36 protein-coding genes (1 of these 36 cut by a window edge) are annotated in these 57671 nt (G+C 63.7%); 23 read left to right on the top strand and 13 right to left on the bottom strand.

Annotation, left to right across the window (positions count from 1 at the left end):
• Positions 1-161: 161 nt before the first annotated feature.
• Together dacB and O3297_RS25050 are read right to left on the bottom strand one after the other, a co-directional pair.
• Positions 162-1664, bottom strand: a complete 1503-nt coding sequence (gene dacB, locus O3297_RS25055) for a D-alanyl-D-alanine carboxypeptidase/D-alanyl-D-alanine-endopeptidase (RefSeq protein ID WP_305050639.1) — start codon at positions 1662-1664, stop codon at positions 162-164.
• An 8-nt stretch (positions 1665-1672) separates the two neighbouring features.
• Entirely contained in the window at positions 1673-2911 is a 1239-nt protein-coding gene (locus tag O3297_RS25050) for a nucleoside recognition domain-containing protein (RefSeq protein ID WP_034753725.1), read from the bottom strand.
• Between the two features lie 217 nt (positions 2912-3128).
• On the opposite strand from O3297_RS25050, the gene O3297_RS25045 reads away from it, so the two are divergent.
• The 4 genes from O3297_RS25045 (at position 3129) to O3297_RS25030 (ending at position 10058) form a co-directional block, all read left to right on the top strand.
• Positions 3129-4934: an ABC transporter substrate-binding protein gene (locus O3297_RS25045; RefSeq protein WP_305050655.1), complete on the top strand. Its 1806-nt coding sequence runs from the start codon at positions 3129-3131 to the stop codon at positions 4932-4934.
• Between the two features lie 220 nt (positions 4935-5154).
• The gene (locus tag O3297_RS25040; RefSeq protein ID WP_305050637.1) at positions 5155-7908 is read left to right on the top strand and encodes a TonB-dependent receptor; all 2754 of its coding nucleotides are present in this window, start codon (positions 5155-5157) and stop codon (positions 7906-7908) included.
• Positions 7909-7997: 89 nt separating this feature from the next.
• Positions 7998-9077: an LD-carboxypeptidase gene (locus O3297_RS25035; protein WP_305050635.1), complete on the top strand. Its 1080-nt coding sequence runs from the start codon at positions 7998-8000 to the stop codon at positions 9075-9077.
• An 87-nt stretch (positions 9078-9164) separates the two neighbouring features.
• Positions 9165-10058, top strand: a complete 894-nt coding sequence (locus tag O3297_RS25030) for a YihY/virulence factor BrkB family protein (RefSeq protein WP_070280173.1) — start codon at positions 9165-9167, stop codon at positions 10056-10058.
• 470 nt (positions 10059-10528) lie between these two features.
• Here the strand turns inward: O3297_RS25030 and O3297_RS25025 are convergent, their stop codons facing one another.
• The 6 genes from O3297_RS25025 to O3297_RS25000 all read right to left on the bottom strand — a co-directional run bounded on the left by O3297_RS25025 (position 10529) and on the right by O3297_RS25000 (position 17210).
• A complete protein-coding gene (locus tag O3297_RS25025) occupies positions 10529-11656 on the bottom strand; it encodes an acyl-CoA dehydrogenase family protein (RefSeq protein WP_070260720.1) in 1128 nt (375 codons plus the stop codon).
• Between the two features lie 38 nt (positions 11657-11694).
• Positions 11695-12363, bottom strand: a complete 669-nt coding sequence (locus O3297_RS25020) for an SDR family oxidoreductase (RefSeq protein ID WP_305050633.1) — start codon at positions 12361-12363, stop codon at positions 11695-11697.
• Between the two features lie 74 nt (positions 12364-12437).
• Positions 12438-13634, bottom strand: a complete 1197-nt coding sequence (locus O3297_RS25015; RefSeq protein WP_099379186.1) for an acetyl-CoA C-acyltransferase — start codon at positions 13632-13634, stop codon at positions 12438-12440.
• Positions 13631-15430, bottom strand: a complete 1800-nt coding sequence (gene aceK, locus O3297_RS25010) for a bifunctional isocitrate dehydrogenase kinase/phosphatase (RefSeq protein WP_305050631.1) — start codon at positions 15428-15430, stop codon at positions 13631-13633. The genes O3297_RS25015 and aceK overlap by 4 nt, the downstream gene beginning before the upstream one ends.
• Before the next feature lie 53 nt (positions 15431-15483).
• Positions 15484-16668, bottom strand: a complete 1185-nt coding sequence (locus O3297_RS25005; RefSeq protein WP_070260712.1) for an isovaleryl-CoA dehydrogenase — start codon at positions 16666-16668, stop codon at positions 15484-15486.
• Between the two features lie 137 nt (positions 16669-16805).
• Entirely contained in the window at positions 16806-17210 is a 405-nt protein-coding gene (locus O3297_RS25000; protein ID WP_034780980.1) for a MerR family DNA-binding transcriptional regulator, read from the bottom strand.
• Positions 17211-17916: 706 nt separating this feature from the next.
• On the opposite strand from O3297_RS25000, the gene O3297_RS24995 reads away from it, so the two are divergent.
• The gene (locus O3297_RS24995; protein WP_034753756.1) at positions 17917-18324 is read left to right on the top strand and encodes a hypothetical protein; all 408 of its coding nucleotides are present in this window, start codon (positions 17917-17919) and stop codon (positions 18322-18324) included.
• Positions 18325-18413: 89 nt separating this feature from the next.
• Positions 18414-18740: a hypothetical protein gene (locus O3297_RS24990; RefSeq protein ID WP_151091795.1), complete on the top strand. Its 327-nt coding sequence runs from the start codon at positions 18414-18416 to the stop codon at positions 18738-18740.
• Positions 18741-18764: 24 nt separating this feature from the next.
• On the opposite strand, the gene O3297_RS24985 is transcribed toward O3297_RS24990, so the two are convergent.
• From O3297_RS24985 to O3297_RS24965, 5 genes are all read right to left on the bottom strand, one after another.
• Entirely contained in the window at positions 18765-19379 is a 615-nt protein-coding gene (locus O3297_RS24985; protein ID WP_305050629.1) for a UbiX family flavin prenyltransferase, read from the bottom strand.
• A complete protein-coding gene (gene grxD / locus O3297_RS24980; RefSeq protein WP_010402157.1) occupies positions 19372-19683 on the bottom strand; it encodes a Grx4 family monothiol glutaredoxin in 312 nt (103 codons plus the stop codon). The genes O3297_RS24985 and grxD overlap by 8 nt, the downstream gene beginning before the upstream one ends.
• A gap of 105 nt (positions 19684-19788) precedes the next feature.
• Positions 19789-20259 carry a GNAT family N-acetyltransferase gene (locus tag O3297_RS24975; RefSeq protein WP_305050626.1) on the bottom strand — a complete coding sequence of 157 codons (471 nt, stop codon included), beginning with the start codon at positions 20257-20259 and terminating at the stop codon, positions 19789-19791.
• A 4-nt stretch (positions 20260-20263) separates the two neighbouring features.
• Positions 20264-22612, bottom strand: a complete 2349-nt coding sequence (locus O3297_RS24970) for a Tex family protein (protein WP_034780972.1) — start codon at positions 22610-22612, stop codon at positions 20264-20266.
• 94 nt (positions 22613-22706) lie between these two features.
• Positions 22707-23072: a hypothetical protein gene (locus tag O3297_RS24965; protein WP_305050624.1), complete on the bottom strand. Its 366-nt coding sequence runs from the start codon at positions 23070-23072 to the stop codon at positions 22707-22709.
• 259 nt (positions 23073-23331) lie between these two features.
• Between O3297_RS24965 and O3297_RS24960 the strand changes: the two genes are divergently transcribed.
• The 17 genes from O3297_RS24960 to O3297_RS24880 form a co-directional block, all read left to right on the top strand.
• A complete protein-coding gene (locus O3297_RS24960) occupies positions 23332-23994 on the top strand; it encodes a secretin and TonB N-terminal domain-containing protein (protein WP_305050623.1) in 663 nt (220 codons plus the stop codon).
• A gap of 2 nt (positions 23995-23996) precedes the next feature.
• Complete coding sequence (locus O3297_RS24955) at positions 23997-24554, top strand: RNA polymerase sigma factor (RefSeq protein ID WP_070260704.1); 558 nt, start codon at positions 23997-23999, stop codon at positions 24552-24554.
• The gene (locus O3297_RS24950; protein ID WP_305050620.1) at positions 24547-25494 is read left to right on the top strand and encodes a FecR domain-containing protein; all 948 of its coding nucleotides are present in this window, start codon (positions 24547-24549) and stop codon (positions 25492-25494) included. Before O3297_RS24955 ends, O3297_RS24950 begins: the two co-directional genes overlap by 8 nt.
• Before the next feature lie 180 nt (positions 25495-25674).
• Positions 25675-39360, top strand: coding sequence for a filamentous haemagglutinin family protein (locus O3297_RS24945; RefSeq protein ID WP_305050619.1), 13686 nt, complete (start codon positions 25675-25677; stop codon positions 39358-39360).
• A gap of 147 nt (positions 39361-39507) precedes the next feature.
• Complete coding sequence (locus tag O3297_RS24940; RefSeq protein WP_305050618.1) at positions 39508-41145, top strand: ShlB/FhaC/HecB family hemolysin secretion/activation protein; 1638 nt, start codon at positions 39508-39510, stop codon at positions 41143-41145.
• A gap of 56 nt (positions 41146-41201) precedes the next feature.
• Positions 41202-42983: a DUF2341 domain-containing protein gene (locus O3297_RS24935; RefSeq protein WP_099395792.1), complete on the top strand. Its 1782-nt coding sequence runs from the start codon at positions 41202-41204 to the stop codon at positions 42981-42983.
• Positions 42984-42996: 13 nt separating this feature from the next.
• On the top strand, positions 42997-43407 hold the full coding sequence (locus O3297_RS24930; protein ID WP_034753784.1) for a biopolymer transporter ExbD: 411 nt from the start codon (positions 42997-42999) through the stop codon (positions 43405-43407).
• A 10-nt stretch (positions 43408-43417) separates the two neighbouring features.
• Complete coding sequence (locus tag O3297_RS24925) at positions 43418-44134, top strand: energy transducer TonB (protein ID WP_225317135.1); 717 nt, start codon at positions 43418-43420, stop codon at positions 44132-44134.
• Positions 44135-44170: 36 nt separating this feature from the next.
• Entirely contained in the window at positions 44171-45910 is a 1740-nt protein-coding gene (locus O3297_RS24920) for a putative porin (RefSeq protein ID WP_099390109.1), read from the top strand.
• A 6-nt stretch (positions 45911-45916) separates the two neighbouring features.
• Complete coding sequence (locus O3297_RS24915; protein WP_151091783.1) at positions 45917-46600, top strand: hypothetical protein; 684 nt, start codon at positions 45917-45919, stop codon at positions 46598-46600.
• Between the two features lie 29 nt (positions 46601-46629).
• Entirely contained in the window at positions 46630-47118 is a 489-nt protein-coding gene (locus tag O3297_RS24910; protein ID WP_070280193.1) for a YbjN domain-containing protein, read from the top strand.
• Positions 47119-47326: 208 nt separating this feature from the next.
• Positions 47327-50431, top strand: a complete 3105-nt coding sequence (locus O3297_RS24905; protein WP_305050616.1) for a DEAD/DEAH box helicase — start codon at positions 47327-47329, stop codon at positions 50429-50431.
• Between the two features lie 49 nt (positions 50432-50480).
• Complete coding sequence (locus O3297_RS24900; protein ID WP_151091779.1) at positions 50481-51608, top strand: HAMP domain-containing sensor histidine kinase; 1128 nt, start codon at positions 50481-50483, stop codon at positions 51606-51608.
• A 137-nt stretch (positions 51609-51745) separates the two neighbouring features.
• Positions 51746-52426: a response regulator transcription factor gene (locus O3297_RS24895; RefSeq protein WP_034780956.1), complete on the top strand. Its 681-nt coding sequence runs from the start codon at positions 51746-51748 to the stop codon at positions 52424-52426.
• An 18-nt stretch (positions 52427-52444) separates the two neighbouring features.
• Positions 52445-52591, top strand: coding sequence for a hypothetical protein (locus O3297_RS24890; protein WP_305050614.1), 147 nt, complete (start codon positions 52445-52447; stop codon positions 52589-52591).
• A gap of 133 nt (positions 52592-52724) precedes the next feature.
• Complete coding sequence (locus O3297_RS24885; protein WP_305050613.1) at positions 52725-53432, top strand: transposase; 708 nt, start codon at positions 52725-52727, stop codon at positions 53430-53432.
• Between the two features lie 194 nt (positions 53433-53626).
• Positions 53627-57671: the 5' portion of a glutamate synthase-related protein gene (locus O3297_RS24880; RefSeq protein ID WP_099390114.1), read on the top strand. Its footprint extends 656 nt past the window's final position; the window shows 4045 of its 4701 coding nt (coding positions 1-4045); its start codon is at positions 53627-53629; the stop codon falls past the right edge of the window.

Raw genomic sequence — 57671 nt, 5'->3', positions numbered from 1 at the left:
GTCTGGCGGTTTGTGATGGCGCACCCCAAACGCAGGCTGGGGTCAGACCCCCTCGCGCGTTGGCGTTGAATCTGGCGTTGGCGGTGTGGAGGGTCTGACCCCGGGGGGCGGTTCAGCAGGCGTAAAAAAAGGCAGCGCTGCGCGCTGCCTTCTTCTTGGTTTTATTGGCCGGCCACTACCGGCGTGGCGCCGCTCCTGGCAACCCATTCAATCAGCGCATCGACCGCTGCGCGGCCATTGCCATTGCCCACCAGGTCGCTATTGATCATGGCGACCACCACGCACAGCTGGTTGTTGGCGTCGGGCACATAGCCGGCGATGGCGACGACATTCTTTAACGTTCCCGTTTTGATGCGGGCCCGCGCGGCGGCCGGGCTGTTCAACAGGCGCTTGCGCATGGTGCCGTCCAGCGCGACGATGGGCAGGCTGGACTGGAACTCGGGCGCCCACGGACTTTGCTGCATCGCCTGCAAGACGCCGGCCATTTGCGCTGGCGCAATGCGTCCCGTGCGGGACAAGCCGGAACCATTGTCGACCAGCATGCCTTGGGTATCGATATTGTGCCGCTGGAACCATTCCTGGATGACTTGCCGTGCCCGGCTGGCCGTGTCTTCCGGCGCCGTCATGGCGACGGGGCGGCTGCCCAGCCAGCCATCGCTCTGCAAACTGCCCAGGCTCAGGAACAAGGTACGGGCCAGGGTGTTGTCGGAGGTCTTGTTGATATCGCGCAAGACCTCGGGCAAGGCGCGCGCCACGTGGTCGGCCAACATGCGCGTGCCGACGGGTTCGGCCGTTGGCGGCAAGCCTGTTGCCGGCGCTTCGCGCACCGTGCCCGTGATCGAGCCGCCCAGACGTTTCCAGGTGGCACGGAACAAACGATCCGCATAATCGTTGCGGTCGAGCACGTTGATACTGGTGGCCTTGCTGCAATTTTGCGGGAAGGTGCCGTGCAGAATCACCTGCAGCTTGCCGTTCGCATCGCGCCGATATTCGGGCGGGCGCCAGCCGTCTTCCCATCTGGCGCAACTGCCCTTGACCAGTTTCATGTCGCTCGTGATGCTGACATTTTCGAGCGGCGGCTGCATCAGGATGCTCAATTGCCGCTCCGTCGAGTTCATGTTGATATCGAGCAGATTGGTGTTCAGCAATAAGGCATCGGGAATGACGTTGTAGCGGAATTCGGCGGATTCGTCGAACGGTGCTGCGCCGATATCGGGCCGGGCCGGCTGGAACAGCTGGCGGTCGAGGATCAAATCACCCTTGATTTTCACGATACCCTGGTTGCGCAGGGTTTGCAGCATGTGCGCGAGTACGTCCGCATTGAAATCCGTGTCGGCGCCGCCGCGCAGGATCAAGTCGCCTTTCAGCACGCCATTGATGACATCGGCGCTGGTGCGCAACTCCGTGCGGCCGCGAAAGATGGGGCCCAGCTGCTCCAGGCCTACGGCCGTCGTCACCAGCTTCATGGTGGACGCGGGCTGCATGCTGCGCTCGGCGCCATGCGACAGCACGGTGGCGTTGCCGCGCAAGACGATGGCGCCCATGGCGTCTTCCGGAATATTTGCGCTGCGCAGCAGCAGGCTGACGGATTCGGGCAATTGCGCGTGGGCAGTCGACAGGCCAAGACCCGCCAACAGCGCAGCCATCAGAACAGGACGTAACATGGTGCTCCTTAGTGGAAAAAGACGTAGGCAACGAAGACGGCCGTGATCACGCCAGCCAGATCCGCGATCAGGCCGGCCGTGATGGCATAGCGCGTCTTGCGGATGCCCACCGAGCCGAAGTACAGGGCCACGATATAGAAGGTGGTGTCGGCCGAGCCCTGGAAGACGCAGGCCAGGCGGCCGACGAAGGAGTCGACACCGTAGGTATTCATGGCGTCGATCATCATGGCCTTCGAGCCGGAGCCGCTGAGCGGCTTCATCATGGCGGTCGGCAGGGCGGGCACGAAGTCCGTATTGATACCCAGGTTGGCGAAGAACCAGTTCATGCCGCTCATCAGGAAATTGAACACGCCCGCATTGCGGATCACGCTGATGGCTACCAGCATGCCGACCAGGTAGGGAATCACGGTGATCGAGGTCTGGATGCCGCCTTTTGCTCCTTCGATGAAGGCGTCGTACACGTTCACTTTCTTGCGCAGCGCGCCAATAATAAATATGGCAATCACGCTGATCAATACCAGGTTGCTGACCACTTTGGACACCAGCTCGATTTCCTGTTTCGTCAGGTATTGCGTAAAGTACCAGATCATGGCGACGATGGCGCTCGTCATGCCGCCCATCCAGCCCAGCACGACCCGGTTGAGCAAGTTGATGCGTTGCTTGATGGAGACCGTGATGATGCCGACCATGGTGGCCACATAGGTGGCGATCATGCAGGGGATAAAGATGTCGGACGGGTCTGCCGCGCCGAGGATGGAGCGCTGCGCCATGATGGCCAGCGGAATCAGGGTCAGGCCCGAGGTGTGCAGTACCAAAAACATGATTTGCGCATTCGTCGCCTCTTCCTTGTTCGGGTTCAAGGTTTGCAGGCTTTCCATGGCTTTCAAGCCGAACGGCGTGGCCGCATTGTCCAGGCCCAGCAGGTTGGCCGAGAAATTCATCACCATGTGGCCCGTGGCCGGGTGGTCTTTCGGAATTTCCGGGAAGATGCGCGAAAAGAAGGGGGCGATCACTTTCGCCAGCCAGCCGACGATGCCCGCCTTTTCGCCGATGTTCATGATGCCGAGCCATAAGGTCATCACGCCGGCCAGTGGCAGCGCGATATCCATCACGCCCATGCGCGCCGTCTCGAAGGTGCCATCGATGATGCGCTTGAAGATATCGGTATCGCCGAGAAACAGCCACTGCAGCACTGCGGCCAGGAAGCCAACGAGGAAAAAGCCGGACCAGATGTAATTAAGTGCCATATGCGATCAGTTCTGTGTGTCGGGAGTGAAAAATGTCTGCAAACAAAGTATAGGGGCAGCCCGATACGAGTTGATGAAAGAATGCAGCAATCGCATGCCAAAAAGTTATAAGCTGGCAGCCTGTTTTCATTGGCGCCCCATAGCTTGCCCGCGTAGTGTGGGGGATGCCTGTCGCTTAGCGCTGTTCCTTACCTTTGTCTGCACTGGATCACTGATGATGTTTTTACGCAAAACCGCCTGCGCCGCCGGCCTGGCCCTGTTGACGCTTTTCACGGTGCCGGCCCATGCCGCCGCCGATGCCGCCCGCGCCGGTAAGACCCTGCACTTGTTTTTGAGCACCAGCGAGACGGGCCTGGACCCGGCCGTGGCGTCGGACCTGGCTAGCCTGAACTTGATGGAAAACATTTTCGACCCGCTCTTGCGCTATGACTACCTGACGCGCCCGGTGCAGCTGCAGGGCAACACGGCGCGCGGCTTGCCGAGCATGGAAGATGGCGGACGCACGTATATCTTTCACTTGCAGCCCGGTATTTTCTTCACCCCCGATCCCGCCTTCAAGGGCCAGCCGCGCGAAGTGACGGCGCAGGATTATGTGTACAGCCTGACGCGGCTGTATGACCCCAGCCTGAAGTCGCCGTGGTTGTTCTTGCTGGAAGACAAGCTGGTGGGCGATGCGGCCCTGAAAACAAAATTCAGCTATGACACGCCCATCGCCGGCCTGCAGGCGCTGGATAAATACACCCTGCGCATCCGCCTAAACGGCGTCGATCCGAACTTCCTGTTTTACCTGGCGATGCCGGCGACAGCGGTGGTGGCGCGCGAAGTGGCTGAAGCGTACCCGGCGGCAGGGCAGATCGGTAATCACCCCGTGGGCACGGGGCCGTTCCTGGTGAAGGAATGGAAGCGCAGCGACAAGATCGTGCTGCAAGCCAACCCTGCCTTCCGTGCCACCGTATTCCATACGGAGGCTAAGGCGCTGGCCGCCTTGCCGCTGGAGGCGCGTACCATCGCCACCGCGCTGGAAGGCAAGCAATTACCGCTGGTCGAGCGCATCGAGGTGCGCATCGTCGAGGAATATCAATCGCGCATGCTGGGTTTCCTGAAAGGCGAATTCGATTACCTGGAACAAGTGCCGGAATCGATGACGGACATGGTGCTGGAAAATGGCGCGCTGAAACCGGCATTGCTTGCCAAGGGTCTGCAGCTGACGCGCTTTCCCGTGCTGCAAACGTATTACATGTGGATGAATATGGACGATCCCGTGCTGGGCGGCACGAGCAAGGACAAGCTGGCCCTGCGGCGCGCCATCGCCCTCAGCTATAACAGCCGCGAAGACATCGCCTTGCTCAAAAAAGGCCTGGCCTTGCCGGCCCAGTCGCCGCTGCCGCCGAATGTGCTCGGTTACGACAAGCTCTACCGCAGCCCCGTCGCCTACGATCCCGTGCTGGCGCGCGCCCTGCTGGACCGCTTCGGCTACAAGGCGGGCGCCGACGGTTTCCGCACCCAGCCGGATGGCACACCCTTGCTGCTCACCATGCACACGGAACCGAGCACGGTGGGACGCTTGCGCGATGAATTGTGGCGCCGCAACCTGAACGCCATCGGCCTGCGCGTGGAATTTAAAAGCGACAAGAAGACGGAAATCATCAAGGCTTCGCGCCTTGGCAAGGTGCAGATGTTCGAAACCAACTGGATCGCCGACTTCCCCGATGGCGATAACTTTATGCAATTGTTGTATGGTGGCAACGTTGGCCGCGCCAACTATGCCCGCTTCAATTTGCCCGATTACAATAAACGCTATGAGGAGGCGCGCCTGCTATCCGATACGCCGCGCCGACGCAGTCTGTACTTCGACCTGTTTCAGCTGATCCACGCCTACACGCCGTGGGTGTTGCTGACGCATCCCATCTCTGCCGACCTGCAGCAACCGTGGCTAAAAAACTACAGGCGCCACCCCGTGGAATTCACGTCCTGGCGCTATCTGGACGTGGATAAAAGCAGGGCTAGCCCCGCAGGCAAGTGACCATGTCACTGAAAAGGGCATTCATTCCAAAAAGTTATGGTTAGGAAAGCATTTTTCATTGGCTGGGCCCGGATGCATCGCGCTACTCTGAAAATGAAAACAAATAAAGTCATGCGCAAATGTCATAAAAAAATGTACTGCGAGACAGATAGTTGCGACGTGAAAAAAACAGCCTGACTTGAGAACTCAAGTTTCGATTGCCCAAATAAAGGAGAGACCCGTGAAATTGAAGAAGCTAGCGCAATTGGTGGCATTGATGGGGGTGGTGGGGCCGGTGATGGCACAGGAAGCGGCGGCACCAGCAATGCAACGGGTCGAAGTCACGGGCAGCAGCATCAAACGCGTCGCCAAGGAAGGCGCGCTGCCGGTGCAAGTCATTTCGTTTGAACAGATCGAAAAGCAGGGCATCACGACGACCGAGCAACTGGTACGTACGCTGTCGGCGAATGGCACGGGCGCCGATAACATGACTTCGGGCAATAACGTGTTTGGCGCCGATGCCGACAGGGTCAGCGGCGGCGCCTCGTTCGCCTCGCTGCGCGGCCTCGGTCCATCGAGCACCTTGGTGCTGTTGAACGGCCGCCGCATCGCCACGCATGGCGCCAGCGGCAAGTCGGTCGACCTGAACTCGATCCCGCTGGGCGCGATCTCGCGCGTGGAAATTCTCAAGGATGGCGCCTCGGCCATCTACGGCACGGACGCCATCGGCGGCGTGATCAATTTCATTCTGAAAACCAATTACAGCGGCGTGGAAGCGTCCGTCTCCACCAACGACACGCAGGCAGGCGGCGGCGCCACGCGCCGCGCCTCGCTGCTGGCCGGCACGGGCTCGCTGGAAAGTGACGGCTACAACATCATGGCCAGCCTGACCGTCGACAAGGCGCAGCGCCTGAATGGCAGCGACCGCTCCTTCGTCAACGGCTACCAGCCGGGCCGCGGCCTGTCGCCCGACACCACGGGCACGCCGTTCGCCAACCAGATGGCGGGTGCCGGCACGGCGCTGGGCGCCTCGTTCCAGCTGCCCGGCGACGCGAATAAATACCTGCAAGCCAATCCCCTGAGCTTCCAGGGCAAGTGCGACAGCATTGCCGGCATGTCGCAGTACCAGACGGAGCTGTGGAAAGACGTGACCTCGCCGCTGCGCACCAAATATTCCTGCGCCTACGACTATGGCGCCGACTATGTGCTGCAATTCCCCGTCGAACGAGCCAATCTGTTGTCGCGCGGCACGTTCCAGCTGGCGCCCGACCACCGCATGTTTGTCGAGGTGCTCGGTTCGCGCACCAAGGCCACGGCCATCTTGACGCCGATGCAGGTGCAGGCGACTGTGGCCAACAAGAATCTGTATCCGGTCGGTGGCGCGTACTACCAGGACCTGTCGGCCTACATCCCCTCGTTCGACAAGACCAAGCCGATTTCCTACAAATGGCGCGCCAATGACGTGGGCAACCGCACGCAGGAAAACACCACCGACAATGCCCGCGTGCTGGTGGGCTTTGAGGGGAACTTCGGCAAGTGGGATTACAAGGCTGGCATTTCGCGCGCCGAAAGCAGTACCAAGACCAAGCTGACGGATGGCTATTCCTATACGGACAAGCTGTACGCGGCATTGGCGACGGGCATCATCAATCCGTGGGTGGGCGCTGGCCAGAGCCAGACGGAAGCGGCCAAGCAATTGATCGAATCGACCAAGTTCCGTGGCGACTTCCAGCACGGCAAGACAACCCTGACGCAGATCGACGGTTCCGTTTCGGGCGAGCTGTTCCAGCTGCCGGCCGGTGCGCTGGCCATGGCGGCCGGTTTTGACTTGCGCCGCGAAGGTTACAGCTTCGGGCAAGATGTCGATGCCATCCAGATCCTGCTGGCGCCAGGCAATGCCGCATTGAAAGATGCCAGCCGTACCGTCAAGGCCGTGTATGCCGAATTGCTGGTGCCGGTCACGAAGGACCTGGAAATGCAGCTGGCCATCCGCCGCGATGATTACAGCCTGGTAGGCGCGACGACAAATCCGAAAGTGGCTTTCCGTTACCAGCCAACGGATTTCCTGCTGTTCCGTGGTTCGGCCAGCAAGGGTTTCCTCGCGCCAAGCTTCCAGCAGCTGTACTCCGGTTCGCTGAGCCAGGAATTGCCGAACGGCGTCATCGACCAGGAAGGCTGCGCCAAGCATCCGGGCGTGCCCGAGTACTGCGCCATCGACCGCCTCGACTACAAGACGGGCGGCAACACGAACCTGAAGCCGGAAACGTCGAAGCAGGGCAGCGTCGGTTTTGTCATCGAGCCATTCAAGGGATATTCGGCCTCGTTCGACTACTGGGCCATCAATACCAAGGATCGCATCCTGAACCGCACGCCGCAAATCGTGCTGACCAACTACCAGGCACTGAACCAGTACATCCACCGCAATCCGGACGGCACCATCGAGTACGTGCAGGCGGGCTGGATCAATGCGGCAGGCAGCCGCGTGCGCGGCCTCGACGTGGGCTTGCGCGGTGAGGGCAAGATCCAGGACGCGAAATGGACGGCGACCCTGGACGGCACGTATATGGACAGCTTCAAGTTCGCGGAATATCAAGGCCAGGAATACCAGGAACTGGTCGGCAAGTTTTATACGCGCGACCTGTACCTGCGCTGGAAACACAATGCCAGCTTTGGCGTGTCGCGCGGCGACTGGAGCGGCTTGCTGATCCAGAGTTTTTCGTCGGGCTACAAGGACCAGGTGCCGAATGGCGGCAAGGGTACGCCGCCGCCAGGCTTCAAGCCGGATGTGTCCAGCTACACCACGTATAACTTGTCGGGCACGTACACGGGCTTCAAAAATACGACGATTACCGTGGGTATCCAGAACCTGTTCGACCGCGATCCGCCGTTCACCGCGCACAACGTGGATGAGGTGGTGGGCGCCGGCTGGGATCCGCGCGTGGCCGATCCGCGTGGCCGTTCGCTGTCGTTCCAGCTGAAGTACAAGTTCATGTAAGGCGGCCATGCCGGCGGTGATCCCGCTGGCATGCTAATCTCGTGCGGCGGCGCCTGGCGTCGCCGTTTTTTATTCCAGGAAGGGGCCGCATGTCCAGTCAGACCAATCTCAGCCGGCGCCGCTTCGGCGGCTTGCTGGCCGCCACCTTGGGGGCGGCAGGCACACCGGCGTGGGCGGCGGCCGCGCAAGGGAAGGGTAAACGCATGCAACAGCAACACGCATTGATCAAACCGGCGCGCCTGCGCGACGGCGATCTGGTCGCCATCATCGCACCAGGCGGTTTTACGGATGAGGACGCCATCGCCAAGGCCGTACGCAATATCGAATCGCTGGGACTGCGCGCCAGCCTGGGTGTCAACATCCGCGCCGTGCACGGCAACTATGCGGGCACGGTGCAGCAGCGCCTGGACGACCTGCACGCGGCGTTTCGCGATCCGGAAGTCAAGGCCGTGTGGGCCATCCGCGGCGGCTCCGGCTGCATTTCGCTGCTGGCGCTGCTCGACTATGCCTTGATCCGCGCGAATCCGAAAGTGCTGATCGGCTATTCCGACATCACGGCCCTGCACCTGGCCATCGGCTGCCAGACGGGCCTGGTGACGTTCCACGGCCCCGTGGCCTCGTCCACGTTTTCCGATTACACGGTGACGCAGCTGCAAAACGTGCTGATGACGCCGCAAGACAGCTATACGATCCCCATGGCGCTGGACAATCACCGCCGCGCGCAGACGCACGCTAACTTCGCCATCCGTACCGTGCACGGCGGCCAGGCGACGGGGCGCTTGACGGGTGGCAACCTGTGCATGGTCAGCGCGCTGGCGGGCACGCCGTATGCGGCCGATTTCCGCAAGCATATTTTGTTCCTCGAAGAAATCAACGAAGTGCCCTACCGCATCGACCGCATGCTGTGCCAGCTCGACCTGTCCGTGGGGTTCAACAAGGCTGCGGCCTTGATGCTGGGCGTCTTCGAGCATTGCGAGGCGGCCGAGGGCGACACCGCGCTGACCCTCGATGCTACCCTGGAGCAGCATTTGCAGCCTTTACGCGTGCCGGCTGTCAGCGGCTACTCGTTTGGCCACATCCGCCACCAGTTCACGATACCGATGGGCATATTGGCGACCCTGGATGCGGACCGGCAAACCCTGACCTTGTTGGAGCCAGCCGTCTGCTAGCGTACGGTGCAGCGGGGCGATTGTCAGTATGCTAGTGTGATTGCAGGCGCGGCACGAGGCCGCGCCGCCTTCTTCACCGCACCCGACATGATCAACCGCCACGCCAGTACCTACATCCTCAGCCACCCGCTGGCCTTTACGCTGCAGGTGCTGAAGGGTTTCCGCGCCAACCAGGGCCTGCTGCTGGCGGGCGCCGTCGCGTATTACTCGCTGCTCTCCATCGTGCCCCTGCTGATGCTGGTGGTGGTGGCCCTGTCGCACGTGATCGCGCAGGACGAATTGCTGCAAACAATCGGCCATTACCTGGAATGGCTGGTGCCGGGGCAATCGAAAGCCATCGTGGCCGAGATCGCACATTTTCTCGATAACCGGGGCGTGATCGGCTGGCTCTTGCTGCTGACCATGCTGTTTTTCAGCTCGCTGGCGTTTACCGTGCTGGAAAACGCCATGAGCGTGATTTTCATTCACCGCGTGGCCATCCGCCGCCGCCATTTCCTCATTTCCGCCGTGCTGCCGTACTGCTACATCCTGTGCTTGGGCGTGGGCATCTTGCTGATCACCCTGGTGGCGGGCGGCTTGCAGGTGATGGGCGAGGAAAGCGTGCGCTTCCTGCGCCATGACTGGGGCCTGGAAGGGGTGTCCGGCGTGCTGCTGTATCTGCTGGGGCTGGCGGGTGAAATCCTGGTGCTCAGCTCGATTTACCTGGTCATGCCGGTGGGGCGCCTGTCGATCACGCATGCGCTGATCGGCGGCGTGACGGCGGCCCTCTTGTGGGAAATCGCGCGCCACGTGCTGGTCTGGTATTTTTCCACCTTGTCGCAGGTCAATATCGTGTATGGCTCGATGACGACGGCCATCGTCGTCATGTTCAGCCTGGAAATCGGCGCCACCCTGCTGTTGCTGGGCGCGCAAGTGATTTCCGAATACGAAAGAGTGGCCCGCGGCGGGGAAGAAGACAAGCCGTTGGCGCTAAGGACTTGATTTAAGGTATGGCTTCAATTCATTATTGCACTGCACAAAAAGCTGTGTTATACTCCGTTCAGTGATTGAGATTTGGCAACAAATTATCTCACCATCCAGTTTCAGCGCGGCGACCGACAGGTGTAATGTCGATGGCGTGACAGTGCGAAGAAATGGATTTTGTAATTCCGGATACGTTGGTCGATTTACACTTGGAGTCACCATGCAGATAGCATGGGAGTCCGAAAATCAGGAGGCACTTTGCAGATAGCACTGGCGTCCATGACACGATTAAAGCATTGGTAATACATTGGAACAAAGCCCGCGCTAGCGGGCTTTTTTTTCGTCTGTGGCTGGCGCGTTGAGCAACCTACTGCGCCGCCCGCTCTCGACTCGGCGTTACTCGCCGTACTTAAGTACGGCTGCGTTACTCAAGCCGATATCGAGCTTGCTCGCTACGGTTGCTCAAGGCGCCGAGACTTCTACTGCTTTTATAAGGCTCTGGCGATGAGTATCTTCTGGATATCGCTGGTCCCCTCATAAATCTGGCACACGCGCACGTCGCGGTAGATGCGCTCGACGGGGAAGTCGGACACATAGCCGTAGCCGCCGTGCACCTGGATGGCGTCCGAGCACACTTTTTCCGCCATTTCCGACGCAAACAGCTTGGCCATGGCCGCTTCCTTCAGGCAGGGCAAGCCTGCATCCTTCATGGCCGCCGCGTGGCGGATCAGCTGGCGCGCCGCTTCAATCTGCGTGGCCATGTCGGCCAGGCGGAATTGCACGGCCTGGTGCTCATAGATGGGTTTGCCGAAACTCTCGCGCTCGCGCGCATAGCTCAGGGCCGCTTCATACGCGGCGCGCGCCATGCCCACGGCTTGCGAAGCGATGCCGATGCGTCCGCCTTCCAGGCCGGACAGCGCGATCTTGTAGCCTTGTCCCTCTTCGCCGATCAGATTTTCCGCCGGGATGCGGCAGTTGTCGAACAGGATCTGCGCCGTGTCCGACGAATGCTGGCCCATCTTTTGCTCCAGTCCCGCCACGATGTAGCCGGGCGTGTTCGTCGGCACCCAGAAGGCGCTGATGCCGCGCTTGCCGGCCGCCTTGTCGGTGACGGCCATGACGATGGCCACGTCCGCATATTTTCCGCTGGTAATGAATTGCTTGGTGCCGTTGATGACGTATTCATTGCCGTCAAGCGTGGCCGTCGTGCGCAGGGCCGAGGCGTCGCTGCCCGTGTGCGGTTCCGTCAGGCAAAATGCGCCCAGCATGGCGCCTTGCGCCAGTGGACGCAGCCATTGTTCCTTTTGCGCATCGTTGGCGTACATCATGGCGATGCTGCACACGGGACAATTATTCACTGAAATGATGGTCGAGGTGCCGCCATCGCCGGCGGCGATTTCTTCCAGCACCAGGGCCAGCGACACGTAGTCGAGGCCGGCGCCACCGAGCGCTTCCGGCACGGCCACGCCAAAGGCGCCCAGCGCGGCCAGTTCCTGCAATTCTTCTTTCGGGAAATGATGTTCCTTGTCCCAGCGGGCCGCGTTGGGCGCCAGGCGCTCGCGCGAAAAACTGCGCAGCGCTTCCTGGATCATGGTCTGTTCTTCATTGAGTATCATGGGACGTCGTCTCGTATTTTTTATAGTGGATGCGGGAATTACCAGGCTATGGGCTTGCCATCGTAGTTGCGGAACACGGCCTTGTCCGTGGCCGGCAGACTGGCCAGGGTGGCGCGGATGCCGGCAGCGCTTTGCTCGGGCGAAATATCCGCACCGGCGCCGCCCATGTCCGTGCGTACCCAGCCCGGGTGGAAAGCCACGCAGCTGACGCCTTGCGGGCCATGCACGAGGGCCGTGTCGATCAGCACGGAATTCAGGGCCGCCTTGCTGGCGCGGTACAGCGAACCGGTGGGATTGCCCCGTTCGCTCAGGGAACCCATGTGCGAGGACAGCACGGCCAGTTTGCCTTTCGCGTTGGCCACCAGCGGCGCCAGGATCGGCAGCAGCCGCATGGCCGCCAGCACGTTCGTGTGCATGACGAGGTCGAAATCGGCTTGCGCGGGGAAACCGTCGTGGCGGGGGCCGTACACGCCCGCGTTGAGGATGGCCACGTCAAGCTTTTCATCGTCGAGCTTCCAGCCCAGGCCGGCACAGCCTTCCACGTCCGTCACGTCGAGCTGGTGCGCTTCCGCGCCCAGTTGCGCGAGGGCGTCGCAGGCGTCCGGTGTGCGGGCCGTGGCGATGACACGCCAGCCATCGTGGCGGTATTGACGGACGATTTCGTGGCCGATGCCGCGCGAGGCGCCGATGATCAATGCGGTAGGCATATGTTTTCTCCCTGAAAATAAAATGAAAGGGCGCGCACCGTGAACTGCGGTGCGCGCCCGTGCTCAGGAAGAGCTTATACCAGTTCGATCGCCATCGCCGTCGCTTCGCCGCCACCGATGCACAGGGCTGCCACGCCGCGCTTGCCGCCGGTTTTTTTCAAGGCGCCCAGCAGGGTGACGATGATGCGCGCGCCTGAGGCGCCGATCGGGTGGCCCAGCGCGCACGCGCCGCCGTGGATGTTGATCTTGCTGTGCGGAATGTCGAGGTCGTGCATGGCGGCCATCGGTACGGCCGCGAACGCTTCATTGATCTCGAACAAGTCGACATTGCTGCTGCTCCAGCCCGTTTTGGCGTACAGCTTTTTCACCGCGCCGATGGGGGCCGTGGTGAATTCGTTCGGCGCCTGCGCATGCGTGGCGTGGCCGTGGATTTTGGCGATGACGGTGCAGCCGAGTTTTTTCGCCGTCGATTCGCGCATCAGCACCAGGGCGGCCGCGCCATCGTTGATCGACGAAGACGAGGCGGCCGTGATGGTGCCATCCTTCTTGAAGGCGGCCTTCAAGGTCGGGATTTTTTCCAGGCGGGCCTTTTGCGGGCCTTCATCGATGCTGACGATGGTGTCGCCGCCACGGCCGGACACGGTCACGGGCACGATTTCCCACTCGAAACTGCCATCCTTGGTGGCCGCTTGTGCGCGTTTGACGGATTCGATGGCAAACGCATCCTGCGCTTCGCGCGTGAACTGGTACTGGCTGGCGCACTCTTCGGCAAACGTGCCCATCGAGCGCGCATTGCCCTTTTCATCGCGGCTGTAGGCGTCTTCCAGGCCATCCATCATCATGTGGTCATAGATCATGCCGTGGCCGATGCGGTAGCCGCCGCGCGCCTTTGGCACCAGGTAGGGGGCGTTGGTCATCGATTCCATGCCGCCCGCCACCACCACGTCGGCGCTGCCGGCGAGCAAGGTGTCGTGCGCGAACATGGTCGTCTGCATGGCCGAGCCGCACATTTTCGACAGGGTCACGGCGCCCGTGGAATCGGGCAAGCCGGCCTTGCGCAAGGCTTGGCGCGCGGGCGCCTGGCCTTGGCCAGCCATCAGGCAATTGCCGAAAAACACGTGTTCCACGGCATCCGGCGCCACGCCGGCCCGTTCCACGGCGGCGCGGATGGCTACGGCGCCCAGGTCGCTGGCGGTGACGTTGGCAAAGTCGCCCTGGAAGGCGCCCATGGGGGTGCGCGCGGCACCGACGATTACGACTGGATCATTCATGTTGGATCTCCGGTTAAGGGTGGGGATGGTGACTGCATACAAAAACGCAGGTGCTGCGGATAAGGGAAGACGTCCTCGATATGGCCGTCTTCGATGCGCTGCTTGCGCGCCTGCCAATATTGCGCCGTCAGCAGGTCGGCATGGTGCTGCATGAAATAGGTGCGGATGCGGGGATTGCCCAGCAGGAAGGTGCCGAATTGTTCGGGAAACACATCGTTCTTGCCGATGGGATACCACGGTTCGGCCGACATTTCTTCCTCCTCCGTGCGCGCTTCAGGGATGACGCGGAACTGGCAATCGGTGATGTACTCGATTTCATCGTAATCGTAAAAAACGACACGCTGATGACGGGTCACGCCAAAGTTTTTATACAGCATGTCGCCCGGGAAAATATTTGCCGCCACCAACTCCTTGATGGCGTTGCCGTACTCGACGATGGCGTGTTCGACCAGGTCATCGCGGCCTTCCTTCTCGGCATTGCTCAGCCACATGTTCAGCGGCACCATGCGCCGCTCGATGTACAGGTGGCGGATGATGATCTGCTCGTGGTCTTCCTCGATCAGCGAGGGGGCGAATTGTTTCAGCTCGGCCAGCAATTCCTCGGCAAAACGGGCGCGGGGAAAGGCCACGTTGGAATACTCGAGCGTGTCGGCCATGCGGCCCACCCTGTCGTGGTGTTTCACCAGCAAATACTTTTGCTGGACTTGCGCGCGCGTGGTTTCCTTGGGCGGCGGGAAGAAATCCTTGATGACCTTGAAGACATACGGAAACGACGGCAGGGCAAACACCAGCATCACCAGGCCGCGGATGCCGGGCGCGCTTTCAAAGTGGTCCGACGAGTGTTTCAAATGCTGCAGGTAGTCGCGGTAAAACAGCGTCTTGCCCTGTTTTTGCAGGCCCAGTATCGTATAGATTTCGCTGCGCGGCTTGCGCGGGAGCAAGCTGCGCAGGAATTGCACATAGGCCGATGGCACTTCCATATCGACCAGGAAATAGGCACGCGTAAACGAAAATAGCACGGCGATCTGCTGGTGCTCGAACAGCACCGTGTCGAGCACCAGCTTGCCGTGGCGGTTGTGCAGGATCGGCACGACAAACGGGTATTCGCGGTTGCCGTTGATGCCCTTGCCGACCAGGTAGGCGCCCTTGTTGCGATAAAACAAGCTGGTCAGGACCTGGATCTGGTGGTTCGGCTCCAGCCGGTCGCCGCCAAACAATTGCTGCAGGCGCGCTTCCACCTGGGCCACATCACGCTCCAGGTTGGCAAATGCGCAGCCCAGCTGGAAGTCCGTCACCATGCGCGTCAGGGTGTGGCGCAAGCCATCCTGGCCGGGGTAATACACGCGGTAGGTGGGGGCCGGGTCTCGCGTTTCGATGTATTCCGTGGACACGACGGGCCGCACGAAAATATAGTCGTTATTGAAATACGTGCGGTGCAGGATGTTGCAGCAGACGGAATTGAAGAAGGTTTCCGCCAGTTCCGGCTGCTTGTGTTCCGTCAGCATGCCGATGTAGTGCAGCTTGAGTTCGCGCCACACTTCGTCGCTCAACTCCGACTCTTCGTACTCGTCTTCGAGCATCTGCACGCATTCCTGCACGCGCTTGTCATAAAAGTCGATGCGTTCTCGGGCCGCCGTCTGCGCCGCGGCCCAGGCGCCCTGCTCGAAATACTGCTTGGCGTGCTGGCTGGTTTCGCGGAACAAACGGTAATGCTTGTCGAAGCCGTCGCGGATGGTGAGCGCGATATCGAATGCAATCTGGGAAGAGAGCAATTTGGGGAAGGCAATGTGCGTCATATCTGTGCTCGCATGAATAGCTCATCACCCAGTCGATAATCGCGCGCCCGTACTTACTTGGTTTCCGCAAACAGTTCGCGGCCTATCAGCATGCGGCGGATTTCGCTGGTCCCGGCGCCGATTTCATACAGCTTGGCATCGCGCCACAAGCGGCCGGCCGGATACTCATTGATGTAGCCGTTGCCGCCCAGGGCCTGGATCGCTTCGCCTGCCATCCAGGTTGCCTTCTCCGCACTATACAGAATGGCGCCGGCCGCATCCTTGCGCAACTGGCGCACGGCTTCCGGCGTGGTGGCGCGGTCGCAAGCCTGGCCCACGGCATACACATAGGCCTTGCACGCCATCATGGTCGAATACATATCGGCCAGTTTGCCCTGCATCAATTGGAATTCGCCGATGGGCTGGCCGAATTGCTTGCGATCATGCACGTAGGGCACGACCAGGTCCATGCAAGCCTGCATGATGCCCAGCGGACCGCCGGACAGCACGGTACGCTCGAAGTCGAGGCCCGACATCAGCACGTTGACGCCCTTGCCCAGGCCGCCCAGCACGTTTTCGGCCGGTACTTCGCAATCCTGGAATACCAGTTCGCCCGTGTGCGAGCCGCGCATGCCTAGCTTGTCGAGTTTTTGCGCGATGGAAAAGCCCTTGAAATTCTTTTCGATCAGGAATGCCGTCATGCCGCGCGGACCCGCTTCCAGGTCGTTTTTCGCGTACACCACCAGCACGTCTGCGTCGGGACCGTTGGTGATCCACATCTTGGTGCCGTTCAAGACCCAGCGGTCGCCCTTGAAGTCGGCGCGCAGCTTCATGCTGACGACGTCCGAGCCCGCATTCGGTTCCGACATGGCCAGCGCGCCGATGTGTTCGCCCGTGATCAGTTTCGGCAGGTATTTGGCTTTTTGCTCGGCCGTGCCGTTGCGCTTGATCTGGTTGACGCACAGGTTCGAGTGGGCGCCATAGGACAGGCCGACGGAGGCCGAGGCGCGCGAGATCTCTTCCATGGCGATGATGTGCGCCAGGTAGCCCATGCCGGCGCCGCCGTATTCTTCGCTGACGGTGATGCCGAGCAAGCCCATGTCGCCCATCTTGCGCCACAGGTCCATGGGGAACTGGTCCGTGCGGTCGATTTCGGCCGCGCGCGGCGCGATTTCGGCGGCGGCAAATTGTTGGATCGCTTCGCGCAGGGAGGCGATGTCGTCGCCGTGGTCAAAGGTCAAGCCTGGGAGATGGAGCATGTCGTCCTCGTCGTCGTTATAAGTGTGGCGGTCATGGATGCCGGGTCAGTGAAGCTATGATACTCAGTTGTGACGTTTACGTAAACGTAAAGCGATACGCGTAAAGCGCTGCGCGGCAAGCGCCGCCGCATGAATACCTAGTTTGTTTGCGCCTTATCAAGGCTCAAGTCCGCCAGCATGCGCGCGCAAGCGTCTTCATGCGCGCTGATTTCCGCCAGCGCCATTTCGATATCGATGCGCTGTTGCTCCAGCGTCTGCCGGTGCTGCGCCAGCACACCCAGGAAGCGGTCCATCTGCGCGCGCGTGTCCTTCGGCGACTCGTACATGTCGACCAGGCTCTTGATTTCCGACAACGCCAGGCCCAGGCGCTTGCCGCGCAGGGTCAGTTTCAAGCGGGTGCGGTCGCGCGGCGTATAGACGCGGCTGCGGCCGCCGGCGCCTTCGCGTTTCGGGCTGAGCAAGCCCTGGTCTTCATAGAAACGGATGGCGCGCGCCGTGATGTCGAATTCCCGCGCCAGTTCGGTAATGGTATAGGTCGTCATTGCTGCGGGCGGTGTCGGTTGCATGGGTGGTCGGTCGCTGGATGGGTGCTGCAGGGTAATGGGTGGCAAAGTGCCGTTTACGTCAACGTCAATACTATTGTAGCGTGCCCTGCCCGTGCTGCAACAAAGAAAGGCGTGATTGGGGGGATTTGGCGAATAAGGCAACAATTACTGAAAATAAATTGATTCTTCTTGCGCAAACGCGCTTAAGATCGAGAGTTGGTGGCCAAGATGACACCAAAAAGAGCTTTCCTGGCATAACAGCGACATTCTTTTCGCTGCGATGGCAGTAAAATTTTCAGGCACAGATTCTTTCCAGCCGGCACGATCAAAAAACAACGTTTTACTATGAGTACGTCGTTCATATCGTTTCCATGTTGGAAACAAAATGGCCCTTCTGAAAACTTTGTCTACAAGAAATTGTATGACATGGGCATTGCGTGTATTGGTAGAGAAGGGCATTATCCGATACCGTACGTTGTAATGCCAAACCGAGGCTTTGAATCGTGCTGCAGTGCGAAAATCAAGGCTAGCCGCGAATTTGACCCGAAGCCACGCAGAATCGCAAGAGAAAATTTGGCCTACTTTTTCACCTGAAAAGCCCGGCTGGAGTGTTAATTGTTAATTTATACTCTTTTCAAATGTAACAATCTGTATGGTCATTCAAGAAACTGACTTTCATGTTACAACATGAAATAGTACACCTATGAATTCTTCTAACGAACGCGAAAGCTTCAGCCAGCGACTTCAGTTGGCTCTCAAAAACGCCCATTATTCTCCAGACAGCCCGACCAGACTGGCCCGGGAATTCAATATCCGTTTCGACGGGCGCCCGATTACCGTGCATGCAGCTAGGAAATGGTTAGTAGGTGAAGCAATTCCGACGCAAGAGAAATTGCGCATGATTGCCCAATGGTTGGGCGTTCCAGCGGAATGGTTGCGTTTTGGTGGTCCGGAAAGCGCCACGCCGAATGGCGAAGCGGGCAGCGCTTTGTCGCGTTTTGAGTCCGCCGATGTGAAATTAATTGCCGATTTGCAAAGATTAGATGAACATCATCGTCAAATCGCGCGAGAATTTATTCGCATGCTGGTCAGAGTCAACTACCAAAAGTAAGCATTCAGGCCATCCCCGGCCGGCGCCGTCCGCCTTTCGCTGACGGTGCTCTCCCTGTCCTTTTATTTGCGCAACGTCATACTGGAGACATGATTTTGCCGCACAATAAGACCTCGCATGTTGCGCTGCAGCGGAATTATTTAACAATAATCCCGCTCGCGGCGGCGCAGCGGCCAATACCAGCGCATAATCACATCAGAAGCAGCCAGTTCATCCACTACGGAGCCGAGCATTTGAGCCGTCTTATGAAAAGTAACTACAGCAATACCGCGCAGCTGAAGGACTTGATGACCGTGCCCCCCATGACTGCCGCGCAACATGCGGAAGTGATGCGCAAACGGATCGCCCACCGCAGGATGGTTGAAGAAGCCAGGGATTTGAAGCAGGCAAGTGCCGTTCAGTTTGAGAAGCGTTGAATTGGCGGTAGCAAGCGGAGAGGGCTAGCCAGGCGTGCCGTCGCTGGGGGTTTTCAAACCATTCCACCGCGGCGCCAGGGCGTGCTCGATGCCGAGCAGGTCGATGACGCGCGCCACCGTATGGTCGACCATCTCCGCAATGCTCTGCGGGTGGTGATAAAAGCTCGGCAAGGGCGGGAAGATGATGCCGCCCATTTCGGTCACGGCTGTCATATTGCGCAGGTGTGCCAGGTTGAACGGCGTTTCGCGCACCATCAGGATCAGGCGGCGACGCTCCTTGAGCACCACATCGGCTGCCCGCGTGATCAAATTATCCGACAAGCCATGTGCCACGGCCGCCAGGGTCTTCATCGAGCACGGTGCGATGACCATGCCATCCGATTGAAACGAGCCGCTGGCGATGCTTGCGCCGATGTCGCGCAGTTTGTGCACCACGTGCGCTTGCGCTTCGATTTCCTTGCGCCCCACGCCTGTTTCCTGGTGCAGGGTTAGTACGGCCGCATCGGACAAGACCAGATGCGTCTCGACGCCAGGGATGGCGCCGAGCAATTGCAGCAGCCGCAAGCCATACACGGCGCCCGTGGCGCCCGTGATGGCCACGACGATACGGCGCGGCCGCGCAAGCTGGCTATCAGGCATCCAGCAGGGACTTCAGTTCGCCCGATTCAAACATTTCATTCATGATATCGGAACCACCGATGAACTCGCCTTTGACATACAGCTGCGGAATGGTAGGCCAGTTCGAGTAATCCTTGATGCCTTGGCGTACTTCCGGGTCATCCAGCACGTTGACGGTGGCGATGTTTTCCACGCCGCATGCTTTCAGGATCTGGATGGCGCGGCCGGAAAAGCCGCACTGCGGGAACTGGGCCGTGCCCTTCATGAACAGCACGACTGGCGTGCTCGTCACGGTTTCTTTGATCCAGGTTTGTACGTCGCTCATAGCTGCCTCTGATGGGTAAATAAATAGATGCCGTCATTTTATAAGAAAACGCCGGCACGGGTATGCGCTCAAGTCATAAATCGGACAAGTCAGCCACGTTGAGGCTTATAAGGTCTTGCCCAGGCACACCGATTGTGCAGCGCCCACGTATTTACCCCAGGCAATGACGGGTGCATAGCCGTGTTTGGCATAAAACGCCACGGCGCGCCCATTTGCCACGCGGGTGGACAGGTGCAGGGCATGGTAGTGATGCTGGCGCGCCTGCGCCTCTACATGGGCCAGCAGGGCCGCGCCCACGCCGGCGGCGCCAGGGCGCGCATACATGCGCTTGAGCTCGCCTATGGTGCTGTCCGCTTCGCCCAGCGGCCGCAGGGCGGCGCAGCCCAGCAGTTCTCCAGCGCCATCGCGCGCCAGGTAAAAGCCGCCGCGCAAGGTTGTCGCTTCGACATCGAAGGAAGAGCGGCCGCTGTCGCCATTGATGCGCAGCAGCGTATCCGACAATTCATCGAGCAGCAGCTGCGCCTCCATGCTGGCGGCGTCCACCGCCAGGATGACAAGGTCATGCCCGGCGGCCATGGACTTAACCGCGCAGCTTGGCGAACGCGGCGGCCATGCTGCCGGCCGGCTCGGGCGCGTTGCGCGATTGCGACTGGTGCTGCGCCATGCTGCGGCGGTCGTTGCGGTCGCCCTTTTGCTCGGGCTTGCTGCCCGCTTGCGGCGCGCTATCCGTCAGGCGCATGGTCAGCGCGATGCGCTTGCGCTTTTCATCGACTTCCAGCACCTTGACGCGGACGACTTGTCCCGCCTTGACCACCGTGTGCGGATCTTTCACGAAGGTGTTCGACAGGGCCGAGATGTGCACCAGGCCATCCTGGTGCACGCCGATATCGACGAAGGCGCCAAAGGCGGCCACGTTGGTGACCACGCCCTCGAGGATCATGTCCGGACGCAAATCGCGGATTTCTTCCACGCCTTCCTTGAAGGTGGCGGTGGTGAACTCCGGACGCGGGTCGCGGCCCGGCTTTTCCAGTTCCTTCAGGATGTCGGAAATGGTCGGCACGCCGAACGTTTCATCCGCGTACTTTGCCGGGCTCAAGGTTTTCAGCAGCGCCGTTTCGCCGATGACAGCCTTGATATCCTTCTTGATATCGGCCAGGATCTTTTCCACCAGCGGGTACGATTCCGGGTGGACGGCCGAGGCGTCCAGCGGATTGTCGCCGCCCATCACGCGCAGGAAGCCGGCGGCCTGTTCGAACGTTTTATCGCCCAGGCGCGGCACGGCTTTCAAGGCTGCGCGCGAGGTGAACGCGCCCTTCATGTCGCGGTAGGTGACGATGCTTTGCGCCACGCTGGCCGACAGGCCGGAGACGCGCGCCAGCAGCGGCGCCGACGCCGTGTTCACGTCCACGCCCACGGCATTCACGCAATCTTCCACCACGGCATCGAGCGAGCGGGCCAGCTGGCTTTGGCTCACGTCATGCTGGTACTGGCCCACGCCGATCGATTTCGGGTCAATCTTGACCAGTTCGGCCAGCGGGTCTTGCAGGCGGCGCGCAATCGACACGGCGCCGCGCAGGGACACATCCATGTCCGGCAACTCTTTCGAGGCGAATTCGGACGCGGAATACACCGACGCACCCGCTTCCGAGACGACGATCTTCGTCATCTTCGCTTCCGGATGCTGCTTGATCAAATCCTGCGCCAGCTTGTCGGTCTCGCGCGAGGCCGTGCCGTTGCCGATGGAAATCAGGGACACATTGTGCTTGGCGGCCAGGCGGCCCAGCGTATGCAGCGAGCCATCCCAGTCGTTCTTCGGCTGGTGCGGATAGATCACGGCCGTGTCGACCACTTTACCGGTGGCATCGACGACCGCCACTTTCACGCCCGTGCGCAAGCCAGGATCGAGGCCCATGGTGGCGCGCTGGCCGGCCGGCGCGGCCAGCAGCAGCGCTTTCAGATTGGTGGCGAAGACATTGATCGCATCGAGTTCCGATCGCTCGCGCAGGGCACCCATCAGTTCCGTTTCCAGGTGCATGAAGCTTTTCACGCGCCAGGTCCAGCGCGCCGTGTCGGCCAGCCATTTGTCGGCCGGACGGCCTTGTTGCTTGATGCCGAAGCGGGCTGCGATGCGGCCTTCGCACGGATTGTGCGGCGCATCCCATTTCGGTTTTTCCGCTTCCGTATCCAGGCGCAGGGTGACGTCGAGGATGCCTTCGCGGCGGCCGCGCAGCAGGGCCAGCGCGCGGTGCGAGGGGACCGTGGAAATGGTTTCCGAGTAATCGAAATAATCGGCGAATTTTTCGCCTTCGTCCTGCTTGCCTTCCACCACTTTCGATTCGACGATGCCATGTTCCTGCACGTATTCGCGCAAGGTTTGCAGCAACGTTGCGTCTTCGGCGAAACGTTCCATCAAAATCTGGCGCGCGCCGTCGAGGGCCGCCTTGGTATCCGCCACGCCCGGGTTGTTGCCGTCGGCACTCGTAAACGCGTCGCGCAGGAACTTGCCCGCTTCCATTTCCGGCGTCAGTTCGGGATTGTCCAGCAAGCCGTCGGCCAGCGGCATCAGGCCCGCTTCGATGGCGATCTGCGCTTTCGTGCGGCGCTTTTGCTTGTAGGGCAGATACAAATCTTCCAGGCGCGTCTTGTCTTCCGCGTGCATGACGGCGTCGAGCAATTCGGGCGTCATCTTGTTCTGTTCCGTGATCGAGGCCACGATGGCGGCGCGCCGCTCTTCCAGCTCGCGCAGGTAGCGCAGGCGCTCTTCGAGCAGGCGCAGCTGGATATCGTCGAGACCGCCGGTCGCTTCCTTGCGGTAACGGGCGATGAAGGGCACGGTGGCGCCTTCGTCGAGCAGTTCGATGGCGGCGGCAACCTGCACCGGTTTGGCGGCAAGTTCAAGGGCAAGACGTTGTTCGATAGTGGGCAGCATGGTTGTTTCCAGAGCGATCAAGCCTGGAATGATACGCAATCGGCGCGATTGCGCAATCTTGACAGCGCAAATGGACTGTGCGTTGACAACGGCGTCAACGTGGCGGCAGCAGCGGGCTGGCGGGCGGAGGGGGACTTGGGCGCTGCGGCGTGACGGACTTGCCAAAGGCATTGCCCATGCGGTGTTCGAGGGCGGCGCGGTTGTACAGGCCCAGCTGGTTCGACGGGCGTTGCACGATCGCTTCCGCGCCGGACAGGGAAGGCGGCTGCCGGTTCAATGTGTTGCTTTTGGGCAATAATTTTTCATTCAAGCATGACATCGATTGTGCGCGCTGGCCATTGGCTTCCACTTCCACGCAGCCCTTTTGCGGCGCGGCGGCCTTGACGACGACGGTGTGTTCGTCCGCCTGTGCGGACAGGGCGGCGCAGGCCAGCAGTAACAGCAAGAACAGGTGTGCCATGGCGGCTCCCGGAGCGGTGGTGAAGCGCCCAGCATAGCAAGGACATATGTCGCGGCGATGACACAGGCCGGGATGCGGGCTGGCGCCATGTCATGCAGTTGTCATTTTATGAAGCTACCATCTTGCCATTCTGCAGACAACATTGCAGTCAAGACACTTCATGAGCAGGCTTTCTCGTTGATTTCCCTGGAAAATGACACAAACCCACCGCCGCGCCGCAAAGGGCAATGCCCTGTCCGCCTGCTTGCTGATGACATTCATGACATTCATGACATTCGTGCGACCGGCTGCGGGTGCGGACGGTGCTGATGCCGCCGCGCACGCTACCCTGCACTTCGACTTGCCCGCCCAGCCGCTCGATGCGGCGCTGGTGGCGTTTGGCGAAGTGACCGGGTATTCCGTGCTCGTCAGCAGCCAGCTGGCGGCCGGTCGCGTGGCAGCGCCCGTGCGCGGCGACTACACGCCGGCCGAAGCGCTGCAGCGCCTGCTGGCCGGCACGCAGCTGGGCGCGCGCTTCAGCGGCAGCAATGCGTTTACCTTGCTGGCGCTGGCGGACGCCCCCGTGGCGCCGGCGCCCGTGCCGGCCGAGGCCGTTCCCGCCGCGCCGCCGTTGCAAGGCTATGCGGCCGTTCTGCAGCGCTCGCTCACGCGCGCCCTGTGCCGTTTGCATCCGGACGCGTTTGGCCGCTACCGCCTGGCTTTCCAGTTGTGGCTCGACGAGCGGGGCAAGGTGCGCGCCGTACATGTGCTGGAACCGAGCGGCGTGGAACAGCGCGACCGCGCCGTGTTGCAGCGCCTGCGCAGCCTGCTGATCGATGGCGCGCCACCGGCGGGCTTGCCGCAGCCGCTGACGATTTTACTGACGCCGCGGCCCGACCCAGGGGCCGATTGCGCGCCCTACCTCCTGTCCGGGGTGTCCTGACCATGCCGGATTTGCTGAAAGCCACCTTGCGCAAGCTGTTCCTGGAACGCTATGGACAGTTTCGCCGCCATTTGCAACGCCGCCTGGGCTCGGAAGACCTGGCCAATGACGCGCTGCATGAAACGTATCTGCGGGTGGAACGGATGAACGCGCCAGAGGCGATCAGCTATCCATCCGCCTACCTGATGCGCATCGCCATCAACATTGCGGAAGATCAACGTCGCGACAATGCGCGCCTGCTCAGCCTGCCGGATATCGACGATCTATACGAGATGGCCGATGAGCTGGCCGACCCGGCCCGCACCTTCAGCGCGCGTGCCGAACTCGAGGAACTGGAACGGGCCTTGCAGGAGTTGCCGAAACGCCGGCGCGCCATCGTCATCGCCGCCCGCGTCGACCAGTTGCCGCACCGCGACATCGCCGAGCGCTTCGGCATTTCCGCCCGCACGGTGGAGAAGGAATTGCGCGCCGGACTCGAACATTGCTGCGAACGCATGGGACGCGATTTCATCCAGCGCTTCGGTCCCGGGGCGGGAAAAACGTCTAAACATCATGACTGAACAAGCGGAAGACGACATGGGTGTCATCGAACAGGAAGCGCAGGCGTGGGTGGTGCGTCTGGCCTCGGGCCAGGTCAGCGAGCGCGACGCGCAAGTGTTTCGCCACTGGTGCGCGCGCAGCCGCAAGCATGCCAACGCGTTTGCCGAGGCGCGTGCCGTGTGGGGCGCCATGGCGCCGGCCGCGCGCGCCGTCAAGCGGGCGCAGGCGCCCGTGAACGTGGCGCGGCGCGCCTGGCTCGGTGGCGCCGTCGCCGCCTCACTGGGCTTGCTGGTGCTGCGCCCGCCCACGGACCTGTGGCCGGCCGTGGCGGGCCTCGCCGCCGACTACGCCACCGGCACGGGCGAGCAGCGCGAAGTGGCGCTCGATGGCGGTGTGCTGGTGCAGATGAATACGCAGACGCGCCTCGATGCGGCGCCGCTGCAGGATGGCGCCGCGTCGCTGGTGCTGCTGGCGGGCGAGGCGGAATTCCAGGCCGGCTTGCGCGGCGCGGCGAGAGTGCGCGTGCAGGCGGGCGACGGCACGGTGTCGGCCGGCAGCGCGCGCTTCAATATCCGCTTGTTCGGCCAGGAAGTGTGCGTGACCTGCCTGACGGGCCGCCTGCGCGTGGCGCAGGCCGGCAACGATGCGGAACTGGCGGCCGGCCAGCAGCTGCGTTATCGGCCCGAGCATTTCGGCATCGCGCGCGAGGTGGCGAAGAGCGATGTCAGCGCGTGGCGCCAGCGCCTGCTGGTATTTAAACAAAGCACGCTGGCCGAGGTGGTGGACGAGGTGAACCGCTACCGTCCCGGCAAGCTGATCCTCAATGGCGAGGCCTTGAAACACACGCGCGTGCAAGCGAGTTTTTCACTCGACCGCCTCGACGATGTGATCGCCCTGATCCAGGATGCGTATGGCGCGCGGGTGACGCGGCTGCCGGGCGGCATCGTGCTGTTTGGCTAGCGATGCAGGCCGATGGCATCTCGCCAATTATGACATTTTCATGACCTTTTGCAGTCCCGGACCTTGTTCCCTGTCAATGCTGCTGGAAGCCGCGAATCAGTGCCTGCCGCCCGCCCCGTGCGTGCCGCGCGCCGCCTCGCGATATCGGTCAGCAACGGAACATGAAAAGGGAATGTCGCCATGCAGCGAAGCAAGTCGGTCACGAAACACGCATCCTCCTCCGCCATGGCGGGCAACCGGATTGGTCGCCCGGTGCGATTGAAACCGCTGGCGCTGGCCATCGCCGTGCTGCTGCAGGCGGGCGGCGCGCAGGCGCAGCAGCCATTCAGCGGCGCCTGGTTTGCCGGCAAGGGTGCGCAGCAGGGCACGGCCGCCGCCACGGGACGCTTGCCGAATGGCCAGGCCATCATCGGGACGGACAATAAGCAGGCGCAGCAGCAAAAAGCCAATGCCCAGCTGCAAAGTTCGCTGAACAATCTGCAACTGGCCGCACGCGCCATCGCCGTGCAGCAGGCGGCCCAGCAGGCGGCGCGCCAGGCGGCCATTGCCGCCGGCTCGAAGGTGCCGGAAGGCTTGGCCGAAGGCGGCTTGAAGGTCGACAGCAACAGCCTGACGGCGGGCTGGTTCAACGCGAATGGTCCCGTGCAGGCGCAGGCCGACGGCAAGACCGTGGTGACCGTCAAGCAGACGGCCGACAAGGCGATCCTGAACTGGGAAACGTTCAATATCGGCCAGAATACCACTCTGCAATTTGACCAGTTGGCGAACTGGTCCGTACTCAACCGCGTCAACGATCCGCTGGCCCGTCCCAGCCAGATCCGCGGCCAGATCAAGGCTGATGGCACGGTAATGCTGGTCAACCGCAATGGCATCGTGTTTACGGGCAGCAGCCAGGTCGACACGCGCAGCCTGGTGGCCGCCGCCGTGGGCATGAGCGACAGCCAATTTCGCAAGGGCATCTACAGCGAAACGCTGGGCTCGGGCTTCAAGCCCACGCTGGCCAACGATCTGGTGCTCAACGGCAGCGTGGCCACGCACGCCAACGCCACGGTCGACGTGGTGGTGCAGGCCGGCGCGCAGATCAGCACGCGCAAGCCGCAGACGGTGACGGAAGGCGGTGGCTATGTGCTGCTGGCCGGGCGCGAAGTGCATAACGGCGGCAGCCTGTCCGCGCCGAACGGCCAGGTCACGCTGGCCGCCGGCGACAGCTTCGTCATCCGCAAGGGGCTGGGGACGGATGCCAACCAGACTTCGAGCACGCGTGGCAACGAGGTCGACGTCAAGTTCAACGCGCAAAGCGGCGCCGGCAAGGTGACGAATAGCGGCCTGGTGCAGGCGCTTACCGGCGACGTCACCCTGACGGGCCGCGACGTGAAGCAGGCCGGCGTGCTGCTCAGCAGTACCAGCGTGACGACACGCGGCACCGTGCACCTGAAGGCCGACGGCAGCGAGGGCCTCGTCACCCTGGCGCCGGACAGCCTCACCACGGTGCTGCTCGACGACAGCGGCGCCACCGCGCTGGACGTGCAGCGCGACGCGCTCATCAAGGATTCGGCGCTGCCCAGCGACGGCGCCTACAACCGCCGCGACCTGTCGCTGATCCAGATTGCCTCCGGCGGTGATATCGCCTTCGATACCGGTTCGCTGACGCTGGCCACCGGCGGCCAGGTCAATGCGCTGGCCACGCGCCGCACGCAAGTGGCGCGCGGCGCCAGCATCGACGTCTCCGGCGCCGTGGGCGTCAACGTGGCGATGGCTTCGAACAACGTGCTGATCAATGCACAGGGCAACGAGCAGCGCGACGCGCCCGGCAACCGCGACAGCAAGGCCCTCAACAGCACCGACCTGTGGGTCGACCGGCGCGACCTGGTGCGGGTGGCGGCAGGCACGAATGGCTATCCGACCGACCGCTGGTACACGGGCGGCGGCTTGCTCGAAGTGAGCGGTTATCTGAACACCAGCGGCCATGGCATCGGCGAATGGGCGGCGCAGGGCGGCACGGTGGCTTTCCAGGGTGGTGAACTGGTGACCCAGGCGGGCTCTCTGCTCAACGTGTCCGGCGGCACTTTTGACGTCCAGACGGGCATGATTCGCCAGAGCTGGCTCAGCGGCAAGGATGGCCAGCTGTACAGGCTGTCGACCGCGCCCGGCGACGTGTTGTATACGGGCGTCTACCAAGGCTACGCCGCGCACCACCAGCGCTGGGGCGCGGAAACGACGGAAAATTTCGCCAATCCCCTGATCGGCGCCCAGCAACGGCTGGAAAACGGCTATACCGTGGGCCGCGATGCGGGCCGCGTGGTGGTGGGAACCACATCGGCCGTGCTGGAAGGCGCGATCGAATCGGGCGTATTCCAGGGCGAGCGCCAGCAGGACGCGCGCGATGCCAGCCTCGACAGTTATCGTCAGTCGCAACTGGCCGCCGCCCGCAACGGCCAGCTGGTGCTGGGCCAGATGGCGCCCGTGTACGACGCCGCCAGCGCGCAGCTGCGCGACAATCCCGCGGCGCTGCTGCAGGCCATCCATATCGGCACCGGCGGCGCCAGCGCCGGCGATCTCCTGCGCGAAGACGCGCTGCCCGAAAACCTGGTCGGCAAGACCTACCTGGACGCCGGCTGGCTCAACGCGCAACACCTGGGCGGCATCAAGGCCTACGCCGGCAGCGCCATTGAGGTCGACGCCGCGGTGCAAGTCACGCCTGGCGGCGAAATCGCGCTGCATGCGCCCCAGGTCAAGGTCAATGCCGGCCTGACGGCGCGCGGCGGCAGCATTGCGCTGGGCGACATCGTCAGCAAGCTGTCCAATGGCACCAGCAACTGGGTCAATACAACGGTCGCCACGCCAGCGGCCGGAGCAAAGGTGGGCATCGATGTGACGGCCGGCGTGACGCTCGACACGCGCGGCCTGTGGAGCCAGCTCAAGCTGGATCCGGGCAACACGTCCGGCCTGCCGTATGTCAACGGCGGCGCGGTGGCGATGGTCAGCAGCGGTACCGTCAACCTGGCGGCCGGCAGCGCGATCGACACGTCCTCGGGCGCGGCCGTGCTGGCCGACGGCAAGCTGAAGGGCGGGCGCGGCGGCGACATCAGCTTGCGCGCGAATCAGAACGATCTCAACGGCGTCAAGTCGGAGGCGCTGGTGCTCGATGGCGAACTGCGCGGCTACGGCGTCAACGGCGGTGGCACGCTGACCATCGACAGCGGCACCGGCGTGGTGCTGGGCGGCGGCGCGCTGGCCGGCAATGGTGTGTTGCCTGCAGGCCAGTCCGTCCCCGTGCACCTGACCTTGGCAGCAGCCTTCACCATCAAGGCCGGCACCGTGCTCGATACCGACTTCAGCTATATCAGCACGAAGGTCCATCCCGGCCAGCCGCTGCTGGACTTGCCGGACTTTAGCGCGGCGCGCCCCTACACCCTGCCGGCCGCCTGGGTGGTGCCGCCCGCCTCGATCAGCTATGAATTCATCTTCGTCACCGGCAGCAATGGCATCGTCTACACCAGCGGCATGACCGTGCCGGCCGGCGTCACGCTCACGGGCGTGCGCGGCAAGCTCGGTTCCGGCTACCTGGTGCCGGCCGACGCCTTCCCGAACGGCATGCCGGTGCCCGCTTTCAACGCCAGGGTGGCCGCCGGTACGGCGTTCACGTTTGATGTGACCTTGCAGGCGGGTGATCGCTTGCTTGCTGGTAACCGTGCGCCGAAGGACCTGGCGGTCAAGCCGCTGCTGGTGCTGGACAATGACCTGTTCCAGCGCGGCTTTGCGCACTACAACATCAATGGCCAGCAGGGCGTGCAAGTGGCGCAGGACGCCACCATCGACGTCAGCATGCCCTTGCTGCGGGCCGATTTGGCGCTGGCGGGCCAATTGCCTACCGGCGTCGATCCAGCCGCCGTCCTGCAACCGTGGCTGGCGCCGCTGTGGCAGGAAAATGCCGTGAAAGGCGTGCTCAAGCAACGGGCCGGCGCCGATATCGCGCTGTCGGCCGGCACCCGCAACGCCAAGGCGCCGCTGGTGGTGGACCAGGGCGCCACGCTGCGCGTGGATGACGGCAAGAACATCAGCCTGACCGGCAACGGCCAGATCACCGTGGAAGGCACGCTGAGCGCGGCAGGCGGCCGTATTTCCGTGTTGCCGGGCACGCTCGTCACCGGTAGCGAGATCAACCGTCCAGACGGCAGTGCCAATGCCCAGTCGATCTGGATCGGCGAGCGCGCGGTACTCGACGTGGCCGGACGCGCGGCCACCGCCACCGACGCCCAGGGCGGCGTGTATGGCCATGTGGGCGCCGGCGGCACCATCGAGATCGGTGCAAAGCACAATCTCGACGCCACCCAGGTCGAGGCGGCCGACGCCTTTGTCATCGTGCGCCCCGGCGCACGCCTGGAAGCGTCCGGCGCCGCCGCCCGGCTCGATCTGCCCGGCCAGGGCAGCGTGCAGGTGGCCGGTGACGGCGGCAGCATCGCGCTCAGTTCCTACCGCGGCTTGTTGCTCGACGGCAGCCTGCATGCGGCAGCCGGTGGCGCCGGCGCGGCCGGCGGCACGCTGGCGCTCAACCTGGAAGCCCCGAACTACGGCATCGTCGGCAAGCTCGACTTGAAGGGCCTGGGCGTGGAAGACGCGGTGCGCGTGCCGCGCGAGCTGGTGCTGTCGCGCCTGCAGGGCGACAGTGGCCTGGCCGCCGACTTGCAGGTGGGCGACAGCGATCCGGCGCTGCGCTACGGCGTGGCCCGGCTGGGTGCGGACCGCGTGGCCGCCGGCGGCTTCGACCATCTGGCCCTGCTGTCGAATGGCTTGATCAGTTTTGACGGCAACCTCGACCTGTCGCTGGGCCAGAGCCTGCGCCTGACCGCCAGCGCATTGGCCCTGGCCGAGCATGCCGACGCCGCCACCACCGCGCAAGTCAAGCTGGCGGCGCCCTACATCCGTCTGGCCGGCACCAGCCGCAGCCAGAGCGACGACCACCTGATGCCGAACCCGGTGCGCGGCTCCGGCAACGGCGGCATCGGCAGCGGCAAACTGGGCGTGCCCAACGTGGACGACCACGCCAGCCTGACGCTGCATGCCGCGCTGATCGACCTCGCCAATGCCGTCAATGTCGGCAGCAACGGTGTGATCGTGCAAAACGCCGCCGCCGACCTGGAAGTCAAGCGCGATGCCTTCGGCGAGCTGGCGCTGCGCTCAAGCGGCGATATCCGCATGCGCACGGCGGCCGCGCTGTACACGCCCGGCAATCTGACCCTGGCGGGCGCGCAAATCTATCCGGTGAGCGGCGCCACCGGCAAGGTGGAGGTGGGCAAACGCAACGTGATCAACGAATTCGGGCAATTGGCGACCGAGTTCGACCCGGCCCGCAAGCTGACCATCGAGCGCAGCGGCGACCCTGGCGCGCCGTTGCCGGCCTTGCCCTACTCGGTGTTCGGCTCGCTGGAGCTGAGTGCCGGCACGGTGAACCAGGGGGGCGTGGTGCGCGCGCCGCTGGGCAAAATCACGCTGGGCCAGAATACGAATGGCGCAGTGACGGGCCACACCAATCTGCTGCCTGGCAGCGTGACGTCGGTCAGCGCCAGCGGTCTGGTGATGCCATACGGCGGCTCGCTCGATGGCCTGAGCTATATGATGGACGGCGTCGACGTCGCATACAAGGGCGTGGGTAATGACCCGGCCGTCGTGCTCACCGGCGAGCACGTCGATGTGCGCGCTGGCGCCGTGCTCGACCTGTCAGGCGGTGGCACCCTGACCGGCGCGGCCTTCCTTGCCGGACGCGGCGGCTCGACCGACGCCCGCCTCAACCCGCTGGTGCAGACGTCCGGCAAAGGCGGCTTCGTGCTGCCGGGCCTGGCCACCAATCCTGTCTACGCCATCGTTCCGGGCGCACAGGCGGGCTATGCGCCCATCGTGGCCGAGAATGGCGCCGGCGATCCGGCGCTGGGACGCCAGATCACCATCGGCGCCGGCGTGCCCGGCCTGGCCGCCGGCACCTATACCTTGCTGCCGTCGAGCTTTGCGCTGCTGCCCGGCGCGTTCCGGGTGGAGCTGAACGGCCTGGCCGCCGGCGGCTTGCCTGTCGGGTCGGCCACGGCCATGCGCAACGGCTCGTTTGCTACCGCCGTGCAGCTGGGCACCAGCAATACCGACCGGCGCACGGTGCTGCCATCGCAGGCGGTGCTGACGCCGGCCGACGTGCTGCGCAGCTATTCGCAATACAATGAAACGAGCTACGGCGCATTCGCGCTGGCGCAGGCGGTGCGCGACGGCGTGCCGCGGCCGCTGCTCGAACGCGACGCCAAGGCGCTGCACATCGAACTGGTGCAGTCCAAGGCCAGCACCGACGATGCGCTGCGTTTTGTCGGCACGACCAACTACACGCCAGGCAAGGACGGTTTCGGCGGCAGCGCGCTGCTGCTGGGCGGTGCTGGCAAGAACTACGAAATCATCGGCGGCGCCGGTGCGCCCACCGTCGACTTCAAGGGCATGGCGGTGCGGGTCGACGCCCTGAACGCCATCGGCGCCCCGCGCCTGGGCATCGGCGGTTTGCCTACCGTCAACTACAGCAGCAGCAACGGCAACCAGCAAGCCAATATCGCCCAGTTCCAGGGCGGCGTCGATAACATCGTGGTGCGCGACGGCGCCGTGCTCAAGGCTGGCGAAGTGTTCCTGGTGACCAATAGCAAGGCAGGCGGCATCGTCATCGAGCAGGGTGGCGGCATCAATACCCTGGGCCGTGGCGCCGCCGCCTGGGATTCGGGCAACGGCTACGTGTATGCGCCGGGCAAGTCCAGCGTGCTGGCCGTGTCGAATGGCCGGCTGGACATGCTGGCGCCCGGCGTGAGTACCGATCCGCGATCCGGACCGGGCCGCATCGACATCGGCGCCTGCGCGGCGGGCGCCGTGTGCAGCGGCAGCACGCCGCTGTATTCGGAAGGCAGCATTGTCGCCGCCACCGACCAGAGCTTCAACCTGCGCGACGCCACCACCTATGGCACCCGCAACCTGGTGCTGGCCGTGGGCGGCATCAATGTGGGCAGCGCAGCGTCGCTGGACGCCATGGCCGCGCGCGACGCATTGCCGGCCGGACTGACCCTGAACCAGGGCATCCTCGACCGCCTGCTGCGCGGCGACGCCGGCGTGGGTGCGCCGGCGCTGGAAAGCCTGGCGCTGACGGCGCGCGACGCCATCAATTTCTACGACAACGTCGAATTGTCGACCATCAACGCGAGCACGGGAAAATCGTCGCTGGAGCGGCTGGTGATTAGCACCCCGGCGATCTACGGCGCGGGTGGCAGCGACGCCGTGGCGCGCATCAAGACCGATGTGCTGGTGTGGAACGGCGCCACGACCGCGCCCGGCCTGGTCGCCGCCGGCGGCGCCGGCAGCGGCAGCGGGCGCTTGCAGGTCGACGCCCGCCAGGTCGAGTTCGGCTATGGCCCGAACAGCCGGCCCGACACCATCCACAGCATGGACCGTTTGATCCTCGGCTTTGCCGATGTGGCCATCAACGCCAGCGAGCGCATCACCGCCAATCATACGGGATCGTTGTCGGTGTACCAGTCGCAAAGCGGCTGGGATACGGCCAGCAAGGGCTATCTGCGCAGCGGCGGCAACCTGGCGCTGAATACAGCGCTGCTCACCGGCGCCGCCGGCTCCGTCAACAAGATCAAGGCGGGCGGCGACATCCATGTCGCCAAGCCATCGGGAGCGGCCGCAACGGCCCCGGGCGCGGCCGCCCTGGCCGGCGCACTGGGCGCCGAAGTGGCACTGGACGGGCGCAGCGTGACGCTCGACACGGCTGTGCTGCTGCCAAGCGGCAAGCTCAGCGTGTCCGCCGAGCAAGACGTCGTGCTGGGTGACGGTGCCAGGCTGGACCTGGCGGGCCGCAAGATCGATTTCAATGGTGTGGCCAAGTACAGCTGGGGCGGTGACGTGGTGCTCGACAGCCGCCACGGCGACGTGCGCCAGGCGGCCGCTTCCAGCATCGATTTCTCGGCCGTTTCCAACCGCGCCGGCAAGCTCACCGCCAGCGCGCTCGATGCGCAGGCGGGCAGCGTGGCGCTGCTGGGCAGCATCACCGGCGGCAGCAGCGGCCACTACGACGCGGGCGGCACCGACGTGCCGTTCGCGGCGGGCGGCCTCGACGTGCGCGGCCAGCATATCGAGGATTTCAAGGGACTGAACCAGCGCCTGACCAAGGGCGGCGTGTTCGGCAGCCGCAGCTTCCAGCTCAAGCAGGGCGACCTGGTGCTGGAGAATGAATTGAAGGCGCGTGAAATCACGGTATCGGTGGATGGCGGCCGTCTGGCCGTCAACGGCACAGTCGACGCCAGCGGCGAGCAGGTGGGCAGCATCCGCCTGGCAGCGCGCGACGGCGTCAGCGTGGCCGGCGGCGCGCTGCTCGACGCCCATGGCAGCGTGCTGCGGGTCGACAGCTACGGCCAGGTGATCGAGGCGCCCAACCGCGCCGTGATCGACATCGATGCCGGCAGCGGCCGGCTGGTGCTCGATACGGGCGGGCGCATGGACTTGCGCGCCGGCACTGCCGGCAAGGCCGACCGCATCGCTTCGCTGGGCACGCTGGAGCTGAGCGCCCGGCGCCTCGGTGGCGCCACCGGCAACGACGTCGCCATCGATGCGGCCGGTCCGCTGGCCATCGACGGCGCCCGCGCCATCACGGTCAACGGTTTCTGGTCGTATTCGGATGCCCGTCCGGGCACGGAAACGACGGCCGACGGCCGCCCTTACCAGGTCATCGACCAGGCCTACCTGGACCGCAAGCACGACGATAGCGTGGCTTTCATGACGGGCGCCCTGGCCAACGACGGGCTGATGAATGGCCGCCTGTCCGGCTTGCGCAACTACAAGGATGCCTTCCACCTGCGTCCGGGCGTGGCCATCCTCAGCGCCACGCCGGACGGCGACCTGCACGTCGATGGCGACATCGACCTGTCGGGCCACCGCTACGCCAGCATCAATCCGCACACGCAGAAGACCGGCGTGGCCGGCTCCGGCGAAGCGGGTGCGTTGGTGCTGCGCGCCGGCGGCAACCTGAACGTCTTCGGCAGCATCAATGACGGCTTCGATGGCAAGGCCTTGCCGGTCACGCCGGACGACAAGGGCTGGATGCTGGCCAAGGGCCGGGTGCCGTTCGGCGCCGACGTCATCGTGCCGCATGGCCAGCTGGTCACGCTGGCCGACGATACCTTCTTCCAGCCCGGCCGCACCTTGAACTACGACCTGCCGATGAAAGCCATGAGCTTGCGGGCCGGCACGGCGCTGCCGTCGCAAGCCACCCTGACGGCCGAGGTGGAATTGCCGGCCGGTACGGTGCTGGGCGGCGCCGTGCGCAATGCCGCCGGCGATATCGTGTATGCGGCCGGCACCGTGCTGGCGAAGGCCGTCACGCTGGGCAGCGGCACGCGGCTCGATGCCGGCACCCGCCTGCCCGTGGGGATGTCCGTGGCGGCCATGACCTGGCCCGGCGGCGTGCCGCTGCCATTCCCTGTGGGCGCCGTCAGGGACACGCCGAGCCCCGACTACGACGGCGACGGCTTCCCCGATACGCCCGCCAATGGCGTGGTGCTGGCCGGCGAACTGCAGCTGCGCAAGGGCGCGCTGGTGCCGAGCGAAACCTGGGTGCGGCTGCCTGGCGGCGCCGACTCGGTGGCCCTGCGTCCGGGCGATGCCGACGGCAACCAGGGCCGCAACTGGGCGCTGGCGCCGATGCTGGCCAGCGGTTCGCAGTCGTGGTCGATGCGCCTGGTGGCCGGTGCCGACATGCAGGCGGCCGATAGCCGCGCGCTGCGCTCCATGGGTGACAACCGCAGTCTGCTGCTGACCGACCACCACTACGGTGCGGTCCTGGGGCTCAGCCTGCCGAGCGTGGCGGCGCCGCCGATCGAGGGCGTGGCGGGCAATTTCTACTGGATGGGCGACTCGGAACTGTATGTTGGCAATCCCGCCGGCACGCTGATCAATCTCGCCGACTTTTCCAGCGTGGAGGAGCTGCTGGCGTACAACCAGTGGGGCGTGGGCGACCTGGTGACGTGGCTGCCCGAAGGTGCCAGCTTCCCGATGGTGCCCAAGCCTGCGCGGCAACAGCTGTTCAGCGTGCTGCGTACCGGTACGGGCGACCTCGATCTCCTGGCCGGCGGCAACTTCAACCAGAGTTCGCCGTATGGCGTGTATACGGCCGGTACCCAGGCGGCCAACGTGGCGGCGGCTTACCGGCTGCCGCGCGCGGCGGATCGCAAGGGGTCCATCCTCGGCGCCGATGGCGATGCCTTCAAGCCTTATGTGGACGGTGGCGCGCAAAGCCTGTACCAGGCCTGGTATCCCGAGCATGGCGGCAACGTGCTGGTGCGCGCCCAGGGCGACGTCACCGGCGACCTCGTGGGTGGCGGCTACAGCACGGAGCGTCGCCCCGACGACGTGGGCTATTTGCGTCCGCAGCAGGACAGCAGCGCCATCGGCACCTGGCTGTGGCGCCAGGGCACCGGCAGCGCGGTTGCCCAGGGCGAGGGCGTGCCCACCGCCTGGTGGATCAACTTTGGCAGTTATGTGGCCGGCGGTGTCGGCACGAACTACCTGTACGAGACCCAGCCCGTGATGACCGGCTTTACCGGCATCGGCACCCTGGGCGGCGGCAACCTCGTATTCGAGGCAGGCAAGGCCGCCGGCATGCTGTCGCCGCGTACCGACCAAGGCGGCAAATTCGTCATGCGCAGCCAGGGCTTGAACCTGGCGGTGGCCAGCACCGGCCGGGTATCGGCCGACGGTTCCGCGCTCACGCTGACCGGCGGTGGCGACCTTGACGTGCGCATTGGCGGCGGCCTCAATCCGGTGGCCGAAGTGCGCTCGTTTGCCGACACGATAGGCGAGATCACGCCGGATACCCGTTTTTCCGGCACGCGTGGCGACCTCAATAGCACCTTCGTCAACCTGCGCGGCGCCTTGCGCATGGAGGCGGGATCGGTGGGCGGCATCGAGCTGCGCTTCGATATGGGCGACAGCCAGGAGTCGCGCGCCTATCAGGTCTACACCGCCACCTCGTCCATCGCGGGCGGCGGGCCGGTGGTGGTGCCGGGCGACTCCGGCGTGCGCATCGATGCGCGCGGCGACCTGGTGCTGGGCGGCGTGGGCGACGCCGGCCGCGTCACCCAGCTCAACAACGGCACACCGTTCACCGCGAAGGGCGTGGCGCAAGACGGGGAGGGCTACAGCTGGTTCTCGCTGTGGACGCCGTCGACCGCTATCGACCTGTTCAGCGCGGGCGGCAACCTGACGCCGTCCACGGCCTGGAGCGACGACCGCGCCAGCGGCAACCAGGCTTCCAGCGGCGGGCGTTTCGTGATGCCGTCGCAATTGCGCGCCGTGGCCGCCAGCGGCAGCCTGTATGTCGGCAACTCCGCCCAAGGGGCGAGGGATATGGACACCAGCACCAATGCGCCGGCGCGGCCGGCCACCGGCCTGCTGCTGGCACCATCGCCGGTCGATGCGCATTTCACCCGCCGCACGCCGGGGCAGCTGGAATTGCTGGCCGCCGATTCGATCTACGCGGGTGCCTATTCGGTGACGGCGTCGGGCGCCGATCCGACTGCGCTGCCGAGCCCGTTCAATCCCGGTTTCGCGGGAGTGAGCGGCCTGACCGCGTATGGCGACACGTACACGCATAACGTCAACCAGGAGGCACAGGCGCCCAGCGTGCTGTTCGCGTCGCGCGAAGCGGGCGCTTCACCGCAGCGTTATCCGCTGTTCACGCTGACGCCGCCCACCGCCTCGGGCTATGCGGTGCAGGATCAGTTGCCGGCGCGCTATTACGCGCTGGCGGGCGACATCATCGGCCTGCGCACCGGTTCCATCATCACGCGCGGCGGCGGCAATGCAGCCAGCCACAGCACCTGGTACGAGGGCGCCGGTCCGGTCGATATCCGGGCCGGACGCGATATCGTCAACTCCGGCACGGCGCTGGGGCTGGTCGAAGCGACGCCACAGGGACTGCTGGGCTGGACTTCGGAGATAGCGTACGCCAACCCGTCGCTGCCGCTGCGGCCGACGGAAAACTTTGTTGGTTCGGCGCGCGGCAATCTGATACTGCACAACAATCCAGACGAGGTGTCGGTGGTGCGTGCCGGCCGCGACATTCGCTACGGCACATTCTACGTGGGCGGTCCGGGCACGCTGGAAGTGACGGCCGGGCGCGATATCGACATGGCCGACAAGGCCGAGCTGAAGAGTATCGGCGCGGTGGCGAATCGCACATCCGGCGACCGCAGCAGCGGCGCCGGCATCGCGGTGGCGGCCGGGGTCGGGGCGCATGGCCCCAACTACGACGCCTTTGCCGCGCGCTATCTCGACGCTGCCAACCTGATCGATCCAGACAAGTCGCTGGCCGATCAGCCGGGCAAGGCGGTGGCCGTGTATGGCGGCCGCCTGGGCCTGGCAGACTGGTTGCGCGCGGAATTCGGCTACAGCGGCGACGCGGCGGGCGCGCCCGCCTTCCTGGCAGCGCGTCAAAGCGAGCTCGACAAGACTCTCCAGGCCAGCACCGGCGGCAGCAGGCGCGACCTGCAGCGCGAATATGGCCTGTCGAGCCAACTGCACCTGGTCAACTGGCTGGAAACCCGCTACGGCGCCGGACAGCGCAATGGCGCCGGGCTGACCTTCGATGCCGGCAGCATGGACGCGCGCAAGTTTTTCGCGGCCTTGCCGGCCGAGCAGCAGCGTGTCTTCCTGCGCAACGTGTACTTCGCCGAACTCAAGGCAGGCGGGCGCGAGTACACGGCTGCCGGCGGCGTGCGCGAAGGCAGTTACCTGCGCGGACGCGAAGCCATCGCCACGCTGTTCCCGACCAAGGATGCGCAGGGCAAGCCCGTGACCTATGCGGGCGACCTGACCATGTTCAGTGGCGCCACCTACTATCTGGACGGCGCCTCAGGCGGCAGCACCAGGCGGCCGCGCAAGGGCGTCAATTACCTGACGCGCCAGCAATATGTGCTGGGGGGCGATACCCACGCCCCGGTGTTTGACCTGGTCGATGCCGGCATTCACACTGACTTTGGCGGCAACATCGACATTCTGACGCCGGGCGGGCGCACCCTGGTGGGCGTCGATGGCGGCTTCGTGCCGGGCGAAGGCTCGGGCGTGCTGACGCAGGGCGCCGGCGAAATCCAGATCTATGCCCGCGACAGCATCCTGCTGGGCCAGAGCCGCATCTTCACCACCTTCGGCGGCAATATCCTGGCCTGGTCGGCGCAGGGCGACATCAATGCCGGCCGCGGCTCCAAGTCCACCGTGGTGTTCACGCCGCAGCGCCGGGTCTACGACGACATCGGCATGGTGACCTTGTCACCGACCACGCCGAACACGGGCGCCGGCATCGCCACCCTGAACCCGATCCCGGAGGTGCCGCCTGGCGACATCGACCTGATCGCCCCGCTGGGCACCATCGACGCGGGCGAGGCGGGTATCCGCGTCTCGGGCAACGTCAACCTGGCGGCCTTGCAGGTGGTCAACGCGGAAAACATCCAGGTGCAGGGCAAGTCGACGGGCATGCCGGCCATCGCCGCCGTGAACGTGGGCGCGCTCAGCAATGCCAGCGCGGCCGCCTCGCAAGCCGTGACGGCGGCGCAGGAGGTGTTGCAGCGCGAACGGGCCGCCACGCGCCAGGCGCAGCCGTCGCTGTTCACAGTGAAGGTGCTGGGGTTTGGCAATGAACAGGCGGATGAAGCCGGTGTTGGCAAGCTCAAGGGGGGAGAGCCGCAGGCATCGACCTACCAGCCGGCCGGCGTGGTGCAGGTGCTGGGAGCGGGGCCGTTGACGGCACCGCAGCTGCAGGCGCTCACGCCGAGCGAGCGGCGCGGTTTGCAGCCTTGAGCGGAGTTTTATGAACATTTGATGACATTCGGCAGTCGCCGCGCGCGGCGGCTGTCTAGGCATCAGTAGATCAGCATTAGCAGAAAAAAATACGCCGGCCCAGCGCCGCAACACAGGGCAACCGTTTGATTTTAAGGTGAATGGAAGATGCGTGAAATGACAACCAAGGGCAGGGACGTGCCGCCAGCGGCGCCTGCGACCGCCTTGACGATGCTGTGCCTGGCCATGCTGGCGCTGCCCGGCATGGCGCGCGCGCAGGACGCGGTCCCGGCGGCCGCTCCTGTGGCCGCACCGGAACGGCAAGTGACGATCGAGGAATATCTGGTGCGCGGCAATACCGTGCTCGATGCGCGTGCCATCGAAGAGGCGGTGACGCCCTTTCTGGGGCCGGGCCGCACCCTGAAGGACGTGGAAGGGGCGCGCGACGCCCTCGTTGCTGCCTATCAAGCGCGCGGCTACCAGTCCGTCTACGTGGACTTGCCGGAGCAGCAGGTGGAGCAGGGCGTGGTGGTGCTGCAGGTGAGCGAAACGAAGGTGGGGCGCTTGCGGGTGGTCGGTGCGCAATACAACTCGCCGCTCGACGTGCGCCAGCAAGTGCCGGCCTTGACGGAAGGTAAGGTGCCGGACTTTACCCAGGCGCAAGTGGAACTGACGGCCCTGAACCGCGGTCCCAAGCGCCAGGTGATGCCGCTGGTCAAGCAGGGCAGTCTGCCCGGCACCATGGACGTGGACTTGAAAGTGGACGACAGCAGCCCGTGGCGCGCCAGCATCGGCTTGAACAACGACTACAGCGCCGATACCAAGAAGCTGCGCAGCAGCATGTCGGTCGGCCACGACAACCTGTGGCAGCTCGGGCATAGCGCCACCATCAGCTTTTTCGGTACGCCGGGCGACCTGAACCAGACCAAGGTGTGGTCCGCCTCGTACGTGGCGCCGATCGGCACGCAAGGCTGGAGCGTGGAAGCGACCGGCTACCAGTCGAACAGCAATGTGGCCAGCACGGGTGGCACCAGCGTGCTGGGCAAGGGCCATGCGCTGGGCATGAAAGTCAACTACACGGTGCCCAACAGCGGCATCTGGTGGCACAGCTTTTTTGCCGGCATCGATTTCAAGGATAACCAGGAAGCCTTGAAACTCAATGGCACGGGCAGCAATATTCCGCTCAAGTACGTGCCCCTGAGCGTGTCGTATAACGGCTTTGCGCAGACGGATGCGGCGACCTACGGCCTGGGCCTGTCGCTGGTGGCCGGCACGCGCGCCGCGTTCGGCTATGGCAGCAACAGCGCCGCTTACGACAACAAGCGCTACAAGGCTTCGCCCAGCTTCCTCGTGCTCAAGGGCGACGCCAACGCCACCTACACCCTGGGCAGCGGCGCGCAGCTGCACGGGCGCATGTCGGGCCAGCTGGCCGACGCGGCGCTCGTGTCGGGCGAGCAGATGGCCGCCGGCGGCGCCAATTCCGTGCGCGGCTACCTGTCGGCCGAAGCGACGGGCGACTACGGCATTTCCGGCACCGTCGAATGGCGCACGCCCCAGCTGACATATTTCAGCCGCCTGGAAAACTGGCGCCTGTTTGCCTTTGCCGATGGCGCGCGCTTGCGCCTGCGCGATCCGATGATCGAGCAGAAAGACCTGTTCGGCCTGGCCTCCGTGGGCGTGGGCAGCAGCTTCCAGTTCCTCCGCTACCTGAATGGCCGCATCGATTTCGCTTACCCGCTGCGCGATGGCCCGCGCACGCACAAACACGTGCGCCGCATCAATTTCAACCTGTCGGCCAGCTACTGACGGGCCAGCTCACCAGCACTGCACTTTTTTAGACTTTTCTTCGGAGAATCACTGTCATGCAACGTTTTCTTTTTCTGCTCACGATCCTGGGCACGCTCGTTCCCGGCCTGGCGCATGCCTGGTGGCAGCCCGACTGGGCTTACCGCAAACCCGTTACCGTCGACGCCGGCCCGAAGGCGGGCGCCGTGGGCGGCGATCCCGGCCGCATTCCCGTGCTGCTGCGCTTGCATTCCGGTAACTTCAACTTCGAAGGCGTCAGCGACAACGGCGCCGATCTGCGCTTCGTGGCGGGCGACGACAAGACGGTGCTGAACCACCAGATCGAACAGTTCAACCCGCTGCTGGGCATCGCCCTGATCTGGGTCGACGTGCCGGCCCTGACGGCGGGCACGCCGCAGCAGCTGTGGATGTACTACGGCAATCCGAAGGCGCCCGCTTCCGGCAATGGCCAGCGCACCTTCGACCCTGACTACAGCCTGGTGTACCACTTCACCGAGCCTGGCGTGCCTTCGCGCGACAGCACCGCCTACGGCAACCATGCCCAGACGGCCGTGCCGGCGCTGGACGGTTCCGTCATCGGCGCCGGCGCCCGCCTGGGTACGGCACCGCTGATGCTGCCTGCCTCGCCTTCGCTGGCGCTGGCCGCCGGCGCGCCATTCACCTTTTCCGCCTGGGTGCGTCCCGACAACCTGGGCCCGCAGCAAGTGCTGTATGCCCGCCGCGACGGCGCCAATGAATTGCTGATCGGCGTAGACCAGGGCGTGCCTTTCGTGCAGGTGAATGGCCAGCGCAGCAAGCCGGGCCAACCGATCCAGGCCGCGCAATGGTCGCACCTGGCCGTGAAAGCCGATAAAACCAACGTGGCCCTGTACGTGGGCGGCCGTCCGGCCGTGTCGCTGGCCACCGCGCTGCCAGCCTTCACGACGGCCGCCTCGGTGGGCGCCGATGCGCCGCCGGTCGCCTCCGGTACCTCCACCCTGAACAACTTCACGGGCGCCATCGACGAGCTGCGCCTGTCGCGCACGGCCCGTCCCGATGCCCTGCTGCTGGCTGACGCCGTCTCGCAAGGTTCCGAATCGCGCCTGGCCGTGTTTGGCGCCGACGAACAGCAAGCGGGCAAAAGCCATTTCGGCTTCATCATCGCCGCCATGCCGCTCGACGCATGGATCGTCGTCGGCGTGCTGGGCCTGATGATGGTCTTGTCGTGGATCATCATGATCGGCAAGGGCCGCAGCTATGGCGCCATCTCGCGCGCCAATGCGCAATTCATGCAGTCGTTCCACGAAGCGGCCGGCGCGCCGCTCGACCACCTGGCGCGCAACGGCAAGCTGAGCGCTTCCGTGAAGACGGATTCCTCGCTGTGGCGCCTGTATGACGTGGCCATCGACGAAATGCGCCGCCGCCATGACCGCGGCTACGACTTGAACGCCGTCTCGAACGCGACCATCGGCGCCATCCGCGCCGCCATGGATGGCGTGATGGTGCGCGAAAGCGAACGCATGTCGAAACGCATGATCTGGCTCTCGACCACCATCGAAGGCGCGCCATATGTCGGCCTGTTCGGCACCGTGATCGGCATCATGCTGGTGTTCGTCGTGGCGGCCATGGCCGGCGCCGTGGACATCAACTCGGTGGCGCCGGGCATGGCGGCAGCGCTGCTGTGTACGGCTGCAGGCCTGGGCGTGGCGATTCCCGCCCTGTTCGGCTACAACTGGCTGTCCTCGCGTTCGGACGCCATCGTTGCCGACATGGCCGTTTTCGTCGATGAGTTCGCCACGCGCCTGGCTGAAGAGCAGGGCGACGGACGCCAGATGCGTCCCGTGCTGCAACAGGCGTGAGGGGCGCATAACCATGGCCACCTCCGCCAAGTTTACCCCCCGCAAGCGTAGCGGCGGCATCAATATCACGCCCTTCGTCGACGTGCTGCTGGTGGTGCTGGTGATCTTCATCTTGACCAGCAACGCCAGCATTCCCGGCATCAAGGTCGACCTGCCCAAGGCCAGTTCGGCCATGGCGCTGGAAAAACCGAAGACCAAGGCCATCACCATCGACAACGCGGGCCAGGTCTTCCTCGACGCCTATCCCGTCACCTTGCCCGAGCTGGAAGAGCGCCTGCGCACGGAAAAGGCCCTGACGCCCGACTTCCCCGTGATCGTGCGCGGCGATGCCGCCGTGCAATACGCGAAAGTGGTCGAAGTGCTGGACTTGTTGCGCCGCATCGACCTGAACCAGGTGGGCCTGGTGACCGGCAAGCCGGCATGAGGAGCGCAAGGTGAAGCGTGACGACATGATGAAGATGGCCGCCTCGGAATCGTCGGGCGCGGCGCAGTGGTGGCGCCGCTGGGGCGGCGTGGCCGGTGGCGTGCTGCTGGCTGGCGCGCTGGCTGCGCTGGTCTGGTATTTGCTGTCGGACACGGCGGCCACCAAGCGCGAAGTGGCGGCGCCGCCGATGCTGATGCTGCCGCCCCCGCCACCGCCGCCGCCGGAACCGGAAAAACTGCCGGAACCGACGCCGGACAAGGTGGTGCCGGAAGTATCGGAGCCGGAACCGACGCCGGCCGACAAGCCCATGGATGACGCGCCGGAAAGCCCGTCGCCGGACAAGGGCGACCCTGTCACCATCGACGGCGCGGCGCAGGCTGGCAGCGACGCCTTCGGCATCCAGGCCGGGCGCGGTGGCGGCATGACGGGCGGCGGCGGTGGCGGCGGCCTCGGCGCGGGATCGTATGGTCGCTATGTGGCCAACGCGCTGCAGCTGGCCTTTGCCCGCGACCCGCGCACGCGCCAGTTGGCGTTTGCCGATATCCGCGTCGACCTGTGGCTCGATACGGAAGGCAAGACGACGAAGGTGCAGCTGGTGCAAGGCACGGGCAATGCGCAGACGGATGAGCAAGTGCTGGCCATGGTGCGCGACTTCCGCGCCGATGAGCGGCCACCGGCATCCCTGCGTTTCCCGGCCCGCGTATCTATTAAAGGCCGGCGCCCGTAAGCGCATGAACTAATTCCTCATTTACCGAAAGAAGCGATGAATTCCTTATTTTCTCCCTCACAGCGCATGCGCCGCCTTCCGCTGGCGCTGGCTGCCCTGGCCCTGAGCGTGGCGGCGGGCGCAGCACAAGCCCAGTCCGCGGCACCGGCCGACAGCACCATGGTCAAACTGATCCGCGGCCTGATCCAGAGCGGCGCCCTGAACAAGGATGCCGGCGAAGCGCTGCTGGCGCAGGCGCAGAGCGAAGCGCTGGCCGCGGCGCAAGCCCGCCCTGCCGCCGCACCGGCGGCCCTGGCGCAGGTACAGGCGGGCGACGTGCGCGTGCCGTATATTTCGCAAACCGTGCGCGAGCAGATCCGCGACGAGATCAAGGGCCAAGTGCTGGCCGAAGCGAAGGCGGGCGGCTGGGCGGCGCCGAATGAAACGCCGGCCTGGACCAAGCGCATCCGCCTGGAAGGCGATGTGCGTGCGCGCTACGAATCGCGCTATTACGACATGGCCAACAGCAATATCGAGATCGACTGGCGCTCGCTCAACAGCGGCAGCGGCTACGACGTCAATTCGAATACCAACCTGGCCCTGCCGGCGCTGCTGAACACGCGCGAAGACCGCAAGCACTTGCTGCGCGCCCGCGCCCGCCTGGGCATCCTGGCCGACATTTCCGACAGCACGCAAGCGGGCATCCGCCTGGCCAGCGGCAATGACGACAGCCCCGTGTCCACCACGCAAACCCTCGGTGGCGGCCTGGGCAAGAAAAACATCTGGCTGGACCAGGCCTGGCTGTCCTACCAGCCCGCTTCCTGGCTGAAACTGACGGCGGGCCGTTTTGATAACCCGTTCGTCTCCGGCGACGAACTGTTTTCCAGCGAACTCAATTTCGACGGCATCGCCGCCAAGGTGCAGCAACCCCTCGGCGATAGCAAGGACGTCACCGTGTTCGGTACCCTGGGCCTGATTCCGCTCGAGTATTCGTCCGACAATGCGCCTAGCCGCAGCCAGGCAAAAATGTCCAGCGAAAACAAGTGGCTGCTGGGCGCGCAAGTGGGCGCTTCGTGGAAGATCAATAGCGACCATCAGTTGCGCGGCGCGCTGGCTTACTACAACTTCCGCAACATCAGCGGCGAGTATTCGCAGCCGTGCGCCCTGTACGCGGGCGCCGATGGCTGCAGCACGGACTGGTCGCGTCCATCGAGCATGCAAAAAGGCAATAGCTTGATGCTGCTGCGCAATATCGCTTTGAACCCGCTGGACCCGGCGAATACGCCGCAGCCGCAATTCGTGGGCCTGGCCTCGAAATTCCGCCTGGCCAACCTGAATGCGCGCTGGGATAGCAAGGTTGCCGGCGGCACGGACTTGCGCATCGAAGGCGATTATGTGCGCAACATGGCTTACGACAAGAACGCCATGTGGGCGCGCGCCAAGGGCGGCATCATGAACAACTTCGGCGGCACGGGCGGCGTCTCGCAAGCCGATTTCCGGAGCGGCGGCAATGCCTACATGCTGCAGGCGACGCTGGGCAAGGCCAGCCCGGCGGCGCGCGGCGACTGGAACGTTTTGCTCGGCTACAAGCGCATCGAACCGGATGCCTTGCCTGACGCCTACAACGATTCCACCTTCCACCTGGGCGGCACGAATGCGCGCGGCTACTACCTGGGCGGCGCGTATGCGCTCGACAAGAATACCTGGCTGAACGGCCGCTGGACGTCGAGCCGCGAAGTGTTCGGTTCGGCGCTGTCGATCGACACCCTGCAAATCGAATTGAACGCGCGTTTTTAAGGAGCCATGATGTTGATATCCAACAAAATGCGCCTGCCTTTACTGCTGCTGAGTTTGCTGGCCGCCAGCACGGCCCAGGCGCAGAAGGGGCAGAGCATGGAAGAGCGCTTGCGGGCCGAGTTGCGCAATGTCACGGCGCAATTGCAGCAGACGCGCGGCGAGCTGGAATTGCTCAAAGCCAAGGGCGTGCCTGCCGCCAAGGCGGCGCCCGTCGCCGCGCCTGCCAGCGATGGTTTGAAAAAGGAACTGGCGCGCAGCCAGTCGCAACTGGCGCAGGAGCGCGCGCAACGGGAAAAACTGGGCGAGCAGCAACAGCGCAGCGCCGCCGCCGCGCAAGAGGCAAGCGCCAGCCTGGCGCAGTACCGCCAGGCCAGCGAACAACTGGCCGCCACGGGCAAGCAGATCGAAGCGGAGCGTGCGCGTCTCGACGGCGAAGTGGCGGCCCAGCGGGGCGCCCTGGCACGCTGCGAAAGCAAGAATGCCCAGCTGTATGCGGCCGGTCAGGAAATCCTGCAAGCGTATGAAGGACTCGACGTGCTGGACGTCATGAAGGCGCGCCAGCCGTTCGCCGCGCAAAGCAGAGTGAAACTCGAACAGATTGCCCAGCAGTACGGTGATCAGCTGTACCAGGGGCGCTTTGACGCGCGTCAAACAGAAACACCGGCCGCGCCCGCGCCGGCTCCCCAGTAATTTTACTTTTTGAAATGAATGGAATGACGATGGAAAACACGAATAGCTTGCTGACCACCCTGAATGCGGAACAAACGGCCGAGGCCATCAAGGCGGCCGGCTGCGCCGTCACCAGCATCGAACACGACGGTGTCGTGCGCCTGCACAGCGCCAGCCATGGCATCGGCTTTCAGGTGCTGTGGGGCAATGAAGCATCGCCTGGCCAGTATGCGGACCTGACCCTGAGCTGCCCGCTGCGCGTGCAGGGCGGCGACTTGCCGGCCGGCTTGCTGGCCGAATGGCACCGCAGCAAGCGTTTTGCCCGCGTGGCCCAGCATGGCGATTTCGTCGTGCTGGAAATGGATGTGCTGGTCGCCGGTGGCGTCAGCCGCGAGTACCTGAATATCAATCTGCAACTGTGGACGCAGATGATGGGCCAGTTCTTCTTGTTTTTGCGCAACTTTACGCCGGCCGATACGAGCACCGCACCGCTCGTCGAAGCCGTCAACGTGGCAGAAGAAGAAACTGTGCCGGCCTGACAAGCGGGCCAACGGCGGCAAAAAAGGCCCGTGACGGGCCTTTTTTGCTGCCGGCGGGTCCCAAGTGTCGTATTAAATACTTATTTTTTAGGCATCGCGCATTAAAACTGCTCAAAGAGCGTGTGTGAATCAAGCCAGCAACGGCTGTATGGCGGATAATATTGCCTGTTGCCGATTTGGATACGACCTTTACACAAAAATGCGCCCCATGGATTTTACCCGCGACGAAACCAGTGAAACCCCAGTTGCCCCGGCCAGTGCGCCGGGAGCGCCTTTGCCGTATGCCGTCGCCACCTGGCTGCAGCGGGTGGAGGCTGCCGCCCATCCGAAGGCCGTGCTGACCATTGCCGAGCCTGATCCCAAACTCAACCAGCACCGGCTGATCTACGTGCTGGCGCCCACCAGCGGTGGCCGCCACGTGGCCCTGTGCCTGTACAAGGCGCGGCTGCGGCCGAATGGCGACGTGGCGGCGGCTTCTCCCATCAGCGAAATCTTTTCTCTGCTGTCGGCGCCGCCCACGTTCCTGACGCCAGCCGACGAAGACCTCGTGCGTTTCTTCGTGGCCATGCGCAGCGGGCAGAATTCGCAGACGGGCAGTGCCACGGAGCCGAAGGGCAAGGTGGGCGCAGCCCTGCTGAAAATGCTGGCCGAGCAGGATAAATTGTTGTGGGCCAATTCCTGGGCCGACGTCGGCAATGGTCTCGTGTATCCGCTGAAGGAAGGTCCCGTGCGTCCCGCGCGCCTGTTCTGGCGCGACGAAGGCAAGACCATGCGCCTGGGCTGGCAAGTGGACCCGCCGGAAGGCGCGAAGCACCATGGCGCCGACCAGATCGACTACATGCTGCCCACCGATCCGCCGTGGTACATCGACAACCTGTCGTGCGGCGTGCTGGAATTGAACCAGGGCGGCTCCGACATTTCCCTGGCCGACTTGCAGGCGCTGGTGGCGCAGGCGCCGCCCCTGAACGCGAACGACAAGGTGCGCGTGTCGCAATTGCTGCTGGCGCAGGGCTTGCAGCATTTGATGCCGCTGCCGCAGCCGTTGCCGCAGCGCTTGCGCAAGGACGTGCCGGCGCAGCCGGTCTTGCTGCTCGACAGCGCCATGCTGGCCGATGGCAGCGCGCAGCGCTGGAGCGACTTCGCCGTGCTGTCCTACGACTACGATGGCGAGCGCGTCGCGTTCGACCCGTCGCAGCGCGTGGTGCGGCAAGTGGGCGACGTGACGGAAATTATCCAGAGAAATACGGTCGATGAAGCGCGCGCGCTGGCGACGTTGGCCGAGCTGCAGTTCAAGAAGCCGGGCTCCGCCCCCTTGAGCGGCTTGAAGGGTGCCTTGCAACTGCCTTCCCAGGCGGAATGGCTGCGTTTTGCCGAGTCCGGCATCGACGCCTTGCGCAAACAGGGCTGGATCGTGGAAAAGACGGCCAAGTACCGCTACGACGTGAGCGACGTGGGCGACTGGTATGCGGAGATCGACGACCAGGACCCGGACAGCGGCAACGCCTGGTTCGAGCTGGAACTGGGCATCGTCGTCAACCACGAGCGCGTGCCGCTGCTGCCCGTGCTGGTGCAGCTGATCCGCAACGCGCCCAACGATTTCAACCCGAAAGTCATCGAAGCGCATGCGGACGATGACCAGATGCTGGCGACCTTGCCGGACGGTACGCGCGTGGCCTTGCCGTGGGGCAGAGTGCGCCCCATCCTGAACACGCTGGGCGAACTGTATTTCAGCGACAAGATCAAGCATGCCGTGCGCATGTCGACCCTGGATGCGGCGCGTCTGGAAGAGCTGGCGCGCGGCCTGGACATGCAATGGACGGGCGGCGAGCAGCTGCGCGCCATGGGCCGCAAACTGAGCCAGTTCGGTTCCGTGCAAAAAGTGGCGGCCCCAGCCGGCTTGCAGGCGACCCTGCGCGACTACCAGGCCGACGGCCTGGCGTGGATGCAATTCCTGCGCGACCATGACCTGGCGGGGATTCTGGCCGATGACATGGGCTTAGGTAAAACTGTGCAGACCCTGGCGCATATCCTGGTGGAAAAGGAAGCGGGCCGTTTGACGCATCCGGCCCTGGTGATTGCACCGACGAGTCTGATGGGCAACTGGCAGGACGAGGCGGCAAAATTTGCGCCCAGCCTGAAAGTGCTGCTGCTGCAAGGCAAGGACCGTGCGCAGCAATTTGACCAGATCGACCAATGCGACCTGGTGCTGACCACCTACGCCCTGTTGCCGCGCGACGAGGAAACCCTGCGCGAGCACGATTTCCACCTGGTCATCCTCGACGAATCGCACTACATCAAGAATACGCGCAGCAAGGCGGCGCAAAGCGCGGGCCTGTTGCGCGCGCGCCACCGCCTGTGCCTGTCCGGCACGCCGCTGGAAAATCACCTGGGCGAGCTGTGGTCGCAATTCCACTTCCTGCTGCCGGGCTTGCTGGGCGACGAGAAGACCTTCAATACGCAATTCCGCCATCCGATCGAGCGCCAGGACGACCCGCTGCGCCGCATGCTCCTGAACCGCCGCATCAAGCCTTTCCTACTGCGCCGCACGAAGGACAATGTGGCCAAAGAGCTCCCGCCGAAGACGGAAATGGTGCGCAAGGTGGAATTGACGGGCCCGCAGCGCGACCTGTATGAAACCGTGCGTCTGGCGATGGATCAAAAAGTGCGCGAAGAAATCGACAAGAAGGGCGTGGCGCGCAGCCAGATCGTCATCCTCGAAGCGCTGCTGAAACTGCGCCAGGTCTGCTGCGATCCCCGCCTGGTGAAATCCTTGCCGGCGAAGAAGCAGTCGGCCGGCTCGGCCAAGCTGCTCGACCTGATGCAGATGGTGGAAGACTTGCTCGACGAAGGGCGCAAGATCCTTGTGTTCTCGCAATTTACCAGCATGCTGGAATTGATCGAGGAAGAACTGGAATCGCGCGACATTCCCTACGCCTTGCTGACAGGCGAAACGAAGGACCGGGGCGCGCAAGTGGCGGCTTTCCAGCAGGGCGCCGTGCCGATCTTCCTGATCAGCCTGAAAGCGGGCGGCGTCGGCCTGAACCTGACGGCGGCCGACACGGTCATCCACTACGATCCGTGGTGGAATCCCGCGGCGGAAAACCAGGCCACGGACCGCGCCTGGCGCATCGGCCAGGACAAGCCCGTGTTCGTCTACAAGCTGATCGCGAAGGGCACGCTGGAAGAAAAAATCCAGCTGCTGCAGCAAAAGAAATCGGAGCTGGCGCAGTCGATCCTGGCCGAAGGCGAATCGCAGAAGATGGCCCTCACGCAGGAAGACTTGCAGCAGATTTTCGCCCCGCTGGAAGATTAACGCTGCCGCACGCTTATACTTGGCGATTCTTTCTTGCCAGGTATAACGCATGCTGCCCTTTCTCCTTCTGCTGCTTGCCGGCGTCATCCTCATGGCGCTGCGCTTCGTCCAGTTGCGTCGCGCCCTGCTGCGCGCGCGGGCAGGCGAAGCGCAGTTCCGCCTGCTGGCCGAGCACGGGCGCGACGCGGCCTTCCTGCTCGACGCCACGACCCTGGAATTGCTCTACATCAGCCCCGCCGCGCAGCGCCTGACGGGCCACGACTTGCCTGCCTTGCGCGCGCACGCGGCGCAGCTGGCGGCGGACGTGCCGGCCCGGCTGCAGCGCTGGCGCGATGGCGACGCCAGCCGTTTGACCCTGTTGCGCGAAGTGGAATTGCCGCACGCCGACGGCCACCAGCTGGCCCTGGAAATCCATTCCACCATCGTGCCTGCGGCGGCCGGACGCAGCATGACCCTGGTGGGGACCTTGCGCGACGTCAGCGCCGCCCAGGCGCAGGAAGCGGAACGGGAAAAGGAGCAGAAGCGCTTCGCCTCGATGCTGTCGCACGAATTCCGCACGCCGCTGGCCACGATTGATGGCGCTATCCAGCGCCTCGTCTCGACGTCCACCGAGGCGGACGAGGCCACGCGCAAGCGCTACGTGAAAATCCAGACGGCCGTCGACCGTTTGTTGTCCATGATTGACGACTATCTCTCACCCGAACGCATGGCGGCCATCGGCCGCGAGCGGGCCGCCGACGGCATCGCGCCGCTGGCCCTGCTGCAGCAGGCGGCCGCCACCGTGCCGGCCAGCCACCGCGTGCAGCTGGAACTGGACGAGGACTTGCCGGCCAGGCTGCGCTGCGACGTGCCCGGCATGGCGCTGTGCCTGAAAATCCTGCTCGACAACGCCGTCAAGTTCAGCCCGCCTGGCAGCGCCATCACCGTGTCGGCCAAGCTGGTGCCCGAGGGCGGCGTGGCCCTGTGCGTGCGCGATGCGGGGCCCGGCTTGCGGGAAGACGAACTGGCGCAGTTGTTCGAAAAAGGAAGCCGTGGAACCTATGCCACGCATCCCGGTGCGGGGCTGGGCCTGTACATGGCGCGCGCCGTGGTGGACGTGCATGGCGGGAGTTTGCAGGGGCATAATCTGCCCGAAGGCGGGGCACTTTTCCGCATTTGGCTGCCGCTTCCTGTCTAGACAAGGAAAAGCCTTGCTTCCGCTGAAGGCAACCGTGATAATTCCTTGACGTAAACCTATTGTGCCGTCCATCATGGTGTAGAAGTGAATGGCATGGTTTGCCCACGGTAGCTCACTAACGGAAGAATGGCGTTGCAATGACGAAAATACTGATCGTCGAAGACAATCTGGACTACGCCGAAGATATGGCGGAGTTTCTCGTTGAGCTCGAACACGAAGTTCATATCACCAGCTCCGCTGGCGGGATGTGGACGGCGTTGAGCCATGGTAATGTTGGCGTGGTCGTACTGGACCTGGGCTTGCCCGATGAGGATGGCTTCAACGTCATTCCCCGCATGCGCCAGCTGTATCCGCAAATTGGTGTGCTGGTGCTGACGGGGCGTGTCGCTTTCGACAGCCGCATCCTGGGCTTGCGCCTGGGCGCCGACCACTATCTGACCAAGCCGATCAAATTCCCCGAACTGGCCGCCCACATCGAAGCGCTCGACCGCCGCGTCGGCCCGCAAGATCCCGTGCCCGAGCCGGGCAAGTGGACCTTGAAGGTAAGCGCGCGCCAACTTGAGCTGATGGGTTCAGTCATCGCCCTGACGGAAAAAGAATTCAACTTCCTGCACCTGCTCACCATCAATACCCGCCCCGTGCCGCGCGACGTCATCGTGGCCGGCATGGGCGGCGAAGATCCCGATGCGGGCCGCCGGGTCGACATGCTCGTGTACCGCCTGCGCAAGAAAGCCAAGACGGGCCTGGGCCAGGACTTGCCGCTGCGCAGCGCGTATGGCGAAGGTTACAGCTTGTCGGCCAGTTTCAATTTGTCCTGACCAGCAGAGGCGGTCCGGATGAAATGGCGTGTTCTGCTTGGGCTATTGCTGATCGTTGGCTTGTCCTGTGCGGTCCTGTTGCTGCGTCAGGAATGGAAAATCGACAGCTGCCTCGACAAGGGCGGCCGCTGGAACTATTCACTTGCCGTTTGCGACGGCGCATGAGTATTCTGCTCTGAAATTAAGGGACAGAGTCAACCGCCTTTTCCAGCATTTCAAATAAAACAGGGTCAGAGTCGCGTCCGGCACGCATACTGTGTAAAATCAAGGTCTTAGCCTTCTTTTTACCGATTCTGCCATGGCCCGCTTGCCCCGCCTCATCATTCCAGCACTGCCCCATTACGTGATCCAGCGCGGCAGCAACCGCCAGCCTGTGTTCCAGGATGCGGCCGACTACGCGCAATTTTTGTCCTGGCTGAAAACGGGCGCAAAAATGTTCAAGGTGGCCATCCATGCCTACGTTTTATTGCCTGATCAGCTACATTTTCTGGCAACGCCCAGCGATGCGACGGGTCTGGGGCAGCTGATGCAGTGGCTGGGACGCTATTACGTCCCGTATTTCAACCAGAAATACGGCCGCGAGGGGGCACTGTGGCAGGGACGCTACAAAACTTCCGTCATCGATCCCGACAATTTCTTCCTCACTTGCTGCCGCTACCTCGAATGCGTACCCGTGCAAACGGGTTTGGCGGGCCAGGCGCTGGACTATAGCTGGTCCAGCTATGCCCACCATGCGGGCGTGCGTCCCGATCCCGTGATCACCGACCATGCGCTGTACTGGGCGCTGGGCAATACGCCGTTCGACCGTGAAGCGGCCTATCTGCGCCTGTTCGAGCAAGGCCTGGGCCGCAGCCAGGTCAAGGTGGTGGAAGAGGCTGTATTGAAGGGCTGGCCGCTGGGTTCCGACGCTTTCAAGCAGGCGCTGGAGCACAAAATGCAGCGGCAAGTGCTGCCGGCCAAGCGGGGCCGTCCCCGCAAAATCGTGGCCGAAGTGGACGCCAATTGAAAAGCATTCGCATTTAAAACAAAAAATGGTTTCTTTCTCACGTTTTATTGAAATTGCTTTGACTATGTCCCTATTAAATTTTTAGAGCGACGGAATCGGATTTAATTCGACTCCGACCCTAATTTTTCTGGTTGAGTTTTTTGTTGCGTTGCACTACTCTAGTTTTTCGATAGTCATATGCAGCGGAGAAGCCCATGAAAGCGCAAGGCCTGTACGACCCAGCCAATGAACACGATGCCTGCGGCGTCGGTTTCGTCGCCCATATCAAGGGCAACAAGACCCATTCGATCGTCGAACAGGGTTTGCTGATTCTGAAAAACCTCGATCACCGGGGCGCCGTGGGCGCCGATGCGCTGATGGGCGATGGCGCCGGCATCCTGATCCAGATTCCCGACCAGTATTACCGCGAAGAAATGGCCAAGCAGGGCGTGGAATTGCCGCCGCCTGGCGAATACGGCGTGGGCATGGTCTTCTTGCCGAAGGAGCATGCGTCGCGCATCGCGTGCGAACAGGAAATCGAACGCGCCGTGCGCATCGAGGGACAAGTCGTGCTGGGCTGGCGCAACGTGCCCATCGATACGGACATGCCGATGTCGCCCACCGTGCGCGCCAAGGAACCCGTCATCCGCCAGATCTTCATCGGCCGCGGCCCGGACATCATGGTCACCGACGCGCTCGAGCGCAAACTGTATGTAATCCGTAAATCGTCGGGCCACGCCATCCAGGCCTTGAAACTGCTGCACGGCAAGGAATTCTTCGTGCCGTCGATGTCGGCGCGCACCATCGTTTACAAGGGCTTGCTGCTGGCCGACCAGGTGGGCGTGTATTACAAGGACTTGCAGGATGCGCGCTGCATCTCTGCCCTGGCCCTCGTGCACCAGCGTTTCTCGACGAATACTTTCCCCGAATGGCCGCTGGCCCACCCGTACCGTCTGATCGCCCATAACGGCGAGATCAACACCGTCAAAGGCAACTTCAACTGGATGCGTGCGCGCGAAGGCGTGATGAAGTCGGCCGTGCTGGGCGACGACCTGCAAAAACTGTTCCCCCTGATCTATGAAGGCCAGTCCGACACGGCGTGCTTCGATAATGCGCTGGAACTGCTGTTGATGGCCGGCTACCCGATCGCCCAGGCGATGATGATGATGATTCCGGAAGCGTGGGAAAACCACACGACGATGGACGACAACCGCCGCGCCTTCTATGAATACCACGCGGCCATGATGGAGCCGTGGGACGGCCCCGCCGCCATGGCGTTCACGGACGGCCGCCACATCGGCGGTACCCTGGACCGCAACGGCTTGCGTCCCGCACGCTACATCGTCACGGACGACGACCTGGTGGTGATGGCGTCGGAATCGGGCGTGCTGCCGATTCCCGAGTCGAAGATCATCCAGAAATGGCGCTTGCAGCCTGGCAAGATGTTCCTGATCGACCTGGAAGCGGGCCGCATCATCGACGACCAGGAACTGAAAAACACTTACGCCAACGCCAAGCCATATAAAGCGTGGATCAACTCGGTGCGTATCAAGCTCGACGAGATCAAGCTGGCCGAAGGACAAGCGAAACAGGACCGCGCGCAAGGCGAAAAAGAGCAGCCATCGTTGCTCGACCGCCAGCAGGCGTTCGGCTATACGCAGGAAGACTTGAAATTCCTCATGGCGCCTATGGCCGTGGCCGGCGAAGAGGCGACGGGCTCGATGGGCAATGACTCGCCGCTGGCCGTCATGTCGAACAAGCTCAAACCGCTGTATAACTACTTCAAGCAACTGTTCGCACAAGTGACGAATCCGCCGATCGACCCGATCCGCGAAGCGATGGTGATGTCGCTCGTGTCCTTCATCGGCCCGAAACCGAACTTGCTCGATACGAACAACGTCAATCCGCCGATGCGCCTGGAAGTGGCGCAGCCCGTGCTGGGCTTTGACGACATGGCCCGTTTGCGCAACATCAGCGCCCACACGGGCGGCAAGTTCAAGTCGTACGAGCTGGACATCTGCTACCCGCTGGCCTGGGGCAAGGAAGGCGTGGAAGCGTGCCTGGCCTCGCTGTGCGCGGAAGCCGTCGACGCCGTCAAGTCGGGCCACAACATCCTGATCGTCTCGGACCGCGCCATTTGCGCCGACCAGGTGGCGATCCCCGCGCTGCTGGCCACCTCCACCGTGCATCAGCACCTGGTGAGCAAGGGCTTGCGCGCTTCCACCGGCCTCGTCGTGGAAACGGGCTCGGCCCGCGAAACGCACCACTTCGCTTTGCTCGCCGGCTACGGCGCGGAAGCCGTCCACCCGTATCTGGCCATGGAAACCCTGGTCGAGATGGCGCATGGCTTGCCAGGCGACTTGTCGGGCGACAAAGCCATCTACAACTACACCAAGGCGGTGGGCAAAGGCTTGATGAAGGTCATGTCGAAGATGGGCATTTCGACGTATATGTCGTATTGCGGCGCGCAAATCTTCGAAGCCATCGGCTTGAATAAATCGCTGGTCGACAAATACTTCAAGGGCACGGCTTCGAACGTGGAAGGCATCGGCGTGTTTGAAGTGGCGGAAGAAGCGCTGCGCCTGCACGCGCTGGCCTTCGGCAACGATCCCGTGCTGGCCGACAAGCTCGACGCGGGTGGCGAATATGCATTCCGCGTGCGCGGCGAAGACCACATGTGGACGCCGGACGCGATTGCCAAGCTGCAGCATTCGACGCGCAGCAACAATTTCTCCAGCTATAAAGAGTACGCGCAAATCATCAACGACCAGAGCCGTCGCCACCTGACCCTGCGCGGCCTGTTCGAGTTCAAGCTCGACCCGACCAAGGCCATCCCGCTCGATGAAGTGGAACCGGCCAAGGAAATCGTCAAGCGTTTCGCCACGGGCGCCATGTCGCTCGGCTCGATCAGCACGGAAGCACACGCGACCCTGGCTGTGGCCATGAACCGCATCGGCGGCAAGTCGAACACGGGCGAAGGCGGGGAAGATCCGAACCGCTACACGCAGGAATTGAAGGGCATTCCGATTCGCCAGGGCGACACCATGGCTTCCGTCGTGGGCGCCGAGCAGATCGTCGTCGACATTCCGCTGCAGGAAGGCGATTCCATGCGTTCGCGCATCAAGCAGGTGGCGTCGGGACGTTTCGGCGTCACGGCCGCCTACCTGAATTCGGCCGACCAGATCCAGATCAAGATGGCGCAGGGCGCAAAACCGGGCGAAGGCGGCCAGTTGCCGGGCCATAAAGTGTCGGAATACATCGCCAGCCTGCGCTTTTCCGTGCCGGGCGTGGGCCTGATTTCGCCGCCGCCGCACCACGACATCTATTCGATCGAGGATCTGGCGCAGCTGATCCATGACTTGAAGAATGCCAACCCGCGCGCCTCGATTTCCGTGAAGCTGGTGTCGGAAGTGGGCATCGGCACGGTGGCTGCCGGCGTGACCAAGGCGAAAGCCGACCACGTGGTCGTCGCCGGCCACGACGGCGGCACGGGCGCTTCTCCATTGTCGTCCGTGAAACATGCGGGCACGCCGTGGGAGCTGGGTCTGGCAGAAACGCAACAAACGCTGGTGCTGAACGGCTTGCGCAGCCGCATCCGCGTGCAGGCCGACGGCCAGATGAAGACGGGCCGCGACGTGGTCATCGCCGCCCTGCTGGGCGCCGACGAGATCGGCTTCGCCACGGCGCCGCTGGTGGTCGAAGGCTGCATCATGATGCGCAAATGCCACTTGAATACCTGCCCGGTAGGCGTTGCCACGCAAGATCCCGTGCTGCGCGCCAAGTTCTCGGGCAAACCCGAGTATGTCGTCAATTACTTCTTCTTCGTGGCCGAAGAAGCCCGTCAATTGATGGCGCAGCTGGGCATCCGCACGTATGACGAACTGATCGGCCGCGTGGACTTGCTGGACAAGTCGAAGGCGATTTCGCACTGGAAGGCGCAGGGCCTGGACTTCTCGGCCATCTTCCACAAGCCGGAAACGCCGGATGGCCAAGCCTGTCGCCACGTGGAATTCCAGGACCATGCGCTGGAAAAGGCGCTGGACCACAAGCTGATCGCGCAAGCGCGCGCGGCGCTGGAGAAGGGCGAGCGCGTCTCCTTCATCTCGCCCGTGCGCAACCTGAACCGCACGGTGGGCACCATGCTGTCCGGTGAAGTGGCGAAGAAGTACGGCCATGCCGGCTTGCCGGACGACACCATCCACATCCAGCTGCAAGGCACGGCGGGCCAGTCGGCCTGCGCCTTCCTGGCGCACGGCATCA

It is taken from the genome of Janthinobacterium sp. SUN128 (assembly GCF_030587275.1).
GTDB classification, from domain to species: domain Bacteria; phylum Pseudomonadota; class Gammaproteobacteria; order Burkholderiales; family Burkholderiaceae_D; genus Janthinobacterium; species Janthinobacterium lividum.
The sequence above is the reverse complement of the archived record's forward strand: the minus strand, read 5'-3'. Positions and strand labels throughout refer to the sequence as shown.

What these genes read in the sequence shown, in the direction of transcription:
- dacB (WP_305050639.1), bottom strand. Translation starts at nt 1,664, where the DNA reads ATGTTACGTCCTGTTCTGATGGCTGCGCTGTTGGCGGGTCTTGGCCTG.
- O3297_RS25050 (WP_034753725.1), bottom strand. Translation starts at nt 2,911, where the DNA reads ATGGCACTTAATTACATCTGGTCCGGCTTTTTCCTCGTTGGCTTCCTG.
- O3297_RS25045 (WP_305050655.1), top strand. Translation starts at nt 3,129, where the DNA reads ATGTTTTTACGCAAAACCGCCTGCGCCGCCGGCCTGGCCCTGTTGACG.
- O3297_RS25035 (WP_305050635.1), top strand. Translation starts at nt 7,998, where the DNA reads ATGTCCAGTCAGACCAATCTCAGCCGGCGCCGCTTCGGCGGCTTGCTG.
- O3297_RS25030 (WP_070280173.1), top strand. Translation starts at nt 9,165, where the DNA reads ATGATCAACCGCCACGCCAGTACCTACATCCTCAGCCACCCGCTGGCC.
- O3297_RS25025 (WP_070260720.1), bottom strand. Translation starts at nt 11,656, where the DNA reads ATGATACTCAATGAAGAACAGACCATGATCCAGGAAGCGCTGCGCAGT.
- O3297_RS25020 (WP_305050633.1), bottom strand. Translation starts at nt 12,363, where the DNA reads ATGCCTACCGCATTGATCATCGGCGCCTCGCGCGGCATCGGCCACGAA.
- O3297_RS25015 (WP_099379186.1), bottom strand. Translation starts at nt 13,634, where the DNA reads ATGAATGATCCAGTCGTAATCGTCGGTGCCGCGCGCACCCCCATGGGC.
- aceK (WP_305050631.1), bottom strand. Translation starts at nt 15,430, where the DNA reads ATGACGCACATTGCCTTCCCCAAATTGCTCTCTTCCCAGATTGCATTC.
- O3297_RS25005 (WP_070260712.1), bottom strand. Translation starts at nt 16,668, where the DNA reads ATGCTCCATCTCCCAGGCTTGACCTTTGACCACGGCGACGACATCGCC.
- O3297_RS25000 (WP_034780980.1), bottom strand. Translation starts at nt 17,210, where the DNA reads ATGACGACCTATACCATTACCGAACTGGCGCGGGAATTCGACATCACG.
- O3297_RS24995 (WP_034753756.1), top strand. Translation starts at nt 17,917, where the DNA reads ATGAATTCTTCTAACGAACGCGAAAGCTTCAGCCAGCGACTTCAGTTG.
- O3297_RS24990 (WP_151091795.1), top strand. Translation starts at nt 18,414, where the DNA reads ATGATTTTGCCGCACAATAAGACCTCGCATGTTGCGCTGCAGCGGAAT.
- O3297_RS24985 (WP_305050629.1), bottom strand. Translation starts at nt 19,379, where the DNA reads ATGCCTGATAGCCAGCTTGCGCGGCCGCGCCGTATCGTCGTGGCCATC.
- grxD (WP_010402157.1), bottom strand. Translation starts at nt 19,683, where the DNA reads ATGAGCGACGTACAAACCTGGATCAAAGAAACCGTGACGAGCACGCCA.
- O3297_RS24975 (WP_305050626.1), bottom strand. Translation starts at nt 20,259, where the DNA reads ATGGCCGCCGGGCATGACCTTGTCATCCTGGCGGTGGACGCCGCCAGC.
- O3297_RS24970 (WP_034780972.1), bottom strand. Translation starts at nt 22,612, where the DNA reads ATGCTGCCCACTATCGAACAACGTCTTGCCCTTGAACTTGCCGCCAAA.
- O3297_RS24965 (WP_305050624.1), bottom strand. Translation starts at nt 23,072, where the DNA reads ATGGCACACCTGTTCTTGCTGTTACTGCTGGCCTGCGCCGCCCTGTCC.
- O3297_RS24960 (WP_305050623.1), top strand. Translation starts at nt 23,332, where the DNA reads ATGACATTCATGACATTCGTGCGACCGGCTGCGGGTGCGGACGGTGCT.
- O3297_RS24955 (WP_070260704.1), top strand. Translation starts at nt 23,997, where the DNA reads ATGCCGGATTTGCTGAAAGCCACCTTGCGCAAGCTGTTCCTGGAACGC.
- O3297_RS24950 (WP_305050620.1), top strand. Translation starts at nt 24,547, where the DNA reads ATGACTGAACAAGCGGAAGACGACATGGGTGTCATCGAACAGGAAGCG.
- O3297_RS24945 (WP_305050619.1), top strand. Translation starts at nt 25,675, where the DNA reads ATGCAGCGAAGCAAGTCGGTCACGAAACACGCATCCTCCTCCGCCATG.
- O3297_RS24940 (WP_305050618.1), top strand. Translation starts at nt 39,508, where the DNA reads ATGCGTGAAATGACAACCAAGGGCAGGGACGTGCCGCCAGCGGCGCCT.
- O3297_RS24935 (WP_099395792.1), top strand. Translation starts at nt 41,202, where the DNA reads ATGCAACGTTTTCTTTTTCTGCTCACGATCCTGGGCACGCTCGTTCCC.
- O3297_RS24930 (WP_034753784.1), top strand. Translation starts at nt 42,997, where the DNA reads ATGGCCACCTCCGCCAAGTTTACCCCCCGCAAGCGTAGCGGCGGCATC.
- O3297_RS24920 (WP_099390109.1), top strand. Translation starts at nt 44,171, where the DNA reads ATGAATTCCTTATTTTCTCCCTCACAGCGCATGCGCCGCCTTCCGCTG.
- O3297_RS24915 (WP_151091783.1), top strand. Translation starts at nt 45,917, where the DNA reads ATGATGTTGATATCCAACAAAATGCGCCTGCCTTTACTGCTGCTGAGT.
- O3297_RS24910 (WP_070280193.1), top strand. Translation starts at nt 46,630, where the DNA reads ATGGAAAACACGAATAGCTTGCTGACCACCCTGAATGCGGAACAAACG.
- O3297_RS24905 (WP_305050616.1), top strand. Translation starts at nt 47,327, where the DNA reads ATGGATTTTACCCGCGACGAAACCAGTGAAACCCCAGTTGCCCCGGCC.
- O3297_RS24900 (WP_151091779.1), top strand. Translation starts at nt 50,481, where the DNA reads ATGCTGCCCTTTCTCCTTCTGCTGCTTGCCGGCGTCATCCTCATGGCG.
- O3297_RS24895 (WP_034780956.1), top strand. Translation starts at nt 51,746, where the DNA reads ATGACGAAAATACTGATCGTCGAAGACAATCTGGACTACGCCGAAGAT.
- O3297_RS24890 (WP_305050614.1), top strand. Translation starts at nt 52,445, where the DNA reads ATGAAATGGCGTGTTCTGCTTGGGCTATTGCTGATCGTTGGCTTGTCC.
- O3297_RS24885 (WP_305050613.1), top strand. Translation starts at nt 52,725, where the DNA reads ATGGCCCGCTTGCCCCGCCTCATCATTCCAGCACTGCCCCATTACGTG.